The 56,349-nt window shown below is 57.3% G+C and carries 56 protein-coding genes and 1 riboswitch (2 of these 57 cut by a window edge); of the genes, 34 read left to right on the top strand and 22 right to left on the bottom strand.

What is annotated here, in order from left to right; all coding sequences use genetic code 11:
• The 7 genes from ctaD to Q0915_RS24740 form a co-directional block, all read left to right on the top strand.
• On the top strand, positions 1-729 hold the final stretch of the coding sequence (ctaD, locus tag Q0915_RS24770; protein ID WP_299480414.1) for a cytochrome c oxidase subunit I. Its footprint begins 867 nt before the window's first position; the window shows 729 of its 1,596 coding nt (coding positions 868-1,596); the start codon falls outside the window, past its left edge; the stop codon is at positions 727-729.
• 149 nt (positions 730-878) lie between these two features.
• Positions 879-1,814 carry a heme o synthase gene (locus Q0915_RS24765; protein WP_299480411.1) on the top strand — a complete coding sequence of 312 codons (936 nt, stop codon included), beginning with the start codon at positions 879-881 and terminating at the stop codon, positions 1,812-1,814.
• A 1-nt stretch (position 1,815) separates the two neighbouring features.
• Complete coding sequence (locus tag Q0915_RS24760; RefSeq protein WP_299480621.1) at positions 1,816-1,980, top strand: hypothetical protein; 165 nt, start codon at positions 1,816-1,818, stop codon at positions 1,978-1,980.
• A 10-nt stretch (positions 1,981-1,990) separates the two neighbouring features.
• A complete protein-coding gene (locus Q0915_RS24755; protein ID WP_299480408.1) occupies positions 1,991-2,596 on the top strand; it encodes a cytochrome c oxidase assembly protein in 606 nt (201 codons plus the stop codon).
• Positions 2,597-2,645: 49 nt separating this feature from the next.
• A complete protein-coding gene (locus Q0915_RS24750) occupies positions 2,646-3,524 on the top strand; it encodes a cytochrome c oxidase subunit 3 (RefSeq protein ID WP_299480405.1) in 879 nt (292 codons plus the stop codon).
• Between the two features lie 76 nt (positions 3,525-3,600).
• Positions 3,601-3,990, top strand: coding sequence for a DUF983 domain-containing protein (locus tag Q0915_RS24745; RefSeq protein ID WP_299480402.1), 390 nt, complete (start codon positions 3,601-3,603; stop codon positions 3,988-3,990).
• A 21-nt stretch (positions 3,991-4,011) separates the two neighbouring features.
• Positions 4,012-4,770: an SURF1 family protein gene (locus Q0915_RS24740; RefSeq protein ID WP_299480399.1), complete on the top strand. Its 759-nt coding sequence runs from the start codon at positions 4,012-4,014 to the stop codon at positions 4,768-4,770.
• On the opposite strand, the gene Q0915_RS24735 is transcribed toward Q0915_RS24740, so the two are convergent.
• Together Q0915_RS24735 and Q0915_RS24730 are read right to left on the bottom strand one after the other, a co-directional pair.
• The gene (locus Q0915_RS24735) at positions 4,767-5,255 is read right to left on the bottom strand and encodes a peroxiredoxin (protein ID WP_299480396.1); all 489 of its coding nucleotides are present in this window, start codon (positions 5,253-5,255) and stop codon (positions 4,767-4,769) included. The genes Q0915_RS24740 and Q0915_RS24735 overlap by 4 nt on opposite strands.
• A gap of 124 nt (positions 5,256-5,379) precedes the next feature.
• Positions 5,380-6,198, bottom strand: coding sequence for a protein-disulfide reductase DsbD domain-containing protein (locus Q0915_RS24730; protein ID WP_299480393.1), 819 nt, complete (start codon positions 6,196-6,198; stop codon positions 5,380-5,382).
• A gap of 197 nt (positions 6,199-6,395) precedes the next feature.
• Here Q0915_RS24730 and Q0915_RS24725 point away from each other — a divergent pair, with 197 nt between their 5' ends.
• From Q0915_RS24725 to Q0915_RS24705, 5 genes are all read left to right on the top strand, one after another.
• Entirely contained in the window at positions 6,396-6,992 is a 597-nt protein-coding gene (locus Q0915_RS24725; protein WP_299480391.1) for a YqgE/AlgH family protein, read from the top strand.
• Between the two features lie 207 nt (positions 6,993-7,199).
• The gene (thrC, locus tag Q0915_RS24720) at positions 7,200-8,606 is read left to right on the top strand and encodes a threonine synthase (protein ID WP_299480388.1); all 1,407 of its coding nucleotides are present in this window, start codon (positions 7,200-7,202) and stop codon (positions 8,604-8,606) included.
• A gap of 4 nt (positions 8,607-8,610) precedes the next feature.
• Complete coding sequence (locus Q0915_RS24715) at positions 8,611-9,900, top strand: pitrilysin family protein (protein WP_299480385.1); 1,290 nt, start codon at positions 8,611-8,613, stop codon at positions 9,898-9,900.
• A gap of 17 nt (positions 9,901-9,917) precedes the next feature.
• Positions 9,918-10,556 carry a GNAT family protein gene (locus Q0915_RS24710; RefSeq protein ID WP_299480382.1) on the top strand — a complete coding sequence of 213 codons (639 nt, stop codon included), beginning with the start codon at positions 9,918-9,920 and terminating at the stop codon, positions 10,554-10,556.
• Positions 10,557-10,587: 31 nt separating this feature from the next.
• Positions 10,588-13,497 (top strand): EAL domain-containing protein, encoded by a 2,910-nt coding sequence (locus tag Q0915_RS24705; protein WP_299480612.1) that lies wholly within the window; start codon positions 10,588-10,590, stop codon positions 13,495-13,497.
• Between the two features lie 216 nt (positions 13,498-13,713).
• Here Q0915_RS24705 and rnhA read toward each other — a convergent pair whose 3' ends face one another.
• From rnhA to ispH, 3 genes are read right to left on the bottom strand one after another with little or no spacing between them, the layout of a single operon-like run.
• Positions 13,714-14,166 (bottom strand): ribonuclease HI, encoded by a 453-nt coding sequence (gene rnhA, locus Q0915_RS24700; protein ID WP_299480379.1) that lies wholly within the window; start codon positions 14,164-14,166, stop codon positions 13,714-13,716.
• Positions 14,163-15,128 carry a homoserine kinase gene (gene thrB / locus Q0915_RS24695; protein ID WP_299480376.1) on the bottom strand — a complete coding sequence of 322 codons (966 nt, stop codon included), beginning with the start codon at positions 15,126-15,128 and terminating at the stop codon, positions 14,163-14,165. The genes rnhA and thrB overlap by 4 nt, the downstream gene beginning before the upstream one ends.
• A 4-nt stretch (positions 15,129-15,132) precedes the next feature.
• A complete protein-coding gene (gene ispH / locus Q0915_RS24690; RefSeq protein WP_299480373.1) occupies positions 15,133-16,131 on the bottom strand; it encodes a 4-hydroxy-3-methylbut-2-enyl diphosphate reductase in 999 nt (332 codons plus the stop codon).
• A 191-nt stretch (positions 16,132-16,322) separates the two neighbouring features.
• Here ispH and Q0915_RS24685 point away from each other — a divergent pair, with 191 nt between their 5' ends.
• The 3 genes from Q0915_RS24685 (at position 16,323) to Q0915_RS24675 (ending at position 18,438) form a co-directional block, all read left to right on the top strand.
• Complete coding sequence (locus Q0915_RS24685) at positions 16,323-16,910, top strand: hypothetical protein (RefSeq protein ID WP_299480370.1); 588 nt, start codon at positions 16,323-16,325, stop codon at positions 16,908-16,910.
• 391 nt (positions 16,911-17,301) lie between these two features.
• Positions 17,302-17,393, top strand: a riboswitch (glycine riboswitch).
• Positions 17,394-17,577: 184 nt separating this feature from the next.
• Positions 17,578-17,949 carry a glycine cleavage system protein GcvH gene (gcvH, locus tag Q0915_RS24680; RefSeq protein WP_299480367.1) on the top strand — a complete coding sequence of 124 codons (372 nt, stop codon included), beginning with the start codon at positions 17,578-17,580 and terminating at the stop codon, positions 17,947-17,949.
• 3 nt (positions 17,950-17,952) lie between these two features.
• On the top strand, positions 17,953-18,438 hold the full coding sequence (locus Q0915_RS24675) for an OsmC family protein (protein WP_299480364.1): 486 nt from the start codon (positions 17,953-17,955) through the stop codon (positions 18,436-18,438).
• An 82-nt stretch (positions 18,439-18,520) separates the two neighbouring features.
• On the opposite strand, the gene Q0915_RS24670 is transcribed toward Q0915_RS24675, so the two are convergent.
• Positions 18,521-19,483: a peptidoglycan-binding domain-containing protein gene (locus tag Q0915_RS24670; protein ID WP_299480361.1), complete on the bottom strand. Its 963-nt coding sequence runs from the start codon at positions 19,481-19,483 to the stop codon at positions 18,521-18,523.
• Positions 19,484-19,720: 237 nt separating this feature from the next.
• Between Q0915_RS24670 and Q0915_RS24665 the strand changes: the two genes are divergently transcribed.
• From Q0915_RS24665 to Q0915_RS24655, 3 genes are all read left to right on the top strand, one after another.
• The gene (locus Q0915_RS24665; RefSeq protein ID WP_299480358.1) at positions 19,721-20,203 is read left to right on the top strand and encodes a MarR family transcriptional regulator; all 483 of its coding nucleotides are present in this window, start codon (positions 19,721-19,723) and stop codon (positions 20,201-20,203) included.
• A gap of 24 nt (positions 20,204-20,227) precedes the next feature.
• Entirely contained in the window at positions 20,228-20,881 is a 654-nt protein-coding gene (locus tag Q0915_RS24660) for a cysteine hydrolase (RefSeq protein WP_299480355.1), read from the top strand.
• Positions 20,882-20,970: 89 nt separating this feature from the next.
• Positions 20,971-23,022, top strand: a complete 2,052-nt coding sequence (locus tag Q0915_RS24655) for a VWA domain-containing protein (protein WP_299480352.1) — start codon at positions 20,971-20,973, stop codon at positions 23,020-23,022.
• Between the two features lie 59 nt (positions 23,023-23,081).
• Here the strand turns inward: Q0915_RS24655 and Q0915_RS24650 are convergent, their stop codons facing one another.
• Positions 23,082-23,783, bottom strand: coding sequence for a glutathione S-transferase family protein (locus Q0915_RS24650; protein WP_299480349.1), 702 nt, complete (start codon positions 23,781-23,783; stop codon positions 23,082-23,084).
• Between the two features lie 95 nt (positions 23,784-23,878).
• Between Q0915_RS24650 and Q0915_RS24645 the strand changes: the two genes are divergently transcribed.
• The 3 genes from Q0915_RS24645 (at position 23,879) to tyrS (ending at position 26,599) form a co-directional block, all read left to right on the top strand.
• Positions 23,879-24,328 (top strand): MarR family winged helix-turn-helix transcriptional regulator, encoded by a 450-nt coding sequence (locus Q0915_RS24645; RefSeq protein ID WP_299480346.1) that lies wholly within the window; start codon positions 23,879-23,881, stop codon positions 24,326-24,328.
• 163 nt (positions 24,329-24,491) lie between these two features.
• Positions 24,492-25,076 (top strand): hemerythrin domain-containing protein, encoded by a 585-nt coding sequence (locus Q0915_RS24640; protein ID WP_299480343.1) that lies wholly within the window; start codon positions 24,492-24,494, stop codon positions 25,074-25,076.
• Between the two features lie 245 nt (positions 25,077-25,321).
• Entirely contained in the window at positions 25,322-26,599 is a 1,278-nt protein-coding gene (gene tyrS / locus Q0915_RS24635; RefSeq protein ID WP_299480340.1) for a tyrosine--tRNA ligase, read from the top strand.
• A gap of 1,424 nt (positions 26,600-28,023) precedes the next feature.
• Here the strand turns inward: tyrS and Q0915_RS24630 are convergent.
• From Q0915_RS24630 to Q0915_RS24620, 3 genes are read right to left on the bottom strand one after another with little or no spacing between them, the layout of a single operon-like run.
• Positions 28,024-28,236, bottom strand: coding sequence for a 4-oxalocrotonate tautomerase family protein (locus Q0915_RS24630; protein WP_299480337.1), 213 nt, complete (start codon positions 28,234-28,236; stop codon positions 28,024-28,026).
• A 2-nt stretch (positions 28,237-28,238) separates the two neighbouring features.
• Positions 28,239-28,625, bottom strand: a complete 387-nt coding sequence (locus tag Q0915_RS24625; RefSeq protein ID WP_299480334.1) for a nuclear transport factor 2 family protein — start codon at positions 28,623-28,625, stop codon at positions 28,239-28,241.
• Entirely contained in the window at positions 28,622-29,236 is a 615-nt protein-coding gene (locus Q0915_RS24620) for a glutathione binding-like protein (RefSeq protein ID WP_299480332.1), read from the bottom strand. The genes Q0915_RS24625 and Q0915_RS24620 overlap by 4 nt, the downstream gene beginning before the upstream one ends.
• A gap of 134 nt (positions 29,237-29,370) precedes the next feature.
• On the opposite strand from Q0915_RS24620, the gene Q0915_RS24615 reads away from it, so the two are divergent.
• A complete protein-coding gene (locus tag Q0915_RS24615; RefSeq protein WP_299480329.1) occupies positions 29,371-29,745 on the top strand; it encodes a helix-turn-helix domain-containing protein in 375 nt (124 codons plus the stop codon).
• A 27-nt stretch (positions 29,746-29,772) separates the two neighbouring features.
• The gene (locus Q0915_RS24610) at positions 29,773-30,486 is read left to right on the top strand and encodes an alpha/beta fold hydrolase (RefSeq protein WP_299480326.1); all 714 of its coding nucleotides are present in this window, start codon (positions 29,773-29,775) and stop codon (positions 30,484-30,486) included.
• 46 nt (positions 30,487-30,532) lie between these two features.
• Here the strand turns inward: Q0915_RS24610 and Q0915_RS24605 are convergent, their stop codons facing one another.
• The 5 genes from Q0915_RS24605 to Q0915_RS24585 form a co-directional block, all read right to left on the bottom strand.
• Positions 30,533-33,394: a hypothetical protein gene (locus Q0915_RS24605; protein ID WP_299480323.1), complete on the bottom strand. Its 2,862-nt coding sequence runs from the start codon at positions 33,392-33,394 to the stop codon at positions 30,533-30,535.
• Positions 33,395-33,619: 225 nt separating this feature from the next.
• A complete protein-coding gene (locus tag Q0915_RS24600) occupies positions 33,620-34,759 on the bottom strand; it encodes a site-specific DNA-methyltransferase (RefSeq protein WP_299480320.1) in 1,140 nt (379 codons plus the stop codon).
• Between the two features lie 131 nt (positions 34,760-34,890).
• Entirely contained in the window at positions 34,891-35,577 is a 687-nt protein-coding gene (locus Q0915_RS24595; protein ID WP_299480317.1) for a DNA-3-methyladenine glycosylase I, read from the bottom strand.
• Positions 35,578-35,754: 177 nt separating this feature from the next.
• Complete coding sequence (locus Q0915_RS24590) at positions 35,755-36,561, bottom strand: amino acid ABC transporter permease (RefSeq protein ID WP_299480314.1); 807 nt, start codon at positions 36,559-36,561, stop codon at positions 35,755-35,757.
• Positions 36,562-36,701: 140 nt separating this feature from the next.
• Positions 36,702-37,460, bottom strand: a complete 759-nt coding sequence (locus Q0915_RS24585) for a transporter substrate-binding domain-containing protein (protein ID WP_299480609.1) — start codon at positions 37,458-37,460, stop codon at positions 36,702-36,704.
• 341 nt (positions 37,461-37,801) lie between these two features.
• Between Q0915_RS24585 and Q0915_RS24580 the strand changes: the two genes are divergently transcribed.
• A complete protein-coding gene (locus Q0915_RS24580) occupies positions 37,802-39,313 on the top strand; it encodes an AMP nucleosidase (protein WP_299480311.1) in 1,512 nt (503 codons plus the stop codon).
• A gap of 9 nt (positions 39,314-39,322) precedes the next feature.
• Here Q0915_RS24580 and Q0915_RS24575 read toward each other — a convergent pair whose 3' ends face one another.
• The 4 genes from Q0915_RS24575 to Q0915_RS24560 form a co-directional block, all read right to left on the bottom strand.
• The gene (locus Q0915_RS24575; RefSeq protein ID WP_299480308.1) at positions 39,323-39,466 is read right to left on the bottom strand and encodes a hypothetical protein; all 144 of its coding nucleotides are present in this window, start codon (positions 39,464-39,466) and stop codon (positions 39,323-39,325) included.
• A gap of 110 nt (positions 39,467-39,576) precedes the next feature.
• Positions 39,577-40,062: a bacterioferritin gene (gene bfr, locus Q0915_RS24570; RefSeq protein ID WP_299480306.1), complete on the bottom strand. Its 486-nt coding sequence runs from the start codon at positions 40,060-40,062 to the stop codon at positions 39,577-39,579.
• 266 nt (positions 40,063-40,328) lie between these two features.
• On the bottom strand, positions 40,329-40,811 hold the full coding sequence (locus Q0915_RS24565) for a fasciclin domain-containing protein (RefSeq protein ID WP_299480305.1): 483 nt from the start codon (positions 40,809-40,811) through the stop codon (positions 40,329-40,331).
• A 307-nt stretch (positions 40,812-41,118) separates the two neighbouring features.
• Positions 41,119-41,667, bottom strand: a complete 549-nt coding sequence (locus tag Q0915_RS24560) for a 2OG-Fe(II) oxygenase (protein WP_299480303.1) — start codon at positions 41,665-41,667, stop codon at positions 41,119-41,121.
• Positions 41,668-41,883: 216 nt separating this feature from the next.
• Here Q0915_RS24560 and Q0915_RS24555 point away from each other — a divergent pair, with 216 nt between their 5' ends.
• Positions 41,884-42,261 (top strand): VOC family protein, encoded by a 378-nt coding sequence (locus Q0915_RS24555; RefSeq protein ID WP_299480301.1) that lies wholly within the window; start codon positions 41,884-41,886, stop codon positions 42,259-42,261.
• Between the two features lie 22 nt (positions 42,262-42,283).
• Here the strand turns inward: Q0915_RS24555 and mutY are convergent, their stop codons facing one another.
• Positions 42,284-43,351 carry an A/G-specific adenine glycosylase gene (gene mutY, locus Q0915_RS24550; RefSeq protein ID WP_299480299.1) on the bottom strand — a complete coding sequence of 356 codons (1,068 nt, stop codon included), beginning with the start codon at positions 43,349-43,351 and terminating at the stop codon, positions 42,284-42,286.
• Between the two features lie 206 nt (positions 43,352-43,557).
• Here mutY and Q0915_RS24545 point away from each other — a divergent pair, with 206 nt between their 5' ends.
• The 9 genes from Q0915_RS24545 to Q0915_RS24505 all read left to right on the top strand — a co-directional run bounded on the left by Q0915_RS24545 (position 43,558) and on the right by Q0915_RS24505 (position 52,659).
• Entirely contained in the window at positions 43,558-44,085 is a 528-nt protein-coding gene (locus Q0915_RS24545) for a DciA family protein (RefSeq protein WP_299480297.1), read from the top strand.
• A 192-nt stretch (positions 44,086-44,277) separates the two neighbouring features.
• Positions 44,278-44,913, top strand: coding sequence for a DsbA family protein (locus Q0915_RS24540; protein ID WP_299480295.1), 636 nt, complete (start codon positions 44,278-44,280; stop codon positions 44,911-44,913).
• 87 nt (positions 44,914-45,000) lie between these two features.
• Positions 45,001-48,459: a chromosome segregation protein SMC gene (gene smc / locus Q0915_RS24535; RefSeq protein ID WP_299480293.1), complete on the top strand. Its 3,459-nt coding sequence runs from the start codon at positions 45,001-45,003 to the stop codon at positions 48,457-48,459.
• 211 nt (positions 48,460-48,670) lie between these two features.
• Positions 48,671-49,057, top strand: a complete 387-nt coding sequence (locus Q0915_RS24530; protein WP_299480291.1) for an AtpZ/AtpI family protein — start codon at positions 48,671-48,673, stop codon at positions 49,055-49,057.
• 54 nt (positions 49,058-49,111) lie between these two features.
• Positions 49,112-49,861 carry a F0F1 ATP synthase subunit A gene (locus Q0915_RS24525; RefSeq protein WP_299480289.1) on the top strand — a complete coding sequence of 250 codons (750 nt, stop codon included), beginning with the start codon at positions 49,112-49,114 and terminating at the stop codon, positions 49,859-49,861.
• Positions 49,862-49,931: 70 nt separating this feature from the next.
• Positions 49,932-50,156 carry a F0F1 ATP synthase subunit C gene (locus Q0915_RS24520; RefSeq protein WP_055111220.1) on the top strand — a complete coding sequence of 75 codons (225 nt, stop codon included), beginning with the start codon at positions 49,932-49,934 and terminating at the stop codon, positions 50,154-50,156.
• 82 nt (positions 50,157-50,238) lie between these two features.
• A complete protein-coding gene (locus Q0915_RS24515) occupies positions 50,239-50,790 on the top strand; it encodes a F0F1 ATP synthase subunit B (RefSeq protein ID WP_299480287.1) in 552 nt (183 codons plus the stop codon).
• A 10-nt stretch (positions 50,791-50,800) separates the two neighbouring features.
• A complete protein-coding gene (locus tag Q0915_RS24510; RefSeq protein ID WP_299480285.1) occupies positions 50,801-51,280 on the top strand; it encodes a F0F1 ATP synthase subunit B in 480 nt (159 codons plus the stop codon).
• A 191-nt stretch (positions 51,281-51,471) separates the two neighbouring features.
• On the top strand, positions 51,472-52,659 hold the full coding sequence (locus tag Q0915_RS24505) for a phytanoyl-CoA dioxygenase family protein (RefSeq protein WP_299480283.1): 1,188 nt from the start codon (positions 51,472-51,474) through the stop codon (positions 52,657-52,659).
• A gap of 2,005 nt (positions 52,660-54,664) precedes the next feature.
• Here the strand turns inward: Q0915_RS24505 and Q0915_RS24500 are convergent.
• Together Q0915_RS24500 and Q0915_RS24495 are read right to left on the bottom strand one after the other, a co-directional pair.
• On the bottom strand, positions 54,665-55,321 hold the full coding sequence (locus tag Q0915_RS24500; RefSeq protein ID WP_299480281.1) for a ribonuclease HII: 657 nt from the start codon (positions 55,319-55,321) through the stop codon (positions 54,665-54,667).
• A gap of 45 nt (positions 55,322-55,366) precedes the next feature.
• On the bottom strand, positions 55,367-56,349 hold the 3' portion of the coding sequence (locus Q0915_RS24495) for a PA0069 family radical SAM protein (protein ID WP_299480280.1). 151 nt of this gene lie beyond the right edge of the window; the window shows 983 of its 1,134 coding nt (coding positions 152-1,134); its start codon lies off the right edge, out of view; its stop codon occupies positions 55,367-55,369.

The following is a 56,349-nucleotide window of genomic DNA, read 5'->3' as shown; positions in this document are numbered from 1 at the left end:
ATGGCCTATGCGATGGTTGCGATCGGCGTTGTCGGCTTTATCGTGTGGGCACACCACATGTACACGGTCGGCATGTCGTCCGAAACACAGGCCTACTTCGTTGCTGCCACGATGGTGATCGCGGTGCCGACGGGCGTGAAAATTTTCTCCTGGATTGCCACCATGTGGGGCGGTTCCATTGAGTTCAAGACACCCATGGTCTGGGCGATCGGCTTCATCTTCCTGTTCACCGTTGGTGGTGTGACCGGGGTTCAGCTGGCAAACGCCGGTCTCGATCGCGCCTTCCACGACACATATTATGTGGTGGCTCACTTCCACTACGTGCTGTCGCTCGGTGCGGTGTTTGCGATCTTTGCCGCCTGGTACTACTGGTTCCCGAAGATGTTCGGCTACATGTACAATGAAGCCATTGGCAAGGCCCATTTCTGGATCACCTTCATCGGCGTGAACCTGGTTTTCTTCCCGCAGCACTTCCTGGGCCTGAACGGCATGCCGCGCCGCTACGCCGACTATCCGGATGCGCTGGCGGGCTGGAACTACGTGTCTTCCATCGGATCCTACATTTCCGCATTTGCGGTTCTGGTGTTCCTCTACGGTATCTTTGAGGCTTTCGCCAAGAAGCGTGTCGTTGGCAACAACCCGTGGGGCGAAGGTGCAACGACACTGGAGTGGACCCTGTCTTCTCCGCCACCGTTCCACCAGTTCGAAACGCTGCCGCGGATCAAATAAGGCACACTCGGAGGCCATGCCTCTGGATGGAAACTGACACCGCGCCCTCAAATGGCGCGGTGCTCCTTTGAAAAACTGCCGGACGGAAAGACCGTCCCTGCCGCCTGTTTGAAGGGCGGGGCAAAAGCTTGAAGTTGAAGGACACGCGCATGTCGCTCGTCGAGCGCCAGGACACAATAGGTCAGGATACAGCCGTCTGGGACGGTGGCATGGGCTCGGTTGGCGACTATGTTTCGCTGCTGAAGCCGCGCGTAATGTCGCTCGTCATCTTCACTGCGTTTGTCGGCCTGATGCTTGCGCCCGGTACCGTTCACCCCGTTCTCGGCGCGGTCGCCATCTTGTGTATCGCAATCGGTGCGGGTGCATCCGGTGCCCTGAACATGTGGTATGACGCCGACATCGACGAGATCATGACTCGCACGCAAAAGCGGCCGATCCCCGCTGGGAAAGTAACCAGGGAAGAGGCGTTTGCGTTCGGCATGACGTTGTCGATCGGATCCGTCGTAACGCTTGGTCTCCTGGTCAACTGGTTCGCCGGTGCGTTCCTCGCCTTCACCATCTTCTTCTACGTTGTCGTTTACACAATGTGGCTGAAACGCTCGACCCCGCAGAACATCGTCATTGGCGGTGCGGCGGGCGCTTTTCCGCCAATGGTCGGCTGGGCCTCCGTGACCGGGTCCGTGAGCCTGGAAAGCTTTGTTCTGTTCCTCATCATTTTCATGTGGACGCCGCCGCACTTCTGGGCGTTGGCACTGTTCAAGAGCGGCGACTACCGCGCTGCGGGCGTGCCCATGTTGCCGGTTGTTGCCGGCGAGACCAGCACTCGGCACCACATTCTTGTCTATTCCCTGCTTCTGGCGCCAATCGGCGTAGCACCGTTCCTGCTTGGATTTGCAAGCCCGGTCTATGGCGCGGCAGCCGCGTTCCTGGGATTGGCATTTGTCGCGCTTGCCGGCGACGTCTGGCGCAAGCGCGAAGGCGATGCGGCGAGACAGGCTTGCATTCGCCTCTTTAAATTCTCCATCTTCTATCTCTTCCTGCTTTTTGCCATTTTGCTGGCCGAAAGCCTGATCGTTGGAGCCTAGAATGATGGCTGAGGACGATCAGGGAATCAGGTTGACGCAGGAGCAGCAGAAGAAGCGCCGCTCCCGGTCTATCGCGATTGCACTCGCGCTTGTTGCGCTCGTTGTGCTTTTTTACGCGGTTACGATCGTCAAGCTGGGACCGGGTGTCATGGACAGGGCTCTTTGAGGAACGACGCGTGAGCAACGAACAGGACAGCAACAGCGCAGCCAACAGCAACCGGAAGGTTGCTCTCGCCTGTGCCGGAATGTTTAGCCTGATGGTGGGCGCAGCATACGCCGCCGTGCCGCTTTACGACCTCTTTTGCCGCGTGACTGGGTTCGGAGGCACGACCCAAGTTGCCGACAGCGAAAGCGATGTTGTGATCGACCGGATGATCACGATCCGGTTCGATGGGAACGTCAACAGGCAGCTGTCTTGGAAATTCAAACCGGAGCAACGCTCCGTATCGCTGAAGATGGGTGAAAGCGCGCAGCTTGCCTATGTGGCAACCAACATCGGTGACGAGACAACGGTCGGAACGTCGACCTTCAACGTCTGGCCGCCGTCTGCCGGTGCCTATTTCAACAAACTCGATTGCTTCTGCTTTACGGAGCAGCCGCTTGAAGCCGGCGAAACCGTTGAGATGCCAGTTGTCTTTTTTGTTGATCCTGAAATGGACAAGGATCCTGAACTGAAACATGTGAAGGAAATCACTTTGTCCTACACGTTCTTCCCGGTAGAACAACCGGAACGCCCTGTTGCGGCTCGGGCCGAATCGCCCGGCGCTGAAACGAATTTGTGAGAGACTGCGCGAAACGCGCTTGAAATGACAGTGTTTGGGGAGCTTGCCGATGGCTGAGGCACATACCAAGAACCACGATTACCACCTGGTCGAGCCGAGTCCGTGGCCATTTATTGGGTCGGTTGGCGCTTTCATCATGGCAATCGGAGCGATCGCATGGATGAAGGCCGCGTCCGGCAACTCCTTTGATCTGTTCGGGATCAATTTTGCTTCGGCCAGCTGGGGCTTGTTTGCCATCGGCCTCTTGGTTGTCCTCTACGTGATGTACGGATGGTGGAAAGACACCATCACGGAATCGCAGGAAGGTCACCATACCCGTGTCGTTTCGCTGCATCTGCGCTACGGCATGCTTCTGTTCATCGCATCTGAAGTCATGTTCTTCGTGGCCTGGTTCTGGGCGTATTTCGATGCGGCTCTTTTTGCTGGTGAAGCCATTCAGTTCAGCCGCGTGGAAGCAACCGGCGGTCACTGGCCGCCAGACGGCATCCTGACATTCGACCCCTGGCACCTCCCGCTTCTGAACACCCTGATCCTGCTGTGCTCCGGCACGACGGTCACCTGGGCGCACCATGCGCTGCTGCATAATGATCGTGAAGGCCTGAAATGGGGTCTGACGCTGACCGTTCTGCTCGGTGTGCTGTTCACGATTGTGCAGGGTTACGAGTACGGTCATGCCGCATTCACGTTCGACGGCAACATTTACGGCGCGACGTTCTACATGGCGACAGGCTTCCACGGGTTCCACGTGATCGTCGGAACCATCTTCCTGCTTGTGTGTCTGCTACGGGCAATGGCCGGCCAGTTCTCAGTTGAGAAGCATTTTGGTTTCGAAGCTGCCGCCTGGTACTGGCACTTCGTTGACGTTGTCTGGCTGTTCCTGTTCGTCGCGATCTATATCTGGGGTGCAGGTACGCCGGCCCCGCATTAAGCTGCCGGGATAGTCCCAATGAAGCGCCCGGTCTGCGAAACGGCCGGGCGTTTTGCTTATTAGCAGGTCCAGGACTATGGATGACAAAGCTCATTTTCCGCAGGTCAATCCTGTCTCGGTCGGTTTGTCCGGCAAGTGTCCCCGATGCGGGCAGGGGAAGCTGTTCCACGGGTTTTTGAGCGTCAAAAAGTCTTGCAGCGCTTGCGGTCTTGATTTTGCTTTCGCTGATAGCGGCGATGGCCCGGCGGTTTTCGTCATCATGCTGGTCGGATTTGTCATAGTCGGTCTGGTGCTGTTCGTAGAGCTGAGTTTCCAGCCGCCGATATGGCTTCATCTCATCCTCTGGCTTCCGCTGACGGTGGTTCTTGCAGCCGCGGTTTTGCGGCCGCTGAAAGGGCTGATGATCGCGTTGCAGTTTAAACACAAGGCTGAAGAAGGCCGTCTCGACGAGGCCGGCGGCAAGTGAAAAACAAGGCATGACCGGCCCATGGATGGACTAAAGAAACTCGTCGTTCCTGCAATTGCAGCGGTCCTGGCACTCGGTATTTTGCTGAATCTGGGATTCTGGCAGCTGAACCGCCTGGAATGGAAGCAGGACCTAATTTCGAAAGTGGAAGCCGGCGTCACGAAGCCACCCGTCGATGCGCCTGCGCCTCGCTCGGAAAAGCTTGGTGATGAATTCGACTATCTCCGGGTCAAGGTGACCGGTGAGTATCTGGACGGCAACACATTCTACTACACCTCGCTTTCCGACCCGGTTGGACGGGCAGAGGGCCCCGGTCTTATGACCTATGCGCCTTTCAGGACGCTGGAAGGCTGGACGGTTCTGATCAACAGGGGATTTATGCCGCAAGGACTGGACGACCCGGCAAGAGAGGCCGCTCTGGACGCGCCCGGTGGACAGCTGGAATTGACCGGACTTTTGCGGCTCAGTGAACAGCCGAACTGGACCACGCCGACACCGGATGCGTCTGACAGGATCTGGTTTGCCCGCGACACAGGTGCGATGGCTCAGGTTCTTGGATTGGAAAACCAGACTGTTGCGCCTTACAGCATCGACATTGATGCGTCATACACGCCTGAAGGCGGCTTTCCGCAGGCCGGTGAAACCATCGTACGGTTCAAGAACGATCATCTGGGCTATGCGTTGACCTGGTTCGGACTTGCCGCAACGCTTATCGGAGTTTTCCTGACTTACGCGGCCAGTGTTCTCTGGCCGCGTAACAAGACGCTCGCGGATGATTAGCCGAGCGCTTCCAAAATGGCGGCAGCGCCAGTTTTGGTCGCTTCGCCGGGCGCATCTTCAATGGCCAGGAACGACACTTCGCCATCCTTGGCGATAAGTGCAAAGCGCTGTGAGCGAAGGTGGCCGAAAATTGGCGCAGGTCCGAGACCAAGGCCGATTGAATCGACAAAGTCTGCACCGGTATCAGCCAGGAAACTGATCTTTCCGCTGGTGTTTGATGCTTTTTCCCAGGCATCCATGACGAACACGTCATTGACTGAAACCACGGCAATCGTGTCGACACCCTTGTTTTTCAGGGTCTCGGCGTGTTCAACGAAACCAGGCAGATGATTCATGTGACAGGTCGGCGTGAAGGCGCCTGGTACGCCGAAAAGCACGAGGGTCTTGCCACTCGTCAGCTCGCTCATCGACATCTCGCCGGGCCCGTCGCTGGTCATGATCTTGAAACTGGCGTCCGGAAGACGGTCCCCAACCTTGATTGTCATATCAAATACCCTTTTGCTGGATTGTAGAACGATGAACTCGCCCGTGACACATAGAGCGTTCAGGGTCTCACGTCGAGTGAACCGTCGATAACGCTGGTCTGGACGGATGGTTCAAGGCAGCGGGCTATTGAAGCCAGTCGGCGGGCACCGTTTCCAGATGTTCAATGGCACGGCCGCCGGACGTTAAAACCAGCCGTAGCGTGTCATCGTTTTCCGAACTCTTCAGTCCCTTTGTCGACAGACGCCAAACACTCGTGTCGCCGGATCTTTCGACGAACTTTGGAAGTCCGATATAGGACCCTTCAGGTCCCGCAGCGAACAGGTCGGCTTCGGCATCACCTGAGACATGCGTCTCCACAATAATGAACTCGCCGCCATCGAAAGTTACCGAGTTGATCTCCAGACCGTCGCCCGGCTGCGCTCTCGGGACTGTGGCAAGGTCGCGTTCTATCAGCCGCGAAGCAAGTGCGTCTCGTCCATCGTCGGGCTGGAAGTCCAGGGACAGCACGGCTTCGCCCGGAACGCAGATGTCCTTGCAGATGCCGAAGAAGACCTCGATTTCCAGTCTGGCACCCTCTTCAGTCCTGGCAGGTGTGACTTTGAAGGGGAGGACAATGCCATCGTGATAGACAATGCTTTCGGTAAAGCCGTCGTTGTAGCGCTCCGGCACCGGATAAAGGATGTCGAGCTCGGTCACATTTTCAGATGCGGTCATCGAAATCTGGGGCGGTATGCCCGCCTCTCCCGCATATCGCCAATAGGTGTGCCAGCCAGGTTCCATGAGAAACTCGAGCCCGGCCAGGTAATGGCCATCCTCAAGCGGACCTGACGAAATCAGGCGCACCGCACCACCATGAACTTCGACCCATTCCGTCATGGCTGCCCGGGCCGGGCTGAATGCACAGGCAACAAGAATAAAGAGGGCATGGAGAAGTGTTCTCATGCCACCAGAGCTACACGAGTTTCGAAATCGCGTCATCGTTTCGTTGATCTCCGTCCGGTCATTTCCTCGTGACGGTTGTGTTACGGTAAAGTGAGGCATGCGGCGATTGTGACCCGAAACAGTCATTAACAAAGCGGCTCAAAGACGGTATGCTTTTGCATGTTTGGCACTTGCCGCGAATTTTTTTGAGGTTTTTTATGGTCAGAACTGAAGAGACAGACTCTCTCGAAGGACAGTTTCTGATCGCAATGCCGAGCATGGCTGACAGCCGGTTCGAACACTCCGTGATTTATCTTTGCTCTCATTCCGATCAGGGCGCGATGGGATTGGTTGTCAATCAGGTTGCGCGGCATCTCTCTTTGGAAGAACTCCTCATTCAGCTCGATATCGTGAATGACGAGGGTTCGATCCGCCTGCCCGACAGCGTGCGGGACATGAACGTCCACAAGGGAGGGCCGGTGGAGGTTGAACGCGGATTTGTCCTGCACAGCGATGACTTCATGCTCAATCAGTCGACGCTGGCGATCGACAATGGCATCTGTCTGACGGCGACGCTTGAGATCCTGCGCGCGCTGGCGGACGGTGACGGGCCTTCGCAGGCCATACTGGCACTCGGCTATGCGGGCTGGGCACCTGGCCAGCTTGAAAACGAGATCCAGGCCAATGGCTGGCTGACGGCGCCGGCCGATCCGGAGATACTGTTCGACACCGACTTCGACGCGAAATGGCGTCGTGCGCTTGCGTCCATGGGCATAGATCCGGCAATGCTCTATACGGATGCCGGCCACGCCTGACGGAAGGCGCCCCACTCAAATTCCTGAACCTGTCGGGTTACGGTCACTATTTAACCCAAAAGCGACTTGCGCTTGAATGTTATGGCGCGTAAGTCGCTTGGGTGGCATGTTTGTTTCAAAGCGGTCGCGATTGAAGTAGGTTGATGGTCTGGGTGTCCCGGCCATGCGGGCGCTGTCCGTGGGAGTGACGAAAAGGGAAGTGGCAGGGTGAAATACAGCAGTACGCGCGGCGAAGCACCGGTCCTGGAATTTTCCGATGTCCTGCTGCAGGGACTGGCCCGCGATGGCGGCCTCTATCTTCCCGAAACCTGGCCACAAATTGACGCCGATACAATCGCTTCCTTCGCAGGCAAACCTTATGCCGATGTCGCCATGGAAATCATCCGGCCCTTTGTCGGCAGCGATATTCCGGAAGCCGATCTGAAGGCGATGATCGATGAGGCCTATGCCGGCTTTCGGCATCCTGCCGTGACACCTTTGGTCCAGACCGGGCCGAATACCTTTATTCTGGAGTTGTTCCACGGTCCGACACTGGCGTTCAAGGACGTCGCCATGCAGCTTCTCGGCCGCATGATGGATTATGTCCTCACGCAGCGCGGTTTGCGTGCCACGATTGTCGGGGCGACGTCCGGTGATACAGGTGGTGCCGCGATCGAGGCGTTCAGGGGCCGTCAGCGAACCGACATTTTCATCCTGTTTCCCGACGGTAGGGTGTCCAATGTGCAGCGCAGGCAAATGACGACACCCGCCGAAGACAACGTGCACGCGCTGGCCCTGACCGGAAACTTTGACGATTGCCAGGCGATCGTGAAAGGCATGTTCAACCATTTCTCGTTCCGGGACCGGGTTGCGCTGTCGGGGGTCAACTCCATCAACTGGGCGCGGATACTAGCCCAGATCGTCTACTATTTCGTTGCGGGAACAGCGCTCGGCGCACCCGGGCGCAAGGTTTCCTTTACGGTTCCGACCGGCAATTTCGGCGATATCTTCGCCGGTTACGCCGCAATGAAAATGGGCCTCCCGGTCGAAAAGCTGATCGTGGCGACCAATGTGAACGACATTCTGGCACGTACGCTGGAGACCGGCCGCTACGAAAAACGGGGTGTCACGGCGACGATTTCTCCGTCCATGGACATCCAGGTCTCATCGAATTTCGAACGTCTTCTGTCGGAGGTCTCCGGCCGGGACGGGGGCGCCGTTCGGCAGATGATGGACCGGCTGGCTCAATCGGGCAGCTTTGAGATCGAGGACGGGCCGCTTTCGGCGATGAGAAAGCATTTCGGGGCAGGCCGCTGCAACGAGACACAAACGGCAGAAACGATAGCCGGGCTTTGGAGGGAGGCCGGGTATCTGCTCGATCCACACACGGCAATCGGTGTGCATGTGGCCAAGGACCACGATGACGGCCGGGTGCCAATGGTAGTGCTGGGAACGGCGCATCCGGCAAAATTTCCAGATGCGGTTGAAAAAGCCTCTGGTATTCGTCCAGAATTGCCGGACAATTTGAAAGACATGATGAGTGCGGAGGAGCGCCAGCAGGTATTGGCGGCACAACAGGACGTGGTGGAACGATTTATCGAAGATCACGCCCGGGCCGTCACCGCCAAGGTGTAACTATATGAAAGTACAAACAACGGTCCTGGAAAACGGGATGACGGTCGTAACTGACCAGATGCCGTACCTGAAAACGGCGGCGCTCGGAGTTTGGGTTCGAACCGGATCCCGCGCGGAAACCGTCCAGCAAAACGGCATTACCCATCTACTCGAGCACATGGCTTTCAAGGGCACGAAGACCCGGACGGCACGCAGCATCGCGGAGGAAATCGAGGCCGTCGGGGGAGAGCTGAACGCATCGACGAGCATCGAGCACACGAATTACTACGCCCGCATCCTGGCCGAAGACATGCCGCTGGCGGTGGATCTGTTGTCCGACATCTTGCAGAATTCGACTTTCGATGCCCAGGAACTGGCGCGCGAGCAGCATGTGATCCTGCAGGAAATCGGTGCCGCAAACGATTCACCTGAAGACCAGGCCTTCGACCTCTTTCAGGGAACCGCCTGGCCGGACCAGGCGATCGGAAGGCCGATCCTGGGAACGCCTGACACCGTACAAGGTTTCAATCGCGACGCCCTTAACGCGTATCTTGCCGACCGGTACCGTGCGCCTGACATGGTTTTGGCGGCCGCTGGTGCGGTCAACCACGATGATCTTGTGGCCCTGGCGCGGGAAAAATTCGGCGGTTTCAATGGCGCAGCGGCAGCTGACGACACGACTGCCCAGTATGGCGGCGGAGAAACGCTGCGCAGCAAGGACCTGATGGAAGCCCAGGTGCTTATCGGTTTCGAAGGGTTGCCCTACAAGTCCAAGGACTATTACACAATTCAGATCCTTGCCTCTGTTTTGGGCGGTGGCATGTCGTCGCGTCTGTTTCAGGAAATTCGAGAACGCCATGGCCTGTGTTACGCGATCTACAGTTTTCATTGGGCGTTTTCAGATACCGGGCTTTTCGGATTGCACGCGGCAACCAGCCATGAAGATCTCGCTGCCCTGATGCCTATGATTGCGGACGAGCTTGTATCCGCGTCACAGACCATTACGGACGAGGAAGTGGCAAGGTCGCGCGCACAGATCAGGGCGGGTCTGATGATGGCGCTCGAGAGCCCGGCCGCGCGCGCCGGGCAGATCGCGCGTCAGATACTGGTGCATGGCCGAGTGCTCGGTCCTGACGAGATTTCGAGCAAGATTGAAGCCGTCACGGCGGAAGATATGCGCCGGGTAGCATACGAGACCTTTGTCGGCACAACCCCGACGCTCACCGCGATCGGTCCCGTAGACGGAATCATGACGGCAAACGACCTGGCGGGGAGGCTGGAACAGACTCCCGTGCTGCGGGCGGCCTCGTTGTAAACTGCGGAGTTCAGGGCATGGTATTGCTACGGCCGGGAACATCACCTGACGCCGAGCTGCTGATCGAAGCGGGCGGGTACTTTCTGCGCCCGCCGCTCATGTCTGATTTCAAGGCCTGGGCGGACCTGCGAAACGAGAGCCGGGACTTTCTGAAACCCTGGGAGCCGCTCTGGCCATCCGATGACCTGACCAAATCGGGATTTCGCCGTCGCTTGCGGCGGTACGCGCGCGACCGCAAGGAAGGCCGGAGCCTGACATTCCTCCTGTTCCGGTCGAGGTCGGCTGAAGTCCTGGGTGGTTTGACGCTCAGCAACATTCGGCGCGGTGTCAGCCAGACTGCGACATTGGGCTATTGGATGGGCGAGCGTCACGCGGGCAAGGGACACATGTCGGCTGCCGTTGCCATGATCTTGCCTTTTTGTTTCGACGTCTTGAACCTCCACCGATTGGAAGCGGCCTGTATTCCCGTCAATACACCCTCAATCAGATTGCTCGAAAACGCCGGGTTTCGCCGCGAGGGGTATGCGCGCAACTATCTGTTAATTAACGGAACTTGGCAGGATCACCTGTTATTTGCCTGCCTCGCGGAAGACTACGCGTCGCTGTGTGGGAAAATTAGCCCAAGTGTTGAGGGTATGTTGAAAGAATTCTTGTGACATGCGCCACAACCCGGTAGTTCTTCGCTCCATGTCGATTTTGTCATCGGATCCGATCTGTAACGCCATCAAACGTCTGGTACTCACCGTTGCCGCGCTTGTCGTGGTACTTGCGTCATTGCCCGCACTGGCCCTCGAACCGATCCCCGTCCCGATCGATATCGAAGCGCTTGACGTGACGAATTCCATAGAAATGCACCGGGATGCCGGAACACGTCTTCAGGTGTCCACGGCGCCTGGAGCTGACGGCATCGTGCGCCGGATCGAGGTTCCTTCGCTGGAGGGATCCAACACCAACTGGGCTGTCTTTGCGCTGGCCAACACCAGCGACGAACAGATTGACCGTCTCATCGTTGCACCGAATTACAAGCTCGTGGGGTCGGATCTTTTCTGGCCGGATCTCGGGTCTTCCCGCATCACCGCGATTACCCCGAGCCAGGGGATCGCGCCCGTGCGGCTCAAAAGCCTTGAAGCTGACGTGTTTCTCGTAACGCTCGACCCGGGGTCGATCGTCACCTTCGTTGCCGAACTGACCACACCCAATCTCCCGGAAGTCAGGATCTGGGAACCCGACGTCTACAAGGAAACGATAAACGCCTATACCCTTTACCGGGGCATCATTTTGGGCATATCCGGGCTACTTGCACTGTTTCTGACGATCCTTTTCGTGGTCAAGGGCACGGTCATGTTTCCGGCGACCGCAGCGCTTGCATGGTCGGTTCTGGCCTATCTTTGCATCGACTTCGGCTTCTGGGGCCTTGTCTTCAACCTCGATGGCGGCGGCAGCCAGCTGGCGCGCGCCTGCGCCGAGGTGATGCTGGCGGCCAGTCTCCTCATTTTTCTTTACGCCTACCTCAACCTCAACCGCTGGAACATTCACTATTCCCATCTTGCGCTGACAACGCTGATCCTGATCCTGGGCCTTCTTGGCGTCGCGGTCTGGGATCCGTCAATAGCCGCCGGTATTGCACGGCTCTCACTTGCCGTTATCGGTGCGCTCGGGTTTATCACCATCGCAGTCCTGGCATTTCAGCACTACGACCGGGCCATTCTCCTGATCCCGACCTGGTGCCTGCTCATTGCCTGGCTGGTCGGGTCCGGCATGACAGTGACCGGCTATCTGTCCAACGATATCGTTCAGCCGGCCCTTGGCGGTGGTCTCGTTCTGATCGTGCTCCTGATCGGCTTTACGGTGATGCAGCATGCATTTGCGGGCGGTGCCATCGCGCAGGGATTGATCTCGGACGTGGAGCGCAAGGCTCTCGCGCTCACGGGCGCCGGAGACATTATCTGGGACTGGGACATCGACCGCGACCGCATATATACGGGCAACGAGGTTGAAGAACTCCTGAACCTCAAGCGCGGCTCCCTCGAAGGTCCGGCGCGCGACTGGCTCGATGTGTTGCATCCTCAGGACAGGGACCGCTTTCGCGCAACCCTGGATGCGGTCATCGACCAAAGACGCGGCAAGGTGATGCAGACGTTTCGCCTGCGCTCGGAAGACGGACATTTTCGCTGGTTCAGGCTGAGGGCGCGGCCGATTATTGGCTCCGACGGCGAGGTCATCCGCTGTGTTGGGACCCTGCTGGATGTAACCGAAGAACGCACGGCGGAAGAGCGCCTGCTGCACGATGCCGTCCATGACAACCTTACCGGCTTGCCCAACAGGGAGCTCTTTGTCGACCGCCTGCGTACAAGTGTCGTGCGCGCCAAGGCGGAGGAAACCTCCAAGCCGACGCTGCTGGTTCTCAATCTCGACCGGTTCAAGCAGGTGAACGACAGCATCGGCCTGTCGGCCGGCGACAGCATCCTTTTGACGGTCGCGCGCAGGCTCGGGCGATTGATCGGGCAGCAGGACACGCTCGGCCGCTTGTCAGGCGACCAGTATGGACTGGTGCTTCTCTCCGAACAGGAGCCGGACAGGATCGTCGCACTGGCCGATGCGCTCCGCAAGGCCGTTCGCGCTCCGATCACATTCGGTGACCGGGAAATCTTCCTGACCTGCTCTGTCGGCATTGCGTTTTCCGAAGGCGGCAAACAGGCCGTCGAGGATATGCTCACCAACGCCGAGATTGCCCTCAATCACGCCAAGCGGCTGGGTGGTGACCGGCAGGAAGTGTTCCGCCCGATCCTGCGTCCTCTCGACAAGAACATTGTCGACCTGGAAGCTGATCTGCGCGATGCGATCAAGAAGGAAACGCTCGGGGTCTTTTTCCAGCCGATCATCCGCCTGGAAGACCAGTCCATCGCAGGGTACGAGGTTCTGGCCCGCTGGAACCATGCCAAGCGCGGAAAGATTGCGCCTTCGGAGTTCATCCCCATTGCAGAACAATCCGGTTTGATAAACGAACTGGGCATGTACATGCTCGACCGCGGCGCGCAGCAGCTGGCCTTCTGGCAACGGGAGTATCCGATGCAGAGGCCCCTTTTCGCCTCGGTGAATCTCTCTTCACGTCAGCTTTTGAAGCAGGATCTGATCAACGATGTGAAGGCTGTTTTGTCACGGACTTCGCTAGAGCCTGGAACGCTTAAGCTGGAGCTCACCGAGTCCCTTGTCATGTCCAATCCGGAATATTCCGCAAAAGTGCTGGAACGCCTGCGTGGTCTTGGTGCGGGATTGTCGCTCGATGACTTTGGGACGGGGCACTCGTCGCTTTCCTATCTGCAACGGTTCCCGTTCGACACGATCAAGATCGACCAGTCCTTCGTCAAACCGAACGGGTCGTCCGCGCGCTCAGTGCTGCTGAGAACGATTGTCGCCATGGGCCATGATCTTGGCATGTCGGTGGTTGCCGAAGGTGCCGAGAACGAGAGCGACGCGCTCGAACTCTACCAACTCGGTTGCGAGTACGCGCAAGGGTATTTCTTCGGCGAGGCCGTCTCCGCATCCGAAGCGACGAAATTGCTGCGCAAGATGCCCGCGGAAGCCGAAAGCGCCTGATCGCCACAGAGCCGAAGCGACGGGAAATCGTGTTATCCGCTGCAACCACGCGTGAATTGGAACACGCATGACCGATTGCGCCGTACCGTTGGAATCGCCTGACCAAGCGTTTCTATTACGGCTTTCGAACCGCCGCGCGCACTGCTGAGAATTTCTGCGCCTTACCTGCAATGCGCCTCGTTTGCGACTGTCAGAACGGAAACTGGCATGCCGGGCTCAGCCGCCGTTCTTGTAAGGCGCCATTCCGCCGCGCGCCAATTCGTCTGCCCGCTCATTGTCGGGATGGCCGGCGTGTCCCTTGACCCAGTGCCACGTGACATCGTGGCGTTCCCTTGCTTCATCGAGGGCCTGCCACAGGTCGGCATTCTTGACGGGTTTGTTGGCTGCCGTGCGCCAGTTTTTCCGCTTCCAGCCTGCCAACCACTCTCTTATACCGCTGCGCACATAAGTACTGTCCGTATAAAGGTCGATCGCACAGGGGCGTTTGAGGGCATTGAGAGCTTCAATCGCCGCGGTCAGCTCCATGCGGTTGTTCGTCGTCTCGGGCTCCCCGCCATTCAGCACCTTTTCGTGCTCGCCGAACCTCAGGAGCACGCCCCATCCGCCTGGCCCAGGATTTCCCGAACAGGCGCCGTCGGTGAAAATTGTGACGCGGTTTTGAGTGCTCATTGTTCAAGTCCGTAAGACTGCGTCCCGGTGATCGTCTGATGAAAACGCAGCTTTTTTAGATATTCCAGCGGGTCTTTCGGCGTGACAAGAGCGCCTTCGGGCACACTAAGCCAGTCATAAAGGCGTGTCAGAAGGAACCTGAGTGCCGCGCCGCGGCAAAGCGTCGGCAACGCGTCGTATTCATCTGCCTGGAGTGGACGCACGCTTGTATATCCTTTCAGCAGGGCACGGGCTTTTGTCACATTGAACGACAGGTCTTTTTCGAAACACCAGGCATTCAGGCAAATGGCAATGTCGTAGGCGAACGCATCGTTGCACGCGAAATAAAAATCGATCAGGCCGGAGAGTTCGTTGCCCAGGAAAAAGACGTTGTCCGGAAAAAGATCCGCGTGGATGACGCCGCTCGCGAGGTGGGAAGGCCAGGAGGATTCCAGATATTCAAGTTCGCCGCCAATTTCCTGCCGCAGCCCCGGCAAGACCTGATCGCTCCTGTCGCCGCTTTGTTCAAACAACGGGCGCCATCCGGAAACGTTCAGGGCATTGGCGCGGAACCCGTCATAGTCCTGACCGTCCAGATGGAGCTCGGCCATGGCTTTTCCCAAGCCCGCGCAGTGCTCGACCCGTGGCCGTTTGACCCACATGCCTTCCAGGAACGTGACGAGCGCAGCCGGACGTCCGGCAAGCTCTCCAAGCAGTTTGCCATCCATTGAGGGAACAGGGGTCGGACACGAAAGACCTTTTGCGGCAAGGTGCTGCATCAGGTTCAGAAAATAAGGAAGGTCGTCCGGATTCACGCGCTTTTCGTAGAGCGTCAGGATGTAGGAGGCCTTGTCGGTATGAACCAGAAAATTGCTGTTTTCGACACCTTCGGCAATGCCCTTGAACGAAAGAAGGCGCCCGACGTCGTAAGATCCGATGAAGTCTTCCAATTCCTCATCGGTAACTTCGGTGTAAACGGCCATGTTCTTATCCGGTGGCTGCCTGGTTTGCCGGGACCACGTCCCTCAGCTCGCGCGGCAGATTGAACGAAATCGTTTCTTCGGCCGTCCGCACTGTCTCGACGGTGACATCGAAGCGGTCGGAAAATGCGCTGATGATTTCCTCTACCAGAGTTTCGGGAGCAGAGGCACCCGCGGTCAGGCCAAGCGACTGCATTCCTTCGAAATCCGACCATTGAATGTCGCTTGCACGCTGTATCAGCACCGCCACCTTGCAGCCGGCCCGCTCTGCGACTTCCCGCAGGCGCTGCGAGTTGGAGGAATTCGGCGCTCCGACAACGATCATTGCGTCCACGCTTGGCGCGACATGCTTTACTGCTTCCTGCCGGTTCGTGGTCGCGTAACAGATGTCTTCCTTGTGCGGCGCGACAATATCGGGAAAGCGTTCCTGCAGAACGGCCACGATCCCGGCGGTGTCGTCAACCGACAAGGTGGTCTGTGTGATATAGGCGAGCGGATTGTCCGACTTGGGTTGGTAGTTCCTGGCGTCTTCTTCGGTTTCGATCAGTTCGACGGTTCCTTGCGGCAACTGGCCCATGGTGCCGATCACCTCCGGATGACCTGCATGTCCGATCAAGAGGACCTCGCGCTCCCGGCGATCATGTATCTGCGCTTCCTTGTGAACTTTTGAAACAAGCGGGCAGGTCGCGTCGAGATAGAACATGTTGCGCGCCTGCGCATCTTCCGGAACGGACTTGGGAACGCCATGGGCCGAAAAGATCACCGGTCTGTCCGTGTCTTCAGTGGGAATCTCAGCCAGCTCCTCGACGAAGACCGCACCTTTTGCCTTGAGGCCGTCCACAACGAACTTGTTGTGCACGATTTCGTGACGCACATAGACGGGACGGCCGTATTTTTCCAGCGCCAGTTCAACGATCTGAATGGCCCTGTCAACGCCAGCGCAAAAACCGCGTGGCGCGCAAAGCCTGATGGAAAGCGGCGGTTTTAACTGTGTGGTATTGCTCATCGTCTTCTTTCGGCAATCCTCTTTCGCCGCAATAAGGGGTTGAAGCTCCATCCTGTCAAGTGAGGTGCGCGCAACTGCGCATTATTTAAGCCACAATATGCTGATTGAAGCTTTCCGCTGTTGAGACCTCGCCAAGCAAATGTTCACCTGCTATGACACTCCGCCAAGTTGCTATTTGATCCGATGGGTAGATGATGATCAGTCCGTTTCCGGCCGTTTTCAACGAGAATATTAAGACAGCGCTGTCAGTAGGCTTGTGTTCCGTGATGCTGGCAGGGTGCGGTGGCGGTTCAGACAGTATTGCTGCCAAGATCATTACAGGCGGTCAGGAGCCCATCGAAGTTTCTCCGGAAACTTTTGCACCACCGGTCGCGTGCCCGCCGATGGAACTCAGGTCCAACACGTTTCTCATCAGAAATTATGTACGCGGCAAGCAGGACGAGTCGGAGGGTCTGCTTTATCAGGCAACCATTGAAGACTGGGCCAACAGCTGCACGCGGGAAGGCAATGGTCAGCGGCGGATGAAGGTCGGGTTTTCCGGCGACGTTACGCCCGGACCTGCCTGGAAGGGGGGCGAAGTGACTTTGCCGTTGCGGGTCGCCATTGTCCCGGGTGGCAGCGATGCCGAGCCGCTCAGCTCTGATCTCCTGACGATCCCGGTGACACTGACTGAAGGAGCTCCTGCGGAGAAGTGGACCCTGGTAGAGGAGAAATTCACGATCCCGCAGGGTGCGAGCGTCAAGGTCGTCTTCGGTTTCGATGAAGGCCGGCGGCGCTAGGGTACGGACCCATAAATGAAGCTGATTTGGCGGCAGAAAAGGCGAATTCTCGCGAGGAAACGTGCGAAGAGCGGGCCTTGTGCCCGGTCAAGCACGTTGACGCTGCGAGGTGAAGCCATTTTGCCGTCCTTCGGATTTGGCCGTTTTGGCCACCTGCCGCGTCGCGAAAGGCTTGAAAATGAACCACTTTTCCTGCGCTTTCGCTCCTTTCATCTGGCCAAAACGATTCAAACCAAATCAACTTCATTTATGGGTCCGTACCCTAGAGACCCGGCGCTTCCGTTTCGTCAGGTCCGGCTTGCAGATTTCCCCATATTGACAAGGTTGTAGACGGCTCCCACAATCGCGTCCGCTATCAGGGTCGTAACCTGATTGGCTTGTCTCAGTACGCTTGTCCCAAGCGGGAGAATTCGGGTGAAACATCCCGGTGCCGAAGGAGCAACCGCCCCGGAAACTCTCAGGCAAAAGGACCGCATGGGTAATACGCTCTGGAAAGAAGTGTTCTGCTGAAACGTCAGTCAGACCGCTCACCGAAGGAGTAGCTGCGGAATGCGAAAAGTGTTCAGCGGGAAATCTCTCAGGTAGTCGGACAGAGGGGGTCTTGGCGACTGGTTCTTCGGGAACCGGACCGTCAGGTCTGGCCTGAACACAAACATCGGATGACGCTATGACAACCTATTATTCCAAGGATCACGAGTGGATTGCCGTCGACCAGGGCATCGCGACGATTGGCATCACGTCCTATGCACAGGAGCAACTGGGCGACGTTGTCTATGTTGAGCTGCCGGAGGCAGGTGCAGAATTTGCGCAGGGTGACGAAGCGGCCGTTGTGGAATCGGTCAAGGCCGCCAGCGAAGTGTATGCACCTATCGATGGCGAGGTCGTGGAAGCCAACGCTGCACTCGCAGACGAACCGGCGAAGGTCAACGAGGACCCCGAAGGGGCCGCCTGGTTCTTGAAGATGAAGGTTGGAAACGAAAGCCAGCTTACGGAATTGCTCGACGAATCGGGCTACAAGGCTTTTCTGGAGACATTGTGATCCATGGCGGGGCATTATTATTCAGCTCAGGTGGAGTGGGCCTGCGACGGAGATTACGCCGCAAATACCTATTCACGCGGGCATATCTGGCGTTTTGATGGTGGTCTTGAAGTGCCGGCAAGCGCGTCGCCGACAGTTGTGCCGCTTCCGCACTCGGTCGAAGCGGCCGTTGATCCCGAAGAAGCTTTTGTCGCTGCGATTTCCTCGTGTCACATGCTCTGGTTCCTCGACCTGGCACGGCGGGCGAATTTCAACGTCGCAAGCTACCGGGACAAGGCGCAGGGCGAAATGAGCCGCATCGCGCCGGGCAAAATGGCCATATCCAAAGTCGTCTTGCGTCCGGAAGTTGCGCTCATTTCCGCAGAGCAACCTGATGAGTCATGGCTGCAGGCAATCCACGAAAAAGCGCACGATGTCTGTTTCATTGCCAATTCGGTGAAGTGCGAAATCCTGGTCGAACCGGAACCTTTGAAACTTGTCGGGCCTTAGGCGCGGCGAGCAACCCGTGCATGGCTGCAATCGCTCACTGCCAAGTCCGCTTTTCACTGCGGCCAGGCGGAGTTCTGGTGCGCTAGTCAAACATGAAGTAGACGAGCGCCGGACCGATCTGAGCGTAGGATCCGACGACATGGTCCGTCAGGATTGCAATGGCTTCCATTGCAGAGAGTTTGCGGCCACTCAGATTGTATTCATACTTGCCCGACGAGTAGGCGGATGCCCAAAGAACAGGGAAGCCGTCAAACGCCCCGAAGTGAGGCATGAATGTCGCGCGGACCTCGCAGCCTGACGCCTTTGCAAGGTCAATCATGGCATTGAGCCCGGCTCCTTTCATTAACTCATTCGGCGTGAGGGCGTCCGCTTCGAACGAGTTGCGCTGCCCGCGCGAGGCCGCGAAATTACACGCAAAGATCCAGATAATGGTGTCGCTAACGAAGCGGTGCTTCACCTTTTTGAACAAATGGGCGGTGGGGCCGCCAAAATAATAGTGTTGCCCACCAATCAACACGTCACCGCCGCCACCACCATGGGCGATGATCATGACTTCCTTGATGAGCAGATTGTTGGTGTCGGCCTTGGCCTTCATCATGTCCGCGCTTTGGGGAAACTGCCCTTCGTCCACAAAAACGTAGTGGCAATCCGTTGCTTTATGACGTTTCGCTCGTGGCAGGTTTGCCGGGACGCGTTTGCCCTTCGGAACAATGTCGCCGGAAATGAGATAGAGATATCCGTCTTCAAGCGGCGGGGATGCAACACTGGGTGACGTCACCACCGCCTTTTGCGCTTCGGCTTGAACGTCCGCCGGTACATGGCCTCCAAAGAGCGCACCCCAGGTAAAAGGCCCGACGATCCCGTCAACCTGAAGATCGTTGTGCATCTGGAACTCTTCGACACGAAGCCTGGTGTTTTTCCCGAAAATACCGTCCTGGAGCAAGGGCAGGTAGGTCGAGTAGCCGATAAGAGCCTCGTCATTAAGCTTGCGTTGTATCTTGAGAACGTGCTCGCCGCGATGGCCTTTTTTAACTGAAAATGTCATTTAGCTCTTGAAAAAACTGACTTTAACTCTCCGACGCTAATCACCGCCTGTTTCGATTTCAACCTGTGGAATTGCATAGTCGCTCCAACAAAATGAACCTGCATGATCGGAGAAATCTTTCGCTTTGTCAGAGGCTTATTAAAAAACTCAACTCGGTCATTGAGGGTGCTTCGAAGTTCGCGCTCGAGGGACAAGATTAAGAAATTTGACAAATTACTTGTCATTATGACAATAAGTATGTCAAATACAAGGATGATGAAAAAGTCTGTTGAACTCTACGAGATCGTACGGCTGGTCCGGCCGGTTCACCGCCGCCTGGCGCGTGCTGTGGAAGCAAAGCTGGATGGCACGGGCATCACGGTCGGAATGCGCGCTGTACTGGAAGTGCTGGAAGAAACGGGACCGCTTTCGGTTCCTGAAATCGGGCGCGTACTTTTTCTGACCCGGCAGCAGATCCAGCTGATAGTGAACACGCTTGAAGACGCCGGGCTTGTTGAACGGCAGCCGAATCCGGCTCACAAGCGGTCTCCTCTGTTTCGCCCGACTGATCGAGGCACGACCTTGTTTGGTGAAGTTCGGGCGCGGGAAAACGACGAAATAGAAGCGGTCTGCGAGCTCTTTTCCGCAGATGATCTTCACTCCACACAAAGGGTTCTTTGTGCAATGCTCGATCATTTCGCCGAGTTCGAAGACGATCCAGATCATCCCAGGCCGTTTTAGTGAAGGTTCGCAAGGAGTTGAGCAATGTCCGGAATGTGGTTTGTCGTCGGATTGCCAATCGTCGTGCTGGCAGGCTTGGCGCTTTATACGGTCTTGGTCATGCGCCAGATCGGGACGCCGACCCGTGGCGGCGAAATTGATCTGAATGAGCGGCCGAACACGGCGCTTGTTGTGATCGATGTTCAGGAAGATTTCACGCGCAACGGGGGAAGCAACCCGTTTGAGCCGGCCTATAGGGACGCAGCGCTTGCCGTTATCAATCGCAGCGTTTCATCGGCACGTTCTGCCGGGAACGAGATTGTCTTCATCAAGCATGTCTTTCGCAACTGGCTTGCAATCCAGATCATCAGGTTGGTCGCGAAGGGTGTCGGCACGCCTGGACGAAAGGGCCTTGAAATCGATCCGTCCATAGAGGTTGGTGAAGCGCCGGTATTCGAAAAAGCAATTGGCGACAGCTTTTCAAGCGCAGCGTTTGAAGACTGGCTCGAAACACGAAAGGTCGGAAAGCTGATCCTGACGGGACTGGATTCTTGCCACTGTGTGCAGCTCACGGCGAAGGGTGCGCTTGCGCGCGGTTATCTTGTCGAAATACGGGATGCGGCGACTTTGACGGCGACACCTGAAAAGTGGTCGCTGCTCAAGGAGGAACTGGGCGATTCAGGGGCTGTGATCGTCTGAATACCATGAAAGTGTTATCTTTTCGGCGGCGCCGGCATGTGGCACGGTTAGATATCGACACCTTGCCAATGCATTCCGTCGGAGGAACCATGTTTCGACCGTTAATTTTTGCTGTAACTGCGCTTTCCATTTTTTCAACGTCATCCCAGGCCGCCGACAAGGTAGCCATTGTATTTGACGGATCCGGCTCCATGTGGGGACAGATCGAAGGCCGCACCAAGATTGAAATTGCGCGGGACGCGATGAGCAATGTGCTTGGAACACTGCCGGGCGATCTGGAACTCGGCCTTTTCGCCTATGGCCATCGCCAGAAGGGAAAGTGTGACGATATCGAGCTGATTGTGCCGCCGGCGGCCGGAACGGGCGCTGCGATCAAGGCTGCAACGGACAACATTACGCCGAAGGGCAAAACGCCGCTCTCGGCAGCCGTTCGCCAGGCAGCCGAAACGATGCGTTACACGGAGGATAGGGCAACCGTCGTACTTGTTACCGACGGGATTGAGACCTGCAATGCGGATCCATGCGCTCTTGGGCAGGAACTGGCTCGTCTCGGCATCAATTTCACTGCCCATGTTATCGGCTTCGGACTGAGCCCGGAAGAGGGGCGTCAGGTTGCCTGTCTCGCTGAAAACACCGGTGGCCTTTACATCCAGGCCGGAAATGCCGAAGAGCTGTCCGGAGCGCTGACGGCGACCGTTGAAACCGCCCCGGTTGTGGAAGCCGCAGCACAGCCGGCACAATTGCCGGAAGCTTCGCTTGCCGCGCCCGATACGGCTGAGATCGGGGCACGGATAGATGTCTCCTGGCAGGGACCAGGCGGCCGATACGATCAGATCGAGCTGCATGATCCGCAAGCCAGGGGAGGCGAGGGAAAGCGGCTGCGCTCCAAGGCGGTCGTCAACGGTGATCTTGAAAACAACACCGTCGCAATGACCGTCGTGAGTGAACCGGGAACCTACGAGCTGCGGTATTGGGATGGCTCCGGCCGGCAGATACTGGCAACGCGCGCGATTGAGGTCACGCCGGCCGAAGTGGCGCTGTTTGCTCCCGACGAGATCGCGATGGCAAGGCCGGTTACGGTGGAATGGGTCGGACCCGGTGGCCGATATGATGCTGTGGAACTCTACGATGCCTCGGCGCGGGGCGGTGAAGGCAAGGTGCTGCATAACAAGCGCTTGCGCAATGATGACTTCGACAACAACAAGGTGACCATGCCGACGCCCGCAAAGCCGGGCACCTATCAGCTTCGTTACTATGCCGGAGAAGACAAGATCGTGCTTGCGACGCGTCCGCTGGACATTATCGAAGCACAGGTGACGCTCGAAACGGATGAGGCGGCAGAAGCCGGCAAGCCAATCCTGGTCGATTGGGTTGGTCCAGGAGCGCGCTATGACAGCGTCAGGCTGGTCGATCCGGCGAGTGGCAAGAAAATCCACGAAAAGCGTCTGCGAAATGACGATTTCGACAATCAGCGCGTAACCTTGCCGGGACCGGTCAAGGCCGGACCCTATGAGCTGCATTACTACAACGGTGACAACAAGACCGTATTGGCTACCGTTCCCATAGCGGTGACTGCCGCTGTTGTCGCCCTCCAAGCACCGGACCAGATCGGACAAGGGCGCCACATCACGGTGACCTGGACTGGCCCCGGAGCGCGCTATGACAGCGTTCAGTTCTTCGATCCGCGTGCGCGTGCCGGTGATGGGCGGGTCGTTCATCAAAAGCGTCTGCGCAACGACGATTTCGACAACTCCAAGGTCACCCTGCCGAGCGCTGCAAAACCGGGCGACTACGAGCTGCGCTACTACAACGGCGACAACAAGACCGTGATGCTGACACGCCCCATTTCCGTCGTGCCGGTCGAGCTTGGGGTGGACGGCCCGGAGAGCGTCGAAGCGGAAACGACATTCTCCGTTTCATGGAAGGGGCCGGGTGCGCGGTATGACTCGGTGCAGATCTGGGACCCCAGAGCACGCGGCGGCAATGGCAGAGCCGTTTTTGAACGGCGCGTCTGGTCAGGGGACATCGACGCACAGACTGTCAATCTGAAAGCACCGAAGGAAGCCGGGAACTACGAGATCCGCTATTTCAACGGTGACAACAAAGCCGTGCTTTTCACCCGCCCGCTGTCTGTACAATAGACGGTACAGAGATGCGTTGACCGGCCGGCTCGTTGGGCCGGCCGATCCTCCTGCTGATGTCAGGCGGTCTGTGCCTGTGCTGGCCGGTCAGTCTCCTGCATCAGGCCTGTTATCCAGCTGCCCCGTTTAAGCAAGAACGCGCGCAAAAGCTCTTCATAGTCGTCGGTCACGGCATTCATGACGGACGTGCGTTTCGCCAGAGCTCGCCGCCAGCGCTTGAGGCGCTCTAGGTTATTGAACATGTCCAGATCGGTGACTGTGTCGAAGACATCGAAATAGCGGAACACCGGAGCGAAGGCGGCATCGACAAGCGAAAACGTATCGCCTGCGAAAAAGGGGCCCTCCTTGTCGATCCGCCTGTCCAGGTGCTCAAATTTCGATCGCAGCGCTTGCCGTGCGGTTTCGAATTCACAGGCCCCGGCGGCATTGTAGAGAGCGCCAATCCCGTTCAGGATCTGGGACGCGAACTCCACGTAGGCGCGATGGCTTGCTCTTTCGACCGGATCATCGGGATGCAGCCTTTTTCCGCAGACCTCGTCGATGAATTCCACGATCGCAGCCGATTCAAACAGATAGGTGCCGTCTTCGGTCTTCAGAAGCGGAACCTTTCCGAGTGGCGACACGGCACGGAACCAGTCCGGCTTGTTGCCAAGGTCAATATTTATACGCTCGAACGGAACCTTCTTCTCCGCAAGAACAATGGCTGCCCGTTGAACATAGGGGCAAAGCGTATGGCTGATCAGGGTGAAGTCCGTGTTCATGAGTTTCTCCATTTTCATGCATCTGCATTAAAGTAAATGCACTTGCATGGAAATTCAAGATTGATGCAACTGCATGAAAGATCTATGCCATATGTATGAGCGGGAAATTGCGAGATCGGCACACTCCGGACAAGATGGACGCATGGGCGCGGTTACAGCGCGCAAGCGGCGTTGTCTTGTCCCGTGTCGAAGCGCGGCTGAAGGCGGACGGTTTTCCGCCGCTCGGATGGTACGACGTGCTGCTTGAATTGCAGCGCTCGGAAGGCATGGCCCTCAGGCCCGTCGAAATCGAAAAGCGGACACTTCTGGCACAATACAATGTTTCGAGGATGATCGAGAGAATTGCGGCGGCCGGATATGTCGAAAAGCGAAAAACGGCAGAAGACGGCCGAGGTGTGATGATACACCTACTTCCCGACGGAGAAGACCTGCTAAAAGACATGTGGCCTGCATACAAAAGGGCCGTCGAGGCGGAGTTTTCAATCCACCTTGACGATGATGAGACGCGCATTTTGTGGCACATGCTTGGTAAGCTGCTGCCTTGATTTGGATTTGTACTTTTGGTTTTCCGGGAGCGGTTCTCCTGAAATAATAAGTTCCCGGTACAGGATTGATTGGTGAAACATGATACCTCCCTTGAGAGTGAACCGGCGTCAACCGACGGAGCTGACCCATCGTTTGGCACAGCAGCGAAGGCAGTATGCACAAATGACTGATCCGCTCGACCTGGCGCGCCGCCGTGAGTTGCCGCAGGAGTGGCTGTTTTTGCTCCAGGAGTTCCCGCGAAAAGAGTGGCTTGAACACGATAATCTCGGGCCGCTGACCGAGTTCTGGCTGAACCGTCACGACGGGTTCCGCAACATGGGAAACACCCTGATCGCCATGCTTCTGCAATTTCGCGAAGGCCAGGTTCCACCCGACCGGTTCGGCGGCATGTTCGCGCCGCAGCTTCAGCTTTTCCTGACCGAGTTGCACAATCACCATATGATTGAGGACCATCATTATTTCCCGGTTCTCATGGAAGCTGAAAAGCGTCTGATCCCCGGTTTTGAATTGCTGGAGAGCGATCACGAGATGATCCACCAGCGCATCGAAGCCGTGGTTGTGAGCGCCAATGAACTGATCGTCTCTTTGCAAGGCGCCGACATGGGTGCGCTCCGCCGCGCCACGGAAAACTATGCCGCCGTCAGCGAAACGCTTCTCATGGGTCTCAAGCAACATCTCTCGGACGAAGAAGATCTGATCGTGCCGATTATCCTTTCGCGCGGCGAAAGTGAGCTGGGTCTTTCGTGAAACTTCGCAACGCACGCCAGCCGTGAAAGGTCGTTCTGAATTCTCGCCTTGACTCTGGTAGCGCCTTATCGCATGTAAGCTTTCATGACCAAGACGACCGCAACCTTCGTGTATTTTTATTACGTCACCGACATACCGGCGGCTGCGTAGGATCTTGCTCACACCATAGAAACCGAAAACAGCCGCCGCGTCAGGCGGCTTTTTGGTTTCAAGGAGGCTCCTGGCGGGGAAACCAGGAAGCCGAAATGACCAAGCACATGATTGAAGCCGGAAAGCCGGCGACCAAGCTCAAGTCGGAAGCGCTCGCCGTGCTTCTGGAACGTGGCCTCGTGCACCAGTGCACCGATGTGGAAGCCCTCGACAAGCGGCTCTCCGACGGGCCGGTCACCGCCTATGCCGGGTTCGATGCGACGGCTGCCAGCCTGCATGTCGGGCATCTCATGCCGCTGATGACGATGCGCTGGCTGCAGAAACTGGGCCATCGTCCGATCATCGTTCTTGGCGGCGGCACGAGCCGGATCGGCGATCCGAGTTTCAGGAACGACGCACGCCCGCTGCTGGAAGAACGTCAGATTTCCGCCAATATCGCGACCATTCGCCGATCGGTCGAAAGGCTGGTCGACATGAAGGGGCAAGACGGGGCACTGCTGGTCGACAACGCGGAATGGCTGAACGAATTCCGCTTCCTGGAATTTCTCCGCGACTATGGCTCCCAGTTCACCGTCAACCGCATGATGACTTTCGACAGCGTCAAGTCGCGCCTGGAAGCGCAGATGCCGCTGACCGTGCTGGAGTTCTGCTACATGATGCTTCAGGCCGTTGATTTCCTGGAACTCGCCAAACGCCATGATTGCGTCTTGCAGGTCGGTGGGTCCGACCAGTGGGGCAACATCGTCAACGGGGTTGAACTCGGCCGGCGTGACGGGCGAAAGCTCCACGGTCTGACGATTCCGCTCCTGACAACGGCCAGTGGCGCCAAGATGGGCAAGACCGCGGCAGGTGCCGTCTGGCTGCACCCCGAACACTTGTCCCCCTTCGGCTTCTGGCAGTTCTGGCGCAACACGGCAGATGCCGATGTCGGCAAGTTCCTGCGTCTCTTCACAGAGCTGCCGATCAGCGAAGTCGAGCGTCTCAGTGAACTTGAGGGGGTGGAGTTGAACGAGGCGAAGAAAATCCTGGCAACCCAGGTCACGACCATTGTTCACGGACCAGAGGAAGCCCGCGCGGCCCTGCAGCAGGGGGATGCCCTGTTCGCCGGCGAAGGCGAGATACTGGAGCCTACGCACATGTTGCCCCTGGCACGTCTTGCGGAAGGTCTTGGTCTTTTGGAACTCGTGGTTGCCATCGGCTTCGCTGCCTCGAACGGTGAGGCCCGGCGTCTGTTGGAAGGCGGCGGCGTTCGCCTCAACAACCGTATCGTCGACGATCCGCGCCGCCGGATCGGAACGGGTGACCTCAAGGCCAACGACCGGCTGGCGGTCTCGGTCGGAAAACGCCGGAAAGCGCTGGTAGGGTTTGAGTGAGTTGGAGAGGACTTGCAATGCTGGTAGGCAAGGGCATGGATTGCCAGATCGGGTCCAATACTGTCCGGTATGACCCGGAATGAGCCCTGTGAGCCGATCCCCAGTCAACGGACTTGTCATTCCGGCCGAAGCGTAGCGGAGGGCCGGAACCCAGTAAACACTTGTTTCCACTTCTTCATTTAACCTCTGTCACAGGGATTGCCGGATCCCGGTCTTGCCGATTAAGCGGCAAACCGGGACGACAAATCCGGGAAGCAATTCTGTATCCCGACCCGCCCTCGGACGGACTTTTGCCGTTCTCCGCAATATCCTCATCCTGAGGAGGACCCTAAGGTCCGTCTCGAAGGATGGGCTGCATATTCAGCGTGCGTGGCCCATCCTTCGAGACAGCGCAAGCGCGCTTCCTCAGGATGAGGGTGCCAACCATTCCTCGTCTTCCCGGCCAAGCTCAGCGCGAGCCGGGATCGGGGAGGCACAAATCTGCGTGTTCCGGTTGCCCTATCGTCGCATTCCGGCTCTCCGGTCCCGGATCTCCGCTGCGCTGCGTCCGGGATGACGATGGAAAGGTGAATACCACTCGAGTGACGCCTGCCTAAACACCCTGCCGAATGCGAAGACCACCAGCAACAAAATCCTCATCCTGAGGAGGACCCTCAGGTCCGTCTCGAAGGATGGGCGGCATACTCAGCGTGCATGGCCGATCCTTCGAGACAGCGCTGGCACGCTTTCTCAGGATGAGGTTGTCAACCGTTCCTCGTCATCCCGGTCAAGCGCAGCGCGAGCCAGGATCGGGGAGGCACAAATCTGCCGGTGTTGCTGCCGCTCTTCCGTCGCATTCCGGCTCCCCGGTCCCGGATCTCCGCTGCGCTGCGTCCGGGATGACGACGGAGATACTGAGACAACTCGAGTAACGCCTGCCCAAACACCCTGCCGATTTCAAAGGTCACTCCGCTATATCCTCTTCCTGAGGAGGACCCTCAGGTCCGTCTCGAAGGATGGGCGGCATACTCGGCGTGCATGGCCCATCCTTCGAGACAGCGCTGGCGCGCCTCCTCCGGATGAGGGTGCCAACCATTCCTCGTCATCCCGGCGCAGCGCGAGCCGGGATCGGGGAGGCACAAATCTGCCACTGTCGAGCAATGTGCAGCCAGTTCAATGCTTCTCCGGTCCCGGATCTTCGCTCCGCTGCGTCCGGGATGACGACTGAGAGCGGGAGATCACTTGGGTGATGCACGTTCAAACACCCTGCCGAATTCAAAGGTCACTCCGCTATATCCTCATCCTGAGGAGGACCCTAAGGTCCGTCTCGAAGGATGGGCGGCATACTCAGCGTGCATTGCCCATCCTTCGAGACAGCACTGGCGCTTCCTCAGAAAGAGGTTTTCTCCAATTGCGCCTGTGAACAGCCCTCCTTCCGGACCAGACTACGATGTCAGTTTAAGTCCAGCCCGGAACTCTTCCACCGGCAGGCCGCCGATCCCCCAGTTCTCCATGTCGACTTCGTCGATCACGACGAACGTCGTTGACGGGTTTTTGCCGAGAACGTCAGCAAGAAGATCAGTCGTTCGCTTGATGAGTTGGGCTTTCTGCTCTGGCGTGACACCTTCCCGGGTCACCTGAATATTGACGTAAGGCATGATCAAACGCCCCCTTTGTTTTCGGCGTTCATCTGAAAAATCTTCGCCATGATCCGCCAGCGGCCGTCGTCACGCACAAAGGTCAGGAAATCGACATAGTCCTTGCCCGCCAATGTGCAGCGGACGCGGGCAAAGGCCGTGTTGTCACCTGCCAACTGGATCTCGTCGATGACATCATTGCGGGCCTCTCCGCGCGATGCCGGTGAAACCCGGGCGGCGACCACCGGGACATACTCGTCCATCGTGCGGTGGAGCAGGGGTGTTTCGTCGGCTGTCGCATAGACTGCCTTCGGGTGAAACGCCTTCTGCAGCAATTCCGTGTCGCAGTGATAAAGCGCGTCGAAATAATCGCGAATGACGCTCTGCAGCTCTTCGATCGGTCCGGTCATGCGGTCAGTCCTTCTTCCTGCAGGGTTTTGCGGGTGGAGGGCCGTGCAGCTATGCGCGAGACATAGGCTTCCGTTTCCGGCCAACCGGACAGGGTGACTCCGATGAAATTCGTCCAGTTCAAGATGACGAAGGCGTAGGCATCAACCACCGAGAAGGCATCCCCGAGCAGATAGGTCTTTCCGCCGGCAAGGAGCGCGTTGAACTGATCAAGCTTAGCCTCAAGTTTGGCGCTGTTTGATGCCTGTTCTTCTTCGCTGAATGTCTTGCCCGAAAAGTAGGGGCTGAAGGCTTTGTGGAGTTCCGAGGAGAGGAAACTCAGAAGTTCAAGCTGCCGGAAGCGCTGCAGCGGCTGGTCGGTGTGTCCTGCTTGCAGGCCTGGCAGCTGCTCACTCATCCAGTGAAGAATTGCGACATTTTCCGTCAGGACCTGTCCGGTGTCCAACTTCAGTGCGGGCACGTATCCGCGTGGATTTGTGTTGGCATAGACCTCGCCGGTCTCGGTTGTCCCCGCGGCGGTGTCCACTTTTTCCAGCTGATAGGAAGCATTCGTCTCGTTCAGGAGAATGTGCGCTGCCATCGAACAGGCACCCGGTTTGTAAAAGAGTTTCATCAAGTGTCTCCATCGTTCGTTTCGATGGTCGGAAAGTGTTGGTTGAAGTTACTGTTGACAAGTAGGTAACCAATGGTAACTATGTTTTTCGAGTTACCGTGAAGAAACCTGATTTCAGCGGAGTTACGTGCCAAATGTCCCTGAAAATGCGCAAGAACCGCAGTCCGAAACCGCCGGAACCCTGTCATCTGACGGAATGCATGCAGGTGATTGCAGGTGCCTGGGCGCCCAACGTCATCTGGAGTCTGAGGGCCGGGCCGCGCCGCTTCAGCGAATTGAAAGCGGACATTCCACCTGTTTCCTCAAAGGTCCTGTCCGCGCGACTATCCGAGCTCGACGAGCGCGGGGTTCTGCTGCGCCACGTGCGCCCGACGTCACCGCCATCCGTGGAATACGAGTTGACGGCCCTCGGCGAAGAATTGATCCCGGCCCTCGAAGCGATTGTTGAGGTTGGGCATAAGCTGAAACAGCTGCGTGGCTACGAACCTGCGACTGAGGCTGCCGAGTAGGTTCCAAGACTGATTGAAAGCTCTTTCATGAACCAAAAAACCTTTGTTTTTGTGCACGGCGTCTGGCACGGCGGCTGGTGCTGGTCGCGCGTTGCTGACATTTTGCGGGCGCGTGGTCACCGTGTCACCACGCCAACCCAGACCGGTCTCGGCGAGAGATGCCATCTTCTGTCGACCGATATCACGATCCAGACATTCGTCGATGACATCGTGCATCATCTGAATTTCGAGGATCTCGGCAACGTCACACTCGTCGGGCACAGCTTTGGAGGCATCCCGATCACCGGCGTTGCCGATGCCGTTCCGGAGCGAATCGCGAAACTGATCTATCTCGATGCGATCATGTTGGGGACCGGTGAAACCTGGCTTGATCTGCTGCCGGAGGATATGGCCCGGGACCGCACCGACCTTGCAAAGAAAACCGGTGGCGGCCTTTCGCTGCCGCCGGCGCCAGCCGACAGTTTTGGGGTGTCGCGACCGGAAGACATTGCCTTTGTCGAAGCCCGTCTGACACCGCATCCGTTCCGGACTTTCACCACGGCACTTAACTTGAACAACCCGATCGGCAATGGCCTGCCTGCTGCCTATATACGCTGCGCAAATCCGCCTTACCGGCCGGCCGGTGTTGCTCTGGAAAGAGCCGGAAGATTCGGCTGGCCGGTCGAGGAAATCGCGACCGGTCACGACGCGATGGTGAGCGAACCACTGGCGCTGGCGGATTTGCTGGAACGCCTGGCCTGAGCCGGGCACTCTTGTTTGGCTGCGCCTGCCGCAAACACCTGTGCTTCTATTCGGCGAGATATCTGATGGCACTTGCCCCGGGCATGAAGAAATAGGATCCGCCGCGGACCTTCACGAAGTCCTTCATACCACTGACAATGAGCGGGCCTTCCGGTGTTGGGATCGTCAGCCGGCCGCCTTTGCGCCCGCGGCCGAGCACCGAGTCAACCTCTCCGTCCAGGCCGTGGAAAAGGCGGTCCATGCACCAGGTTTGCTGCACGAATTCGAATTGCCGTTCCAGGTTTCCATTGAGGCACATGAACAGAAGGCCGGGGTTGTCGGCCGCCTCATTTCCCGCGCCGGCCTGGTCGTACTGACGGCCCATCCGCAGGATGCGGTGCCGGTTTGTGATCGAGAGTTCCTCTTCACCGTCCTGAGGATGCAGGCTTTCACGCGGATTGGCCCGGCGGATATGCGCGCCGAACGGGCAGCGGAACCCTGAGGGATCATCCTCACCGAACAGGAAGTCATTGTCCGGAGTGCCACCGCCCGGCTTGAACGGATGGCGGACCAGGGATGTGCCGTCTTTCCAGCGGCCAACCATCTTGGCCTCGACCCATTCCTGAAGATCATCTTCGGTTGCACCAGGGGGGGTGCCTTGCCGGCCATTGATTTCCTTCGCGGCTGCTTCTGAGAAGGCGTGAAACGCCGGAACATCCTGTTCAAGCTGCCGGATGACGAGATAGGATCCGTTGCGTCCGAAATTGCGCGGAGACCGTGTCTCGGTCGCGGCAAAGTCGGGCCAGTCGTCCTGCTCGGCTTCAGGCTTGTAACTCAGCAGAATGTTCTTCGGATCATCCGACGCCGGAAGAATCGGGCTGGTCGGCATGTAATTGCGGTTGTCGGGATAGCCGAGAATGAATTCGCCGGGTTCCACCACATGAATCGCGTTGTCCGGGTCGATCGACCGTCTTGATCCCTTGATGATGGGCTGGGAGATGCCGTCCGCAAAACCGAACGCTTCTTTTTCCAATCCGCCGGTTTTGCCGGGGCCGGGTTTGGATGTGATCTTGTGAATGAGTTTGCAGTTGTGGGCCGCAATCAGGTCTTCCTGAACTTTGGCTGCATCGGCAAGTCCGGCTTCCTCCGCGTAGACAATGACGGCGGCATCGATGTGGGTGCCGTCGTGGCCCCACCACCATAAGTCAGGCTTGTCGTCGCCGGTGTCCTTCAGCACGAATTCTGCTCGTACCGGCTCATCCATGCCTTGTCTGAAGACGGCAGGGAAGGAAGCAAGCTGGCTATCCTTCAGGCCCAGTTTGGAAAGGCCGGTGGCCGTCATTGCCAGCAAGGCGGCCTTTTCATGTGGCGGGCGATCACCGAAGGAAACATGAGGTTGAACCGCTCTTAGCCATTGTTTCGCCGCGGCCGGATCGTCCGGCAATTGGATCAGCAGGCACGAAGCCTGATTGAGCGCGCCCATGCCGCCAAAGAGGATCGACTGGATCTCGTCTGCCTCAAGAGCATTTGCGGGCATACGGCGCGAGCCGAGCAGTGAAAGCCATTCGCGCGCCTGACTTTCGGTCGAACCCTTCAACAGGCCATAGCGGATCAGCGCGTTGCGCCGGACCAGATCCGTTGTCGAGTTGGGATAGGCTGAATACCAGAAGAGGGTCGGCTTCTGCTGACGGCGCGCCCACCTCTTGAAGCGGTCACCGTCGGTTGCGCCTTTGAAAAACAGGTTTTCAGTGCGCGGATAGTGTTCCGTGTTGCTCCAGACACCGGTCAGGCCGGACGAGGCCTTGGTGATGAAATCCTCAAGGTAGCTTTCCCAGCTGCCTCCGAAATTCGAAAAGAAAAGCAGCTTATCGGTTCCAGGCAACAGGATCCAGCGGGCAAAATGAATTGTGCCGATCTTGCCGAGAAAACCCGGGCGGAAGACATGCGTTGCCATCTGCGCGATGAACCAGAAGGCAAAACGCAGCGTGAGACGGCGCAGCTTGCCGGGTTTCATTTTCGAGATGCCGTAAAGATGATTGACGCTGCCATCGTTTTCGCGCGCCATGACGGCACTCAGAACGTCGAAATCGGGCGAGAAATCTTCCGCCGGATCGGTGCGTTCCTTGGTGCGCAGCATGCTGTAGAGAACGCCTGCGATAACGATCATCACCAGAACGCCTGCGATCAGCGTCAGTACGGCCATTCCCACAGCGAACCAGAAGCCCATTGCAGAAAATGACGCGATGATGACCCACAAGAGACAGATTCCCAGCACGATGAGGTAAGGCCAGGTGAAGGTTTTCAGTCCGTCGACGACAAGCTTGGCGACGGGAACGGATGCATCCCGTCTTGAATTGGCAAATGGCACATCTTCCGGCGACATCAGATCCTGAAACTCGGAAAGGCCCTGCATACGGGTCTTTACGTCGTTCAGGATTTCAAGGGGTGAACCCGTCACCTCGCCACCGGTAACGATTTCCCGGACTTTTTCGCCGAACTTTTTCTCCCGTTCGATGCGCTTTTCCGTAAGGCCCGGTGTCCCTGAGTGGTTCAGGCCGGGTGTACTCAAAAGACCCCATCCTGTGTCGTGGGAATGATCTTCAATGAACTTCGCAAGATCGTTTTCGGCAATGGTGTGGCCGGCAAGCGCGAGGATATCGCGCAAGGGCGTGTTTAGTCGCTTCGCGAGATCCTTGATCGCGTCGTCTTTGCTGCCGTCCTGACTGGTCTCCACCACCAGAAAGGCCCCGTGGCCGCTGTCTGCATCCGCCGGCAGAACGTTGACCGACATAAAATGAATGCTGCTGCCGTCGAGGGCTTCACGAATATCCTGGCTGACAGGATTGCCGAAACCGTCAAGTTTATCTTCGACAGTCTGTGTTTTGTCATCTGAGATTGAAGCTGAAAACGTGAGAAATGTTCGCGTCATGGGAATAGACCTAAAATTTACCTAAAGTCATTCGGAATAGTAAGACAAACAATTTGAAATAGACACCTTTAAGTTACTTAAATTTTTAGTTGTATTCGGGTTGTAGAGAAAATTCGACTCATTGAATGACCGGATTGGTGCAAAAGAAAACCCGCCTTTCTTGGAAAGGCGGGTGAAAAGTCTCTTCGCGGGGATCGCGAAATTGGCTTCTGCTTGACAGCCTGCTTATGCCTGCAGGCGGGATCTGACCACCTTTCGCAACTCGTCGATCGGCGACTTCGCGGAACCGTCCTTCGTGTGCCAGAAGGTCCAGCCGTTACACGCTTCCTGACCCTGCACGAGCGCGCCGACCTTGTGGATCGAACCGGTATGATCACCGGATTTCAGAGAGCCATCGGCACGCACGGTGGCAACATGTTTGCCTTTGGAACAGGTGAGTTCCGCACCTGGAGAAAGTAATCCGCTTTCCAGCAATGTGCCGAATGGAATGCGTTTCTGGGCACGTTTTCCCTGCTGCATTTCCAGGGCTTCGCTGTCACCCGTCTCGATCGCGTCGATGCGGGCAAGCGCGGCGTCGATGTAGTCCTGTTCGCGTTCGACGCCGACGAAGTCGCGGCCAAGCTTCTTGGCAACTGCGCCGGTCGTTCCCGTTCCGAAGAAGGGATCCAGAACCACATCGCCCGGCTTGGAAGACGCCGTCAGGACGCGGTAGAGCAGCGACTCCGGCTTTTGGGTCGGGTGAACTTTCTGGCCGTTCTTGTCCTTCAGGCGCTCGGATCCCGTACACAGCGGCAGATGCCAGTCGGATCGCATTTGAAGATCATCGTTGAACGTCTTCAGCGCATCGTAATTGAAGGTCGGCTTTGCATCTTTCGACTTGGTGGCCCAGATCATGGTTTCATGAGCGTTTGTGAAACGCTTGCCACGGAAGTTCGGCATCGGGTTGGATTTCAGCCAGACGATGTCGTTCATGATCCAGAAGCCGAGATCCTGCAGGATCGCGCCCACCCGGAATATGTTGTGGTAGGAGCCGATGACGTAGAGCGACCCGTCCGGTTTCATGACGCGGCGCACGGCCATGAGCCATGCCTTGGTGAAACCGTCATAGGCTTCAAAGCTCTCGAACTGGTCCCAGTGGTCGTCGCAAGCGTCGACCTTCGACTGGTCTGGTCTGTGCAGGTCGCCACCCAGCTGAAGATTGTAGGGCGGATCGGCAAAGACCAGGTCGATGGACCTTGGCGGCACATTTTCAAGAGCGGCTACACAGTCGCCCTTCAGGATCGTATTCAGCCAGGAAGCGGATGCTTCCCGATTTTGGGTCGGGTGGGGTGCCGCGAAGGACACCCCGGTACTCAGTACACTCATTGCGACGCAATACCTCACGCAATTTCGAGTGTCATGGTTACCGGGTTTGGTAAATCAGCGGTTAAGTCGACAAAAGAAAAATTCCCTTTGAATCAAGGCTTTGTTTACAATCGTAAAAGTTAAATGAGAAGTTAATGGCTTGTCTCGACCGAAAACGCCAGAATTCTGCTGATTTCGTCCATGGTGCGACCGGAAGTTGTCTTCCATTCGTTAAAGGCAACTTGCGCGGCCGACAGATTTTTTTTCGACATGCGATCATTCTCAATGACATTTTCGCGGATCAGGGCGTTAACCACATCACCTGTCAGGATGAAACTTTCCTTGCCCATGAAGCGTAGCGAGATTTGCCCTGTCGTGCCGCCGAGCCGGCTGCCCCGTTTTTTCATCAACTCCATCAGGCCAATCTGATCGCTTGCCGGATAGTGAGCGAAAAACTTCGACGCGCTGCCGTGTTCGCGGGCGAGGTCTTTCAGGAACACCGCATTGTCCTGAACAGCTTTGATTTTCGCACCGTTTCGCACGATCCGGGTGTCCTGCAGCAGCGCCTCAAAAGCCTCGTCAGGCAAGAAGGCGAGGCGGGCGACATCGAAGTTTTCAAAAGCCTCTTCGAATCCGGACCATTTCTGTTCAATCACTTTCCAGCTGAAACCTGCCTGGAAAACGCACTTGGTGAACATCGACAGCCAGCGGTCGTCACCGATCTTTTCCAGGTCCTCCACGGGCTTGGGCATATTGTGCTCGCCCAGTAACGCGGTGAGCCGGTCCGGCCCGCCTTTCTTGTCCGCCGCCAGGGCCTCGATCTCTTCAAAGGAACGCATGTCCTCATCTCCGTTTCTTGCGATCCCGGCTACAGTGTAGCGGAAGGCCGGGCTCCGGTACTCACCCCAAGAGGTTTGGTTTACGGGCATCTGTGTTTACGGGATTCCTGCCTTCGCAGGAATGACAAGAAAACAGCAAGGTGGGCAGCGGACCAACAAAAAGGATCTGCCGGCACGTTATCGTCCGCCAACATCCTTCGACCGTTCGAACCGGCGCAGCGCCAGGGACAGCGTAATGGTCATCATAAGATAGATCAGCGCCACGACGTTGTATGTTTCGAAATAGCGGAATGATCCGGCGGCGTAGACTTTGCCGAGCTGCGTGATATCGGCGACGCCGAGCACGGATACCAGCGAGCTGTCCTTGATCATGGCGACAAAGTCGTTGCCGAGTGGCGGCAGGATCGTCTTCAGGGCCTGCGGAAAAACGATCAGGCGGAAGCGCAGCCAGCGGTTCATGCCAAGCGCTTCGGCGGCTTCGATCTGCCCCTTGTCGACGGCCTGGATCCCGGCACGGAACACCTCCGCGATAAAGGCTGAATAGCCGATCATCAAGGCGACAATTGCTCGCCAAAGAAGCGGAAAGTCGCGGGTGCGCATGGTACCGGCACCCAGCGGCTCCAAAATCGCGTTGATCGCGGCGACGAGCAGTGGTGTTCCGACAAACGCGATGTAAAGCAGCAGCACGATAATCGGCAGGCCGCGTACGACCTCTACATAGAACCGGGCACTCTGGCGCAGGATGACTGAGCCGGACAACAGGGCGAGTGCAAGCAGGAGCCCGATAACGGACGCCAGGAAAAACGCGACCAGGGTGACGAAAATCGTCAGCCCGATCCCGCGTGACACGGTCGACATGACCTGCGAATAAATCTCGTCGGTGCCGATCTGGAAGAGGAGAAAGACTGCGATGGCGCAGGCGGCTGCAAGCCAGTAGGGAAATTCCTTTTGCGGGGTCGTCGCAGTAATCTTTTTGCTGGTCATGATGCCCTCTTGGGCTGATCGGTGGAGCACGTTTCGAAGTCACGAAGACGCGGGTGGTCAAAACAAAGCCGGTACGGGGCTTTACCCCGATACCGGCTGCAAGGTCTCTTGTCGATGCTCACCGCGAGCTTTGTCGCGCGTTATTGACCTGCCTTGTATTCAAAGAACCACTTCGTGTTGAGGGCGTCCAACGTGCCATCGTCGCGCATGCTGGTGATCGCAGCGTTGAACGGCTCGATCAGTTCCGATCCCTTTGGAAAGATGAAGCCGAAGTCTTCCGTGCCCATCGGGTCGCCGATCAGTTTGAACGTATCGGGATTGGCATTGACGTAGCCTTGTCCACCGGTGCTGTCCGTGAGAACCAGATCGACATCGCCGATCTTGAGGGCCTGAACCGCCGCTCCAAACGTTTCAAAGAGCTTGATGCGCTGATTGTTCTCGTCGCCGTCCAGAACTTCGTAGACGGTCACGTAGAACGGTGTGGTTCCGGGCTGAGCTCCTGCCAGAAAGTCGCTGTTGGCGGCAAACTCCTTGGGGTCGGCGAAACGGTCCTCATCAGCGCGAACCAGCATGAACATTTCCGAGCGCATATAGGGATCTGAGAAGGCGACTTTCTCCGCCCGGTCGTCGCGAATGGTGATGCCGTTCATGGCGACATCATATTCACCCGCGGAAATCGCGGGGATCATCGCATCCCAGCTGACGTTCTCATATGTGACCTTCATGTTCAGGCGTTTTGCAATCTCCGCGATTGCCTCATATTCCCATCCGGACGGCTGACCCGTTTTGGGATCGACAAACTGAAGTGGCGGATAAGTGTTTTCTGAGGCAATCACGACCTCCTTGCCGCCAAGGTCAGGCAGATCGGCTGCCATTGCCGCAAATCCGGTTCCAAGCATAGAGGAAACAGCCACCGCAAGGCTCAATAGGATACGTTTCATGGGAAGCTCCTGATCAGAATTCGAGACGATAGTATCGGCAATGCGTGCTTGCGAAAAGACCGTTCGTTCGCGCAGGTGCACCCGCGCTGAGCGGTATTGCTGCATGCAATCAGGCTTTGGCGAATGGATCAACCGGACGTCGGGAGAATTTGCAACGTGCTTGCCTTGCAACTTGAGTTTGTAATATTTGCAGAAATTTTCTCATAGCGAAAAAAAATTCAAAAACTGCCGCCAAGTGTATTGACCATGAACTGCCTTGGCGGGACTGTGCTTCCTATAACAACAATAAGGAGATGTTTATGTCCAATTTGATCAACAGCGATATTCCGACCGGAATCCGGCGGGTCCGTCTGGCACCTTCCCATCCGCTCGAAGTGTTTACGAGCGCTCAACAAGCGGTCGAACGGCTGATTGATATCTTCGAGGCGAACACGGCTTTTTTGCGTTCCCACTTCACTGACCTTCTGGAGGGACAGGAGATAAACGAACGGGTGAGGGCTTTTTATCCTCAGGTGCGGATTGTGACTGACAGTCACGTTCGTTTGGATAGCCGCCTGTCATACGGTTTCGTTTCCGGGCCCGGCACGCATGCGTCGACCATCACGCGGCCCGATCTCTTCCGCCACTATCTGGAATCGCAGCTTACGCTGCTGATGAAGAACCACGATGTGCCGATCCTTGTTGGCGACAGCGAGATGCCTATCCCGCTCCACTTTGCGTTTTACGATGGCACACATGTAGAAGGCGGTGCCGCGGCGGCCAATCTGAACCGTCCTCTTGCCGATATTTTTGACCTGCCGGATCTGACGGTGATGGACGATTCCATTGCCAACGGCACTTATGATCCCGCAGACGGCATCATGCCGCTCGCTTCGTTCACGGCGCCGAGGGTCGATTATTCGCTGCACAGGCTTCAGCACTATACGGCAACGGCGGCAGAACACTTTCAGAATTATGTGCTCTTTACCAACTATCAATTCTATATCGATGAATTCTGCCGCATGTCGCACGAGCTTCTGAACGATCCCGACAGCGGCTATGAAGCGTTTGTGGCACCGGGAAACCTCACAACGGAAGCCGGCGAGAGCGAGCCGTCATGCGGTGCAGAGCCGGCAAAGCTTCCTCAGATGCCGGCGTATCACCTGAAGCGGGCAGACGGCGGCGGGATAACGATGGTGAACATCGGAGTAGGTCCGTCGAACGCCAAGACGATTACAGACCACGTCGCTGTGCTCAGACCCCATGTCTGGTTGATGCTTGGCCATTGCGCGGGCCTGCGTAACAGCCAGACGCTTGGTGACTATGTGCTGGCGCATGGCTACGTACGCGACGACAATGTCCTTAATCAGGATCTGCCTACATGGGTCCCAATCCCGCCGCTGGCCGAAGTGCAGGTCGCACTTGAAGATGCCGTAGCGGAGATTACGGGCATAGTCGGCTATGACTTGAAGAGGCTGATGCGAACGGGAACGGTTGTGTCACTGGACAACCGGAACTGGGAACTGTGGGATCAGCCCGAACTGGTCAAGCGCTTTTCGCAATCACGCGCGATTGCACTCGATATGGAATCAGCGACAATCGCTGCGAACGGCTTCAGGTTCCGTGTTCCGTATGGAACGTTGTTATGCATCTCCGACAAACCGCTGCATGGTGAATTGAAGCTGCCAGGAATGGCGACTGACTTTTACAAAAGACAGGTCGCGCAGCATCTTCAGATCGGTATCAGAGCTCTGGAAAAGATGCGCCACATGACTGCGGAACGATTGCATTCGCGCAAACTGAGAAGCTTTGCAGAGACTGCATTCCAATAGGACGTCGGCTTATTCCGAAACTTCTGCGAGAAGGCGTAGTGACGCCACTTCCTGCTCTGCAACAGCAGCTTCTGTGATGTCACCGCTGCGTATCAGGATCTGGATTTGAGCCTCAAGAATAACAGCAAACTGTTTCAGCCGTTCCCCAACCATTCCGTCCTCCTTTGGTGATATTATCCTCACGGAAAGAGTAGCTGACCGGCACAAAAAACGCGCGCTGTTTCCGGCGCGCGTTCAAGAGCTTAGGAGGATATCAGGCGGTCTTATTCGGCTTCGTCAGCGGGAGCGGCATTCAGCAGGCCGTAGCGCTCTTCGCCGATCTTCTCAAGAAGCTCAAGCTGGGTTTCCAGAAAGTCTATGTGACCTTCTTCGTCCGCCAGGAGTTCTTCGAAAAGCGCCATGGATACGTAGTCGCCCTCGTCACGGCAGATGTCGCGAGAGGCCTTGTAGGACGCACGGGCGTCATATTCACCGGCAAGGTCGCATTCCAGAACTTCCTTGATGTTCTGGCCGATGCGGAGCGGAGCAACCTTCTGCATGTTCGGATGACCTTCAAGAAAGATGATCCGATCCGTCAGTTTGTCCGCATGCTGCATTTCTTCGATAGATTCTTCCCGTTCTTTTTTGGCAAGACGGGCAAAGCCCCAATCAGCCAGAAGCCGGTAATGCAGCCAGTACTGGTTGATCGCGCCGAGCTCAAGAAACAGAGCCTCGTTCAAGCGCTCGATGACTTTTTCACTTCCCTTCATGACCACCTCTCCTTGGAGTCTTTTGGGTATAGTTTAGAATAATTCTAGAATTTCTTTTTTAGAATCATTCTATGCTATCTGTCCAGTGTTAGTTCATGAAAAAGGCAAATCGCAGGGTGCGTCAATTGCTGTTTCGAGTTGAAAGGTATTCCTTGCCCTTCGCACCTGTAAATTGTGCGCGCAACGCAAAAAAAGCGCGGTCTCGCAAGAGACCGCGCCGGCAGACGGCACATGATGGGGCTCAGATGTACCCGTCTGAACCTGCCTTAGGACTGCGGCAAGATGACTGCGTCGATAACGTGGATGACTCCGTTGGAGGCTTCAATGTCAGCCGTAACGACTTTTGCACCGTCAACTTTGACGCCATCGGTTGCGTCGACGGAAATCTCGCTGCCCTGGACGGAGGCGACCTCAGCTTTCTTGCCAGCGATGTCGGAGGACATCACCTTGCCCGGCACCACGTGATAAGTGAGGATTGCGACAAGCTGGTCTTTGTTTTCCGGCTTCAGAAGGTTTTCAACTGTGCCTTCCGGCAGCGCCGCAAACGCTTCGTCAGTCGGTGCGAAAACCGTGAACGGGCCCTCACCCTTAAGCGTGTCGACAAGGCCTGCGGCCTGAACGGCAGCTACCAGCGTGTTGAAGGAACCGGCGCTAACCGCGGTGTCGACGATGTCCTTTTCACCGGCCTTGGCTGCAGACAGCGGCAGAACGAGAAGAAGGGCGAATACAAGCTTCTGGATCAGTTTCATAACTCACTCCCAAGATCGGGCACAGGCAAAGGGCCGGCGCTTCGGGAAACGCACTTTCCCGAGCGAATTCAAAAAGTTGTTTGTGTGCCTGTGTCGTTAGCTCTACGCCCGATTGTTCAAACTGGATGAGGAAAAAGTGAACACGGATTTGCGCATACGATCGAGTGATCCGAATGCGCTGCGACTGCGTCACGCGCGCATGCATTCGCGGTACGAACAAGCCGCCCCGGCCTCGAGCCGGGCCTGCCTGACTTTGCAATAGGTCCCGGATCGGGTCCGGGACGGCGCGGAACAGGCGGATCTGCTTTCAGCGGAACCTGGGACCGTGGCACCAACACGTCAGCGAAACACGAGCCCCTGACGCCACAGGAACCACCCGGTGCAGCATGAAACTGGCAAACAGGGTCGCGCTGCCCTGATCACGGGAGGCTTCGGCCACCCGATTGCCAAGGTTGACCTCCAACCCGCCCCCTTCATAGGAGCCGGGCGGTGACAGTTGAGCCACGATGGTTGCCTTGCGCAGCTGGGCGATCTGGCCATCGCCAATATCGGAATGCCAGTCATAGTGGCCTGCCTCGCTTTCGTCGTAGACGGCGACCTGCAGTTTTTCACGGAACTCGGTGATGTCGAAATTGAAGGTCTCCCGATTGGCCTCCGCGACCGCTCCCATGATCCGCTGCATGACCCACGCAGCCGGCCCTTCATCGTCGAGCCAGCTGATTTTTGCCCGCCGGATTTCACCTTCCTGCACACCGCCGACAAGACCACCGGAATTCTGCGCCTCGCCCTGGCTCAAACGGATGATTTCAACACATTCTGCAGGCGAGAACAGGGAAGGGATGGTGTGGGTGAACATGAATTTGTGTCCGGTTGTTTGCCCGTCTCCTTCAAAAGGCAATTGCCAGGAAACGCAATCGATTTCTGAAGGGTGAATGATCTCAGCCGCAGGATTTGACGCAGACCAAGCAGCGATTAATATGTGCCCAGGCACCGACCTGAACAGCGCGCATGCGGCAGGAACACGGCACCGACCGGACCTGCTGGCAGCCCGCATCCTGCAAAAGGGCATGTCATGCCTTCCGAAAAAAACAGCCCCCTCCGTCTTGGGCGGATCGCCGCCATGCTCCCGGTTAGCAATATCGAAGAATCCTACCGGATCTACCGGGAAGTGTTCGGTTTCCAGAAGACGTTCGAAAACGGAGATCCCATCGGCTTCATGATACTGAAGAAGGATGATGCCGAACTGCATCTGACGCTTCAAAAGGATTACAAGGCACCGGCCTTCAATATCGCCCATATGCTGGTCTCTGATGCGACTGAGACCTATCGAAGATGCCAGGAAAACGGCCTTCGCATCATCAAAAGATTGCAGGACAAGGACTATGGGCTCAGAGCATTCGTCTTTGCAGATCCGGACGGCAACCGGATAGATGTGGGGGAGATCCTTTAGGCTTTTGGTTGGCTAAAGCTTTTCAGTTCAATGCCGCGGACAGAACCTTCCGCATCACCGTCGGCAGGGCTTCTTCATCCAAAGACAGCGCTGGAGACCACCAGGCGCCATCGACTTCCGAAAAGACGGCGTGGTGTGCGTCTGCGCGAAAAACTGTAAGCCGCAGATGGAAATGGGTGAATGTGTGTTTCACCTCAGTCGGTTTCATTTTCCAGTCGCAAGGGAAGGGAACGTGGCCAAGGGCGCTTTCCGGATCGAAGGTTTCGGACCAGTCTGTGCCCGGAACTTCCGTCATACCGCCAAGCAATCCTTTTGGCGGTCTTCGGCGAAGCAGAACAGCGCCTGTCTTCCGGTCAACCGCGACAAAGGCTGCACCGTATCGTGTCGGTTTTTCCTTTTTCGGCGCTTTTCTGGGTAGCGTTTCCGCAAGGTTTGAGTTTTGAACCTCGCAGTCGTTCATCCAGGGACAAAGACCGCAAGCGGGCCGCCTGGGGGTGCAGATGGTCGCGCCCAGATCCATCACGGCTTGTGCAAAATCCCCGGGGCGATCCTGTGGCGTCAGGTCGGCCATGACCGACTTGATCTCAGGTTTCGCGTCAGGCAAAGGTGTTTCGATCTTTTTCAGGCGCGAAAGAACCCGTTCCACGTTGCCGTCGACCACAGCGGCGGGCCGGTCAAAAGCGATTGCCGCGATGGCGGCGGCCGTATACGGCCCGATGCCGGGAAGCTTGAGCAGAGCATCTTCGGTTTCGGGAAACTTTCCGGCGTGCTCTTGCGCAACTATATCGGCACATTTCTTCAAGTTCCGCGCGCGTGAGTAGTAACCCAGACCCGCCCAGGCTTTCATGACGTCTTCTTCGTCGGCGGCGGCAAGACATTCAACCGTCGGCCATGCGGTCGTGAAATTCTGAAAATAGTCTTTTACCGCTGCAACGGTCGTTTGCTGCAGCATGATCTCGGACAGCCAGACGCGATACGGATCAGGGATTTCACCCAACTTGCCGTCTTCCGGCGAAACACGCCAGGGCAGTTTCCGCGCGTGCCGGTCGTACCAATTCAGCAACGTGTGACTGAGCGAAGCAGTTGTCATGAGACCCGGCGTGTACTCATCGATGAATTCATTGTGGCAATCTTGGAAAGCCTGGGGACAACTTGGGTAGATGTGAGTGGCTGGTGGAGCATGTGTAAGTATTCGTCGTCTTTTTGTCGTATTCTATTGCGACATCAAATCTCAATGTGAGAACCGGTTTTAATCGGCACCTATCGGCAGACCGTATCAGGAGGTAGGCCATCAACGTGTCAAAGGCAAATGCGCCCAACAAGCCCAAAGAGGCGAAACTGCTGGCCGACCTTGTCGGCAGAGCAATGACGCCTGTTTGCCGGAAGCGCGGTTTTGCCTCCGTCGACATTGTCGCCGCCTGGGCGGATATCGTTGGTGAGCGGTATGGCACTCGCGTTCAACCCGACAAACTGATCTGGCCAAGGCAGGTGGTACTGGACGATCCGGAAGCTCCGAGGCAGTCGGCAACGCTTGTCGTCCATACGGACGGTGCTACAGCGTTGATGCTTTCTCATGACAGCATGCAGGTGATCGAGAGGATTAATTCGTTTTACGGCTGGGCGGCGATCGGGCGCATCAAGATTTTGCAGCGGCCTGTCCGCGCGAAACCTGTGGACGAACGCAAACCTTTGCGAGCGCTCACGGCGTCGGAAGAGGAAAAACTGGAGAAGCGCCTTGAGGGCGTCCAGAATGATCGCCTTCGCGAAGCCCTGAAGAAACTGGGTGCGCAGGTGATCGCCAAGAACTCGGACAGGGCTGCCTGATCTTTTGCGCCGAAACGCTTGAAATCGGCGATAACAAAGCAATAACATCATCGTGAAACAAAGGTTTCTGTTCTCCTCTATCCTGCCACATTTGATAAGCGTTGTTGACGCCACGTGCCTCAAGAGGCAAATGATGCCATAGAACCGGCACCGTCAGGTGCTGTGCTTAAAACAAGTGACAGGACGATTCTCGTGACCCAGTCTCGCAGACACTTTCTCAAGGCCTCTGCCTTGGCAGCCGCAGCCACCGGCCTCACTTTCAGTATTCCGGCTTTTGCACAGAGCGTTGACGTTGACGAGCTGATGGTGCCGGGTCCGCTTGGCGACAAGATCCTGGGAGACGAAAACGCACCTGTGACGGTCGTTGAATATGCGTCCATGACCTGCGGCCACTGTGCAAACTTCCACAACAAAACCTGGAAGCCGCTGAAAGAGCAGTATGTCGACACGGGCAAGGTTCGCTTTGTATTCCGCGAATTTCCACTTGATCCGGTCTCGGCAGCCGCGTTCATGCTGGCACGCTGTGCGCCTGCGGAAAGCTACTTCGATATTGTGGATACCATGTTCGAAAACCAGCGGGCATGGGCATTTACCGACAATCCCTACAATTCCTTGCTCGACTTTTCCAAACAGATCGGATTTACACAGGAGTCCTTTGAGGAATGCTTGACAAACCAGGGATTGCTCGACGCAGTTAATGCAGTGAGGGATCGTGGGGCGAACGAGTTCGGCGTGAACTCGACACCGACGTTCTTCATCAACGGTGCAAGGCACCCGGGGGCGATGTCGATTGAACAGATGGGAGCACTTATCGACGCGGAACTCTGATCCGGCGCATTCATCGCCGGGTGGAGACGCGTGCTTCGCTGTTATCGTGACTTTGCCGGCGCTCGCCCAACAACGGAGTGAGCGCCGATGAGATTTTCCAAACTGCGCATTGTGGGCTTCAAGTCATTCGTCGAACCGATGGAATTCATCATCGGTGACGGGCTGACGGGTGTCGTCGGCCCCAACGGTTGCGGAAAATCCAATCTCGTCGAAGCCCTGCGGTGGGTGATGGGCGAGAATTCCTACAAGAATATGCGCGCATCCGGTATGGATGATGTGATCTTTTCCGGAAGCCTGAACCGTCCGGCGCGCAACACCGCTGAAGTTGCCCTTTTCCTTGAGAACCAGGACCGTACGGCACCGTCAGCTTTCAACGATGACGACCTGCTGGAAGTCAGCCGGCGCATCGAGCGCGAGCAGGGCTCCAACTACAAGATCAACGCCAAGGATGTCCGCGCTCGAGACGTGCAGCTATTGTTTGCCGACGCCTCGACCGGAGCGCGCTCTCCCGCAATGGTTCGCCAGGGCCAGATCGGCGAGCTGATTGCAGCCAAACCAACGGCCCGGCGGCAGATCCTGGAAGAAGCTGCTGGTATTTCCGGTCTGCACTCCCGCCGCCACGAGGCGGAAATTCGCCTACGTGCTGCTGAACAGAACCTTGAACGGCTGGAAGACGTCTTGCTTCAGATCGATGGGCAGCTGGACAATCTTCGCCGTCAGTCCCGCCAGGCTTCGCGCTACCGGAACCTTTCTTCCGAAATCCGGGCTGCGGAAGCCTCCATCCTTTACATCCGCTGGACGGAATCGCGGGATGCTCTTGTGGCGGCACAAGAGCAATTCAACGAGACGCAGAAGGAGGTCAATGAAGCGACCGCCCTGCAGGCCGAAAGCGCCCGAATTCAGGCGATTGCAGCGCATAAGCTGCCTGAACTGCGTGATGAATCCGCAAAAGCAGCCGCCGCCTTGCAGCGGCTTGTGATTGCGCGCAATGAACTTGATGCGGAAGAAAGACGGGTCAAGGAACGTCTGCAGGATCTGGAACGACGCCTGGCGCAGCTTGCCGAGGACATTCGGCGTGAACAGGCTATGGCCTCGGAAAACGACGACGTTCTGGAGCGCCTGAGTGAAGAACGTGCAGAGCTTCTCGAAGAAAACGAGACAGTGCAGGAACGCACGGAAGCAGCACGCGAAAAGGTAACTTCGGCCGAAGAGACCGTTGGAACGCTGGAAGCGAAACTTGCCGACCTCACAGCAACCGAAGCCCGTGCAAGCGCCGAACGCAGGCAGTTCGAACGGGCGGTTGCGGAAGCGCGCCTGCGTGCCGATCGTCTTGTGGTTCAGGTTCAGGACGCAAACCAGACGCTTGAAGCGCTCGACGCGCAGATGGCGGAACATGACGGCGTCGTTGAAAACCGCGAGGCTTTGGAGTTAGCCGAAGAAACGCTTCTAGAGGCGGAAACGGCCGCCGAGGAGGCGGAAACGGCGACGCGTGCAGCACGGGACGCCGAGCAAACCGCACGTGTACCACTGTCGGAAGCGCAGCAGGCCTTGCAAGGACTTGAAACGGAAGCAAGAACCCTGGATCAGGTTCTGAACACCCTGGCAGACAAGGATTTCACGCCTGTTGTTGAAAAGCTTCAGGTCGAGCAAGGGTACGAAACCGCGCTCGGAGCCGCGCTTGGCGAGGATTTGGACGCACCGTTGGACGAGAGTGCCGCTGTCAAATGGGGGCCGGTTCTGCCGCATGATACAGATTCCGGTTTGCCGGCAGGCGTTAGATCCCTTGCCGAGTTTGTCGTTGCCCCCGCTGAACTGACACGGCGGTTGCGGCAGGTTGGCGTCGTTGAACAGGCCAACGGCCCTGGCCTTCGCAATATGCTGGCGCCAGGTCAGAGGCTCGTCTCGAAAGAGGGTGACCTGTGGCGGTGGGACGGGTTTGTCGTCGCGGCAAATGCGCCGACACCGGCTGCTCAACGTCTGGCGCAAAAAAACCGCCTGTTGGAACTGGGCGACGAAATCGAAACCGCGCGCCGCGATCTTGTCGACAAGCAGCAGGCACTCGAAATTGCCGCCGCCGACGTGCGCAAGACCGTCGAATGGGAACAGACCGCGCGCGGCAAGGTGAGGGATGGCCAGCGCAGCGCCGCCTCGGCCCGTGAGGCGCTGAGCGCTGCAGAGCGCGCGGTTTCACAGTTGGCTGCGAAAAAGGCAGCGGCGCAGGATCGCGCCGAACGGTTCGGCGAAGAGGCCGAACTGGCGCGCGAACAAATGGTGGAAGCTGAGGAACGCCTCGCGGAAGCACCTGAAAGCTCCAACTATCAGGACATGATTGAAGAGCTCCAGACGAGTGTCGCCGACGCGCGGGCCGAGCTTGCCGAAGCGCGTGCGATCTCTGAAGGCCTGTCGCGCGAACAGATGATGCGTGACCGGCGCCTCGAGGCGATTGCCCGTGAATATGATGGCTGGAAGTCGCGGGCCGCAAATGCCGCCCGGCAGGTCACAGTGCTGACGGAGCGCCGGGAAGAGGCGGAAGAAGAGCGGGCTGAATTGATCGAGGCGCCGGAAGACATCGAAATCAAGCGCCGGGATCTCCTGTCCGCCGTTTCCAAGGCGGAAGAGGAAAAGAAACGCCGGGATGACCAGCTGCAGCAGGCCGAGCTTGACCTTGCCGAGGTGGACCGGGCGGCAAAGGCGGCCATGGATGCGATGGCTAGCGCGCGTGAAAACAAGATCCGCGCCGAAGAAAGGTTTGAAGCCGCCAAGGAGCGCAAAAGCAATCTTGAGCGCCGCATAGACGAGGATCTGGAGGTCACGGTTGCCGCATTGCCGGGCATAGCGGGTCTGAAGGAGGGCGCGCCGCTTCCGGACGCTGCTGCCACGGAACGCAAGCTGGAGCGCCTCAAGGCCGAGCGCGAACGGCTCGGTGGTGTGAACCTTCGCGCAGAGGAAGAGCTGAAGGAAATCGACGAGCAGAAAACCACGCTGACTTCGGAACGCGATGACCTGATCGAGGCGATCCGCCGTTTGCGGACCGGCATCTCCAATCTCAACCGCGAAGCACGTGAGCGGCTGCTTGCCTCGTTTGAAGTTGTCAACGGCCACTTCCAGCGGCTGTTCACGCATCTTTTCGGCGGGGGAACCGCCGAACTGCAGCTTGTCGATTCCGACGATCCGCTTGATGCGGGGCTTGAAATCATTGCACGTCCGCCGGGCAAAAAGCCGCAGACAATGACGCTGCTGTCCGGCGGCGAGCAGGCCTTGACCGCAATGTCCCTGATTTTTGCGGTCTTCCTCACCAATCCCGCACCGATTTGCGTGCTGGATGAGGTGGATGCACCGCTGGACGATGCCAACGTCGAACGCTACTGCGATTTGCTCGACGAAATGGCGGCAAGCACGGAAACCCGGTTTGTGGTGATCACGCATAACCCGATCACGATGGCGCGAATGAACCGCCTTTTCGGGGTCACCATGGCTGAAAGAGGTGTTTCGCAGCTTGTTTCGGTCGACCTTGAGACGGCTGAGCGATTCCGGGAAACCGGCTGACCGCCCCCTTGCGGGCGCCGCCGCCGCCGAGCACACGTACAACTTAGGTCTCGCGAAAATATCTGAAGGCGAAAAAGGCAAGCGTTTTCAATGAGATAATTATTAATCAAGTCTCCTTGACACGGCCTGAGGCGCCGACTATGGTGCGCGCGGCTTACGGGGCACTCCTGTTGATTGATCTGACATGTCGGCGCACTGGGGACAAAGGAACATGTCTTCGGAAAACGACCAAAATGACGATCGGAACACAGATGTTTCGCAAGCGGGTCTGTCGGAACGGCGGGCTCAATTAAGCCGGAAGCTTGATGATCAACGCGTTGCCGATGAAAAGGCAGCCCGAAAATCGGAAAGCAACTCTGCCGGTTATGCGCAGGCGATGAAGCTGTCTTCTGAATTCATCGCGGGCGTTCTGGTGGGGGCCGGGATTGGTTGGGTCGCCGATCAGTGGTTGGGAACGACGCCGTTTGGGCTCATCATTTTCCTGCTGCTGGGGTTTGCCGCGGGCGTTCTGAATGTGTTGCGATCGGCCGGTGTGGTCGAACAGCCGCAAGTCGGGCTGCGGCGCGACAAGAATGCTCCAGACGACGGATCAGACTAGAATTTGTCGCGCCTCCGGGCGCTGTGATTATGAACGAGCGAAGAAGGCTGGCCGGTGGCGAACGATCCGATCTCACAGTTCCAGATCCAGAAGATCTTTCCGATTGAAGTCGGAGGCATGGATTTCTCATTTACCAACTCTTCCCTGTTCATGGTCTTGACCGTGGCGGCGACCTCCGCGTTTCTGATTTTCTCGACCAGCGGTCGCGGCCTGGTGCCGAGCCGGGTTCAGTCGGTGTCGGAGATGATGTATGAGTTCATAGCCAGTACGTTACGAGACGCGACCGGGTCGGACGGGATGCGGTTCTTTCCGCTCGTCTTCTCTCTTTTCATGTTTATCCTGGTCGCCAACCTCTTCGGGATGTTCCCGTATTTCTTCACCATAACGAGCCACATCATCGTCACGTTCGCGCTGGCCATGCTGGTGATTCTGACAGTGATTATCTACGGTTTCCTGCGTCACGGCATGAGCTTCCTCAAACTGTTCATCCCAAGCGGAGTGCCAGGCGCGCTTATTCCGCTCGTGACCATGATCGAAGTGATCTCGTTTCTTTCCCGTCCGATCAGCCTTTCCGTTCGCCTGTTTGCGAACATGCTGGCTGGCCACATCACCTTGAAGGTGTTCTCCGGTTTCGTCGTGAGCCTTGGTGCGATGGGTGCGGTCGGTATCTTCGGTGCAGTTCTTCCACTTGCAATGACGGTCGCGCTGACAGCGCTCGAATTCCTCGTTGCATTCCTGCAGGCCTACGTCTTCGCCGTTCTGACCTGCATGTATCTGAACGACGCCCTTCATCCTTCTCACTAAGGGCAATCCAATCACACGGCCTGTGGCGCCGTAAGTGAGCAATCTGCAAACACATCTAGGAGCACGTGTCATGGAAGCAGAAGCAGCAAAATACATCGGTGCAGGTATCGCATGTCTCGGCATGGGCGGTGCAGGTATCGGCCTCGGCACCATCTTCGGTAACTACCTCGCTGGCGCTCTGCGCAACCCGTCTGCAGCTGATGGCCAGTTCGGCCGTCTGATCTTCGGCTTCGCCGTGACGGAAGCTCTGGGCATCTTCTCACTTCTGATCGCCTTCCTCATCCTGTTCGCTTAATCGCTCACCCGCAGCGATATTCGACGCGACTCCGGTGGCGGCGCACTGAAAGCGCCGCCTGACCGGACTTAGGAGACAGGAAATGGCAGGCGATACGACCACTGAAAGCCATGCAGCGATCGCTGACACGGCCGCCGAGCACGGTGTGGGCTTCCCACCGTTCGACGCGACCACTTTTGCGTCCCAGCTGCTGTGGCTCGCCATCACCTTCGGCGTCTTCTACTGGATCATGAAAAACGTGGCGATGCCGCGGATTGCAGGGATCCTTGAGGACCGCAAGGACCGCATCGCCGGTGATCTTTCCGAGGCCAACCGCCTGAAGGACGAGACCGACGCGGCGATCGCAGCCTACGAGCAGGCGCTGGCGGAAGCCCGCAACAAGGCTCACAGCATTGCGCATGACACACGTGCGAAGCTGAAAGCTGAACAGGAAGCTCGCCGCGAAAAGGCGGAAGCAGAGCTGAACGAGAAGCTGCAGGCTGCGGAAACGCAGATCACCGGTATCAAGACCGAGGCCTTGTCGCAGATCGGCGATATCGCCGGAGACACCACATCGGCGCTCGTCGAGCAGCTGATTGGAAAGGCTCCGACGAAAACCGACCTGACCAAAGCGCTGAAGTCGGCGATGGACTGAGGAGACGATCATGGATGCAACATTTTGGGCCCTGATCGGTCTTGTTCTCTTCTTTGCCCTGATTGCCTACCTCAAGGTTCCGGGCAAAATTGGTTCGTCTCTCGACAACCGCGCCGACGGTATTCGCAAGGAACTGGAAGAAGCGCGCAAGATGCGCGAAGAAGCCCAGGAATTGCTGTCGGAATACCAGCGCAAGCGTCACGAGGCTGAAGGTGAAGCGGAAGCCATCATTGCCGAGGCGAATGCCGAGGCCGAACGCCTGACGGTGGAAACCAACAAGGCGCTTGAAGAAATGATCGCGCGGCGCACCAAGGCAGCCGAGGTCAAGATCGCACAGGCGGAAACGCAGGCAATCGCTGAAGTTCGGGCCAAGGCAGCGGACATCGCTGTTGCAGCGGCAGAGGAAATCCTTGCCGCCAAGGTCAAGGACACGGTTGCCGACGACATTCTTTCCAAGAGCATCGACCAGGTGAAAGAACGCTTGAACTGATTGGCGACAGTCGGATTGAACACTGAAAGAGCGGCCCATGGGCCGCTTTTTTTGTTTCCCCACGAGTTGCCAGCTGTCGGAACTTCGGCAACCATAGGCACAATCACACAAAGACACGTCTCGCGGAACGCGGAACGAAAATGTCGAAACCGGCAATGCCTAGGCTGCTGCTGGTGATTTGGGAGGATGCCATGCTGGACAAGACGGAGCGCGCAGCACCGGTCTGGATTGATGAGAGCTCCTGCTCCATCGAAGATTTCAAGCGCCACTTGGATCAGAAATCGGAGAGCGCGGATTATCCGGCTGCCGCCGATATTGTATCCGACATTCCGGTCTATGACGGCGCTGCGCTCTTACAAAACAATACCGGCGAGGCCGCCTGGCGGGACATAATGGCAGAATGGAACCGCTCCTTTTCGAGCGGGCCCGGCATTATCGTCATCCGCGAGGGTTACACGGACATCGCTCTCCTTGATGCGGTGACCGATGTTTTGAACCGTATCATGAAAGAGGAGGCCGAGCAGGATAGCGGCCAGGGCGATCACTTTGCTGCAGCCGGAGCAAACACTCGGATCTGGAACGCGCATGAGAAGCTCTGTGTTGCCGATCCGGAGCTGTTCATCCGCTACAATGCAAATGATCTCTTACGCCGGGTGAGCGAAGCCTGGCTCGGACCGGGTTACCAGATCACCTGCCAGGTCAATGTCGTCCACCCGGGCGGCCAGGCCCAGGTCGCCCACCGTGATTACCACATGGGTTTTCAAGGCGCCGCGCTGATGCAGGCGTATCCGGCTTCACAGCACGCCGTCTCATGCCATTTGACGCTTCAAGGCGGTATCGCCCACAGCGACATGCCGGTCGAGGCCGGACCCACAAAACTTCTTCCGTTTTCACAAAGTTATCTTCCAGGTTATCAGGCTGTGCTCCTGCCCGAATTCCGGGCCCATTTTGAACAGCACCACGTCCAGATGCCCTTGCAAAAGGGAGACCTTCTGTTTTTCAATCCCGCAACTTTCCACGCTGCAGGCGAGAACCGGACAAGTAACGTTGAGCGGTTTGCCAACCTCCTTCAGATAGGCTCGGCCTACGGACGGTCGATCGAGATTGTGGATCGCTTGCGCATGTCCCTTGCCGCCTATCCAGCGCTTCTCGCGGCCAAGGCGAACGAAGGGCTCAGCGCGCGTGAGATCGACACTGTCGTGTCCGCAACGGCGGAAGGCTATCCCTTTCCCGCAAATCTGGACATCGATTCTCCTTTGTCGGGGATGGCGCCACCCAGTCAGCAGGACATCATGCGCCAGGCACTAACGGAAGCATGGCCGGCAGAGAAATTCGCGTCGGAGGTCAAGGAACAGGCCACGCGCAAGCGGTCGCATTGAGCTATCCGGGAACGGATCAATTCAGTCCTCGAGACAGGCAGCTATAGCGTCACCTTTTCGATATGCCTTTAGGCAACCCAATTGGTTTCACTGATACGGAACAACCCTTGTCATCCCGGTTTGATGCGCAGCATCAAGACCGGGATCCAGTATTCTCGGCACGAGATTGCGTGTACTGGATCCCTGCCGTCGCAGGGATGACAAGCGGTGGAGGCTGGTGTGTTTCGCTCGTCCTGTGTAACCGGACCCATTGAACCATCCAGACGTGGACTATTTTAGCCCTCTGGCCAGGTAGTTGGCATTGTCACCCCTCCGATATGTGCGAGCGCAATGCAACCGGCTTACTCCCATGGAAACAGCGATTGTCATCCCGGTTTGATGCGCGGCATCAAGGCCGGGATCCAGTACTCACGGCAGGAGTTTTTGGGTGCTGGATCCCTGCCTGCGCGGGGATGACAAGCGGTGGATGCTGGTGTTTTTGCTCGTCCTGTGTAACCGAACCCATTGATCCGTCCAGGAGTGGACTATTTTAACCCTCTGGCCAGGTGGTTGGCATTGTCACCCCTCCGATATGTGCGAGCGCAATGCAACCGGCTTACTCCCATGGAAACAGCTGTTGTCATCCCGGTTTGATGCGCGGCATCAAGACCGGGACCCAGTATCCACGGTGCGAGTATGTGTCTACTGGATCCCTGCCGTCGCAGGGATGACAAGCGGTGGAGGCTGGTGTGTTTCGCTCGTCCTGTGTAACCGGACCCATTGAACCATCCAGACGTGGACTATTTTAGCCCTCTGGCCAGGTGGTTGGCATTGTCACCCCTCCGATATGTGCGAGCGCAATGCAACCGGCTTACTCCCATGGAAACAGCTGTTGTCATCCCGGTTTGATGCGCGGCATCAAGACCGGGACCCAGTATCCACGGTGCGAGTATGTGTCTACTGGATCCCTGCCGTCGCAGGGATGACAAGTTGCGGGTGCTGGTGTGTTTCGCTCGTCCTGTGTAACCGAACCCATTGATCCGTCCAGGAGTGGACTATATTAACCCTCTGGCCAGGTGGTTGGCATTGTCACCCCTCCGATATGTGCAGGCGCAATGCAACCGGCTTACTCCCGTGGAAACAGCGATTGTCTTCCCGGTTTGATGCGCAGCATCAAGGCCGGGACCCAGTATCCACGGTGCGAGTATGTGTCTAATGGATCCCTGCCGTCGCAGGGATGACAAGCGGTGGATGCTGGTGTTTTTGCTCGTCCTGTGTAACCGAACCCATTGATCCGTCCAGGAGTGGACTATTTTAACCCTCCGGCCAGGTGGTTGGCATTGTCACCCCTCCGATATGTGCGAGCGCAATGCAACCGGCTTACTCCCATGGAAACAGCTGTTGTCTTCCCGGTTTGATGCGCAGCGTCAAGACCGGGATCCAGTATCCACGGCGCGAGTATGTGTCTACTGGATCCCTGCCGTCGCAGGGATGACAAGTTGCGGGTGCTGGTGTGTTTCGCTCGTCCTGTGTAACCGAACCCATTGATCCGTCCAGGAGTGGACTATATTAACCCTCTGGCCAGGTGGTTGGCATTGTCACCCCTCCGATATGTGCAGGCGCAATGCAACCGGCTTACTCCCGTGGAAACAGCGATTGTCTTCCCGGTTTGATGCGCAGCATCAAGGCCGGGATCCAGTACTCACGGCAGGAGTTTTTGGGTACTGGATCCCTGCCTTCGCAGGGATGACAAGTTGCGGTGCTGGTGTGTTTCGCTCGTCCTATGTAACCGGACCCATTGAACCATCCATGGGTGGATTACTTTAATTCTCATGGAGGGCGGTTGGCATTGTCACCCCTCAGATATGTCTAAGCGCAATGCAACTGGTTTACTTCGGCCCAAACAACCTTTGTCCTCCCGGTTTGTTGCGTAGCATCAAGACCGGGATCCAGTATTCTCGTTGCCAGTTTGTGTGTACTGGACCTCTCTCTTCGCAGGTACGGTAAGTGGTGCAGCACGCAAAGATTACTCGCCCTTGTGAGCCGCAAGTCTCACGGGCTTGAAACTCATCCGGTGGTGCGGGGAAGGGCCGAGTTCGTTCAATGCTGCCTGGTGCCGGGGGACGCCATATCCCTTGTGCTGGTCGAAACCGTAGCCGGGAACATAATGTTCCAGACGCACCATCATCCGATCCCGCGTAACCTTGGCGACGATGGAGGCAGCTGCAATGCAGAGACAGCGTCCGTCGCCTTTGACCAAGGCCTGTCCGGGTCGGGTCAAGCCTGGCGGAACATCGCGTCCGTCGACGAGCACGTAGCGTGGAGTGACAGCGAGACCATTCACCGCGCGCACCATGGCAGCAAGTGTCGCCGCGCGGATGTTCAGCCGGTCGATTGATGCAGGCGAAGCGCTTGCGACACTGACCAGGGCACTTGAAACGATCTGTTCAAACAGCTCTTCACGTTTCGCTTCGCTCAGCTTCTTGGAATCGTCAAGGCCTTCGGGAACGTTGTCATAATCCAGCACGACCGCAGCTGTCACGACCGGCCCCGCCCACGGACCGCGTCCGGCTTCATCAACACCGCAAAGTCTGCCGCCGTAAGTGCTGGCATGCCGGCGTTCGGTTGTAAGGTCCGGACTGTCCGGGAATGGCAGATCAAAGAGCGATGGGGTGCGTGTCATCAGTAGGAAGCTGCCGGTTGGGAGTGTCCGCCGCAAGCTGGAATCCTAAAAGAGATCCAGTTGCACACCACCTTTTTGCGGCTGGACGAAGTCGGCAATGTTGAGTTTCTTCCGTCTCAGATTGAGCCCGAGGCGTTTGGCCGCGAGCGAAAAGCGCTTGGCGATCTGGTCCGCGTAGGGACCGCGGCCTCGCATACGTTCGCCCCACCTGGCATCGTAGTCCTTGCCGCCGCGCATGGAGCGAATGAGGCTCATCACGTGGCGGTATCGGTCAGGCCTCTCCCGCAACAGCCAATCGCGGAAGAGTTCTGAAACTTCCAGCGGCAGGCGCAGAAGCACGAAACTTGCTTCTGTCGCACCGTGCTCAGCAGCCGCTTCGAGCACGGATTCGATTTCGCTGTCGGTCAGGGCAGGAATAATCGGTGCCATCATGACCGTTGCAGGAACACCTGCTTCCGAAAGCAACCGGATCGCACCGAGCCGCTTGTGAGGAGCTGAAGCGCGGGGCTCCATCGCTCGTGCGAGCTTTCTGTCGAGCGTTGTGACCGAGAGCGCTACCTTGACCAGATTGCGTTCTGCCAGCCTGGAAAGGATGTCGATATCGCGGGTTACGAGAGATGATTTCGTAACGATGGCAACCGGGTGCGAACAGCTATCCATGACCTCCAGAATCTCGCGCATGAGATGGTAGCTCTTTTCCAGGGGCTGATAGGGGTCGGTATTGGTGCCGATGGCGATCACACGCGGCGTATAGCCGGGTCTGGACAATTCACGCTCCAGCAACGCTGCCGCATTGGGCTTTGCAAACAGTCTGGTCTCGAAGTCCAGGCCCGGCGACAAGCCCATGTAAGCGTGCGTGGGCCGGGCGAAACAATAGATACAACCGTGTTCACAACCCCGGTATGGATTGATCGAGCGGTCAAAGGAGAGATCTGGCGAGTCGTTGCGGGTGATAATCGTTCGTGCGCGCTCTTCCTGTACCTCTGTTTTGAGAGGCGGGAGGTCGTCGAGCGTTTCCCAGCCGTCGT

Origin of the sequence: uncultured Roseibium sp., assembly GCF_947494555.1 — a bacterium.
GTDB lineage: Bacteria > Pseudomonadota > Alphaproteobacteria > Rhizobiales > Stappiaceae > Roseibium.
Note: the sequence above shows the minus strand (reverse complement) of the source record. Positions and strands in the feature narration are given on the sequence as shown.

Bases quoted from the DNA above. Each gene is read 5' to 3' on its own strand.
- Q0915_RS24660 (WP_299480355.1), top strand. From the start codon at position 20,228: ATGTCCGGAATGTGGTTTGTCGTCGGATTGCCAATCGTCGTGCTGGCA.
- Q0915_RS24685 (WP_299480370.1), top strand. From the start codon at position 16,323: ATGATGATCAGTCCGTTTCCGGCCGTTTTCAACGAGAATATTAAGACA.
- Q0915_RS24585 (WP_299480609.1), bottom strand. From the start codon at position 37,460: ATGCTTGGAACCGGATTTGCGGCAATGGCAGCCGATCTGCCTGACCTT.
- Q0915_RS24510 (WP_299480285.1), top strand. From the start codon at position 50,801: ATGGATGCAACATTTTGGGCCCTGATCGGTCTTGTTCTCTTCTTTGCC.
- Q0915_RS24590 (WP_299480314.1), bottom strand. From the start codon at position 36,561: ATGACCAGCAAAAAGATTACTGCGACGACCCCGCAAAAGGAATTTCCC.
- rnhA (WP_299480379.1), bottom strand. From the start codon at position 14,166: ATGAGCACTCAAAACCGCGTCACAATTTTCACCGACGGCGCCTGTTCG.
- Q0915_RS24505 (WP_299480283.1), top strand. From the start codon at position 51,472: ATGCTGGACAAGACGGAGCGCGCAGCACCGGTCTGGATTGATGAGAGC.
- thrB (WP_299480376.1), bottom strand. From the start codon at position 15,128: ATGGCCGTTTACACCGAAGTTACCGATGAGGAATTGGAAGACTTCATC.
- Q0915_RS24595 (WP_299480317.1), bottom strand. From the start codon at position 35,577: ATGCGTTCCTTTGAAGAGATCGAGGCCCTGGCGGCGGACAAGAAAGGC.
- Q0915_RS24515 (WP_299480287.1), top strand. From the start codon at position 50,239: ATGGCAGGCGATACGACCACTGAAAGCCATGCAGCGATCGCTGACACG.
- Q0915_RS24655 (WP_299480352.1), top strand. From the start codon at position 20,971: ATGTTTCGACCGTTAATTTTTGCTGTAACTGCGCTTTCCATTTTTTCA.
- Q0915_RS24500 (WP_299480281.1), bottom strand. From the start codon at position 55,321: ATGACACGCACCCCATCGCTCTTTGATCTGCCATTCCCGGACAGTCCG.
- gcvH (WP_299480367.1), top strand. From the start codon at position 17,578: ATGACAACCTATTATTCCAAGGATCACGAGTGGATTGCCGTCGACCAG.
- Q0915_RS24725 (WP_299480391.1), top strand. From the start codon at position 6,396: ATGGTCAGAACTGAAGAGACAGACTCTCTCGAAGGACAGTTTCTGATC.
- Q0915_RS24705 (WP_299480612.1), top strand. From the start codon at position 10,588: ATGTCGATTTTGTCATCGGATCCGATCTGTAACGCCATCAAACGTCTG.
- Q0915_RS24605 (WP_299480323.1), bottom strand. From the start codon at position 33,394: ATGACGCGAACATTTCTCACGTTTTCAGCTTCAATCTCAGATGACAAA.
- Q0915_RS24620 (WP_299480332.1), bottom strand. From the start codon at position 29,236: ATGAAACTCTTTTACAAACCGGGTGCCTGTTCGATGGCAGCGCACATT.
- Q0915_RS24735 (WP_299480396.1), bottom strand. From the start codon at position 5,255: ATGACAATCAAGGTTGGGGACCGTCTTCCGGACGCCAGTTTCAAGATC.
- Q0915_RS24625 (WP_299480334.1), bottom strand. From the start codon at position 28,625: ATGACCGGACCGATCGAAGAGCTGCAGAGCGTCATTCGCGATTATTTC.
- Q0915_RS24630 (WP_299480337.1), bottom strand. From the start codon at position 28,236: ATGCCTTACGTCAATATTCAGGTGACCCGGGAAGGTGTCACGCCAGAG.
- Q0915_RS24715 (WP_299480385.1), top strand. From the start codon at position 8,611: ATGAAAGTACAAACAACGGTCCTGGAAAACGGGATGACGGTCGTAACT.
- mutY (WP_299480299.1), bottom strand. From the start codon at position 43,351: ATGACAACTGCTTCGCTCAGTCACACGTTGCTGAATTGGTACGACCGG.
- Q0915_RS24665 (WP_299480358.1), top strand. From the start codon at position 19,721: ATGTCAAATACAAGGATGATGAAAAAGTCTGTTGAACTCTACGAGATC.
- Q0915_RS24760 (WP_299480621.1), top strand. From the start codon at position 1,816: ATGATGGCTGAGGACGATCAGGGAATCAGGTTGACGCAGGAGCAGCAG.
- Q0915_RS24555 (WP_299480301.1), top strand. From the start codon at position 41,884: ATGCCTTCCGAAAAAAACAGCCCCCTCCGTCTTGGGCGGATCGCCGCC.
- Q0915_RS24710 (WP_299480382.1), top strand. From the start codon at position 9,918: ATGGTATTGCTACGGCCGGGAACATCACCTGACGCCGAGCTGCTGATC.
- Q0915_RS24765 (WP_299480411.1), top strand. From the start codon at position 879: ATGTCGCTCGTCGAGCGCCAGGACACAATAGGTCAGGATACAGCCGTC.
- Q0915_RS24670 (WP_299480361.1), bottom strand. From the start codon at position 19,483: ATGACATTTTCAGTTAAAAAAGGCCATCGCGGCGAGCACGTTCTCAAG.
- smc (WP_299480293.1), top strand. From the start codon at position 45,001: ATGAGATTTTCCAAACTGCGCATTGTGGGCTTCAAGTCATTCGTCGAA.
- Q0915_RS24560 (WP_299480303.1), bottom strand. From the start codon at position 41,667: ATGTTCACCCACACCATCCCTTCCCTGTTCTCGCCTGCAGAATGTGTT.
- Q0915_RS24575 (WP_299480308.1), bottom strand. From the start codon at position 39,466: ATGGTTGGGGAACGGCTGAAACAGTTTGCTGTTATTCTTGAGGCTCAA.
- Q0915_RS24530 (WP_299480291.1), top strand. From the start codon at position 48,671: ATGTCTTCGGAAAACGACCAAAATGACGATCGGAACACAGATGTTTCG.
- Q0915_RS24615 (WP_299480329.1), top strand. From the start codon at position 29,371: ATGTCCCTGAAAATGCGCAAGAACCGCAGTCCGAAACCGCCGGAACCC.
- Q0915_RS24740 (WP_299480399.1), top strand. From the start codon at position 4,012: ATGGATGGACTAAAGAAACTCGTCGTTCCTGCAATTGCAGCGGTCCTG.
- Q0915_RS24750 (WP_299480405.1), top strand. From the start codon at position 2,646: ATGGCTGAGGCACATACCAAGAACCACGATTACCACCTGGTCGAGCCG.
- Q0915_RS24650 (WP_299480349.1), bottom strand. From the start codon at position 23,783: ATGAACACGGACTTCACCCTGATCAGCCATACGCTTTGCCCCTATGTT.
- Q0915_RS24745 (WP_299480402.1), top strand. From the start codon at position 3,601: ATGGATGACAAAGCTCATTTTCCGCAGGTCAATCCTGTCTCGGTCGGT.
- Q0915_RS24730 (WP_299480393.1), bottom strand. From the start codon at position 6,198: ATGAGAACACTTCTCCATGCCCTCTTTATTCTTGTTGCCTGTGCATTC.
- Q0915_RS24520 (WP_055111220.1), top strand. From the start codon at position 49,932: ATGGAAGCAGAAGCAGCAAAATACATCGGTGCAGGTATCGCATGTCTC.
- Q0915_RS24675 (WP_299480364.1), top strand. From the start codon at position 17,953: ATGGCGGGGCATTATTATTCAGCTCAGGTGGAGTGGGCCTGCGACGGA.
- bfr (WP_299480306.1), bottom strand. From the start codon at position 40,062: ATGAAGGGAAGTGAAAAAGTCATCGAGCGCTTGAACGAGGCTCTGTTT.
- ispH (WP_299480373.1), bottom strand. From the start codon at position 16,131: ATGAGCAATACCACACAGTTAAAACCGCCGCTTTCCATCAGGCTTTGC.
- Q0915_RS24610 (WP_299480326.1), top strand. From the start codon at position 29,773: ATGAACCAAAAAACCTTTGTTTTTGTGCACGGCGTCTGGCACGGCGGC.
- Q0915_RS24600 (WP_299480320.1), bottom strand. From the start codon at position 34,759: ATGAGTGTACTGAGTACCGGGGTGTCCTTCGCGGCACCCCACCCGACC.
- tyrS (WP_299480340.1), top strand. From the start codon at position 25,322: ATGACCAAGCACATGATTGAAGCCGGAAAGCCGGCGACCAAGCTCAAG.
- Q0915_RS24645 (WP_299480346.1), top strand. From the start codon at position 23,879: ATGAGCGGGAAATTGCGAGATCGGCACACTCCGGACAAGATGGACGCA.
- Q0915_RS24580 (WP_299480311.1), top strand. From the start codon at position 37,802: ATGTCCAATTTGATCAACAGCGATATTCCGACCGGAATCCGGCGGGTC.
- Q0915_RS24640 (WP_299480343.1), top strand. From the start codon at position 24,492: ATGACTGATCCGCTCGACCTGGCGCGCCGCCGTGAGTTGCCGCAGGAG.
- Q0915_RS24565 (WP_299480305.1), bottom strand. From the start codon at position 40,811: ATGAAACTGATCCAGAAGCTTGTATTCGCCCTTCTTCTCGTTCTGCCG.